General features: G+C 61.7%; 52 protein-coding genes (2 of these 52 cut by a window edge). 24 read left to right on the top strand and 28 right to left on the bottom strand.

Translation table 11 applies throughout. From position 1 onward, the window contains the following. Nucleotides 1–689: the 3' portion of a LysR substrate-binding domain-containing protein gene (locus P3T25_RS28910; RefSeq protein ID WP_154560807.1), read on the top strand. The gene continues 226 nt to the left of window position 1, outside the view; the window shows 689 of its 915 coding nt (coding positions 227–915); its start codon lies off the left edge, out of view; its stop codon occupies nt 687–689. A gap of 197 nt (nt 690–886) precedes the next feature. On the opposite strand, the gene P3T25_RS28905 is transcribed toward P3T25_RS28910, so the two are convergent. The 3 genes from P3T25_RS28905 to P3T25_RS28895 form a co-directional block, all read right to left on the bottom strand. Next, on the bottom strand, nt 887–1,222 hold the full coding sequence (locus tag P3T25_RS28905) for a YbjQ family protein (RefSeq protein WP_154560821.1): 336 nt from the start codon (nt 1,220–1,222) through the stop codon (nt 887–889). A 182-nt stretch (nt 1,223–1,404) separates the two neighbouring features. Next, the gene (locus tag P3T25_RS28900; RefSeq protein WP_171927331.1) at nt 1,405–1,944 is read right to left on the bottom strand and encodes a carboxymuconolactone decarboxylase family protein; all 540 of its coding nucleotides are present in this window, start codon (nt 1,942–1,944) and stop codon (nt 1,405–1,407) included. A 54-nt stretch (nt 1,945–1,998) separates the two neighbouring features. Continuing rightward, nucleotides 1,999–2,748 carry an SDR family NAD(P)-dependent oxidoreductase gene (locus P3T25_RS28895; protein ID WP_429360212.1) on the bottom strand — a complete coding sequence of 250 codons (750 nt, stop codon included), beginning with the start codon at nt 2,746–2,748 and terminating at the stop codon, nt 1,999–2,001. Between the two features lie 129 nt (nt 2,749–2,877). On the opposite strand from P3T25_RS28895, the gene P3T25_RS28890 reads away from it, so the two are divergent. Further along, the gene (locus tag P3T25_RS28890) at nt 2,878–3,798 is read left to right on the top strand and encodes a LysR family transcriptional regulator (protein ID WP_171927329.1); all 921 of its coding nucleotides are present in this window, start codon (nt 2,878–2,880) and stop codon (nt 3,796–3,798) included. A 148-nt stretch (nt 3,799–3,946) separates the two neighbouring features. On the opposite strand, the gene P3T25_RS28885 is transcribed toward P3T25_RS28890, so the two are convergent. The 4 genes from P3T25_RS28885 to argH are packed head-to-tail and all read right to left on the bottom strand — an operon-like array spanning nt 3,947 to nt 7,979. Next, nucleotides 3,947–4,786 carry an ABC transporter substrate-binding protein gene (locus P3T25_RS28885; RefSeq protein ID WP_266240305.1) on the bottom strand — a complete coding sequence of 280 codons (840 nt, stop codon included), beginning with the start codon at nt 4,784–4,786 and terminating at the stop codon, nt 3,947–3,949. A gap of 60 nt (nt 4,787–4,846) precedes the next feature. Beyond that, entirely contained in the window at nt 4,847–5,611 is a 765-nt protein-coding gene (locus P3T25_RS28880; RefSeq protein WP_154560802.1) for an amino acid ABC transporter ATP-binding protein, read from the bottom strand. 32 nt (nt 5,612–5,643) lie between these two features. Then, entirely contained in the window at nt 5,644–6,498 is an 855-nt protein-coding gene (locus P3T25_RS28875) for an amino acid ABC transporter permease (protein WP_154560820.1), read from the bottom strand. A gap of 47 nt (nt 6,499–6,545) precedes the next feature. After that, the gene (gene argH / locus P3T25_RS28870) at nt 6,546–7,979 is read right to left on the bottom strand and encodes an argininosuccinate lyase (RefSeq protein WP_429360208.1); all 1,434 of its coding nucleotides are present in this window, start codon (nt 7,977–7,979) and stop codon (nt 6,546–6,548) included. Between the two features lie 114 nt (nt 7,980–8,093). On the opposite strand from argH, the gene P3T25_RS28865 reads away from it, so the two are divergent. After that, complete coding sequence (locus tag P3T25_RS28865) at nt 8,094–8,972, top strand: LysR substrate-binding domain-containing protein (RefSeq protein WP_429360206.1); 879 nt, start codon at nt 8,094–8,096, stop codon at nt 8,970–8,972. Between the two features lie 10 nt (nt 8,973–8,982). On the opposite strand, the gene P3T25_RS28860 is transcribed toward P3T25_RS28865, so the two are convergent. From P3T25_RS28860 to P3T25_RS28845, 4 genes are all read right to left on the bottom strand, one after another. Then, entirely contained in the window at nt 8,983–9,837 is an 855-nt protein-coding gene (locus P3T25_RS28860) for an ABC transporter substrate-binding protein (RefSeq protein ID WP_429360204.1), read from the bottom strand. Nucleotides 9,838–9,907: 70 nt separating this feature from the next. Continuing rightward, complete coding sequence (locus P3T25_RS28855) at nt 9,908–11,302, bottom strand: MmgE/PrpD family protein (protein ID WP_266240309.1); 1,395 nt, start codon at nt 11,300–11,302, stop codon at nt 9,908–9,910. Further along, nucleotides 11,299–12,219, bottom strand: coding sequence for a polysaccharide deacetylase family protein (locus P3T25_RS28850; RefSeq protein ID WP_266240310.1), 921 nt, complete (start codon nt 12,217–12,219; stop codon nt 11,299–11,301). The genes P3T25_RS28855 and P3T25_RS28850 overlap by 4 nt, the downstream gene beginning before the upstream one ends. After that, a complete protein-coding gene (locus P3T25_RS28845) occupies nt 12,216–13,103 on the bottom strand; it encodes a polysaccharide deacetylase family protein (RefSeq protein WP_429360201.1) in 888 nt (295 codons plus the stop codon). Before P3T25_RS28845 ends, P3T25_RS28850 begins: the two co-directional genes overlap by 4 nt. Before the next feature lie 320 nt (nt 13,104–13,423). Between P3T25_RS28845 and P3T25_RS28840 the strand changes: the two genes are divergently transcribed. Beyond that, complete coding sequence (locus P3T25_RS28840; RefSeq protein WP_429360199.1) at nt 13,424–14,311, top strand: LysR substrate-binding domain-containing protein; 888 nt, start codon at nt 13,424–13,426, stop codon at nt 14,309–14,311. Nucleotides 14,312–14,503: 192 nt separating this feature from the next. Next, nucleotides 14,504–15,271 (top strand): SDR family oxidoreductase, encoded by a 768-nt coding sequence (locus P3T25_RS28835; RefSeq protein ID WP_199203039.1) that lies wholly within the window; start codon nt 14,504–14,506, stop codon nt 15,269–15,271. Between the two features lie 59 nt (nt 15,272–15,330). On the opposite strand, the gene P3T25_RS28830 is transcribed toward P3T25_RS28835, so the two are convergent. Next, nucleotides 15,331–16,224, bottom strand: coding sequence for a LysR family transcriptional regulator (locus P3T25_RS28830; RefSeq protein WP_429360197.1), 894 nt, complete (start codon nt 16,222–16,224; stop codon nt 15,331–15,333). Nucleotides 16,225–16,421: 197 nt separating this feature from the next. On the opposite strand from P3T25_RS28830, the gene P3T25_RS28825 reads away from it, so the two are divergent. From P3T25_RS28825 to P3T25_RS28810, 4 genes are read left to right on the top strand one after another with little or no spacing between them, the layout of a single operon-like run. Then, nucleotides 16,422–16,808: a DUF4440 domain-containing protein gene (locus tag P3T25_RS28825; RefSeq protein ID WP_171927321.1), complete on the top strand. Its 387-nt coding sequence runs from the start codon at nt 16,422–16,424 to the stop codon at nt 16,806–16,808. Between the two features lie 32 nt (nt 16,809–16,840). Beyond that, nucleotides 16,841–17,740 (top strand): NAD-dependent epimerase/dehydratase family protein, encoded by a 900-nt coding sequence (locus P3T25_RS28820; protein ID WP_429360194.1) that lies wholly within the window; start codon nt 16,841–16,843, stop codon nt 17,738–17,740. Continuing rightward, a complete protein-coding gene (locus P3T25_RS28815; RefSeq protein WP_154560793.1) occupies nt 17,737–18,567 on the top strand; it encodes an SDR family NAD(P)-dependent oxidoreductase in 831 nt (276 codons plus the stop codon). Before P3T25_RS28820 ends, P3T25_RS28815 begins: the two co-directional genes overlap by 4 nt. Before the next feature lie 24 nt (nt 18,568–18,591). Continuing rightward, nucleotides 18,592–19,065, top strand: coding sequence for a nuclear transport factor 2 family protein (locus P3T25_RS28810; protein WP_266240313.1), 474 nt, complete (start codon nt 18,592–18,594; stop codon nt 19,063–19,065). 12 nt (nt 19,066–19,077) lie between these two features. Here the strand turns inward: P3T25_RS28810 and P3T25_RS28805 are convergent, their stop codons facing one another. The 6 genes from P3T25_RS28805 to P3T25_RS28780 all read right to left on the bottom strand — a co-directional run bounded on the left by P3T25_RS28805 (nt 19,078) and on the right by P3T25_RS28780 (nt 26,423). Beyond that, a complete protein-coding gene (locus P3T25_RS28805) occupies nt 19,078–19,773 on the bottom strand; it encodes a TetR/AcrR family transcriptional regulator (protein WP_233464878.1) in 696 nt (231 codons plus the stop codon). 154 nt (nt 19,774–19,927) lie between these two features. Next, complete coding sequence (locus P3T25_RS28800) at nt 19,928–21,265, bottom strand: MFS transporter (RefSeq protein ID WP_429360191.1); 1,338 nt, start codon at nt 21,263–21,265, stop codon at nt 19,928–19,930. A gap of 159 nt (nt 21,266–21,424) precedes the next feature. After that, nucleotides 21,425–22,564: an FAD-dependent monooxygenase gene (locus P3T25_RS28795; protein WP_429360189.1), complete on the bottom strand. Its 1,140-nt coding sequence runs from the start codon at nt 22,562–22,564 to the stop codon at nt 21,425–21,427. A 2-nt stretch (nt 22,565–22,566) separates the two neighbouring features. Next, nucleotides 22,567–24,258 carry an AMP-binding protein gene (locus P3T25_RS28790; protein ID WP_429360187.1) on the bottom strand — a complete coding sequence of 564 codons (1,692 nt, stop codon included), beginning with the start codon at nt 24,256–24,258 and terminating at the stop codon, nt 22,567–22,569. A gap of 26 nt (nt 24,259–24,284) precedes the next feature. Next, a complete protein-coding gene (locus P3T25_RS28785; protein ID WP_429360185.1) occupies nt 24,285–25,148 on the bottom strand; it encodes a VOC family protein in 864 nt (287 codons plus the stop codon). A gap of 15 nt (nt 25,149–25,163) precedes the next feature. Continuing rightward, entirely contained in the window at nt 25,164–26,423 is a 1,260-nt protein-coding gene (locus tag P3T25_RS28780; RefSeq protein ID WP_429360183.1) for an alpha/beta hydrolase, read from the bottom strand. A gap of 121 nt (nt 26,424–26,544) precedes the next feature. Here P3T25_RS28780 and P3T25_RS28775 point away from each other — a divergent pair, with 121 nt between their 5' ends. The 4 genes from P3T25_RS28775 to cqsA all read left to right on the top strand — a co-directional run bounded on the left by P3T25_RS28775 (nt 26,545) and on the right by cqsA (nt 32,373). After that, nucleotides 26,545–27,486, top strand: coding sequence for a LysR substrate-binding domain-containing protein (locus P3T25_RS28775; protein WP_429360181.1), 942 nt, complete (start codon nt 26,545–26,547; stop codon nt 27,484–27,486). 153 nt (nt 27,487–27,639) lie between these two features. After that, nucleotides 27,640–29,286, top strand: coding sequence for a GMC family oxidoreductase (locus P3T25_RS28770; RefSeq protein WP_429360179.1), 1,647 nt, complete (start codon nt 27,640–27,642; stop codon nt 29,284–29,286). Nucleotides 29,287–29,331: 45 nt separating this feature from the next. Continuing rightward, complete coding sequence (locus P3T25_RS28765; RefSeq protein ID WP_429360177.1) at nt 29,332–30,804, top strand: benzaldehyde dehydrogenase; 1,473 nt, start codon at nt 29,332–29,334, stop codon at nt 30,802–30,804. Nucleotides 30,805–31,083: 279 nt separating this feature from the next. After that, nucleotides 31,084–32,373 carry an alpha-hydroxyketone-type quorum-sensing autoinducer synthase gene (gene cqsA / locus P3T25_RS28760; protein WP_429360175.1) on the top strand — a complete coding sequence of 430 codons (1,290 nt, stop codon included), beginning with the start codon at nt 31,084–31,086 and terminating at the stop codon, nt 32,371–32,373. A gap of 19 nt (nt 32,374–32,392) precedes the next feature. Here cqsA and P3T25_RS28755 read toward each other — a convergent pair whose 3' ends face one another. The 4 genes from P3T25_RS28755 to P3T25_RS28740 form a co-directional block, all read right to left on the bottom strand. Then, complete coding sequence (locus P3T25_RS28755; RefSeq protein WP_429360173.1) at nt 32,393–33,178, bottom strand: response regulator; 786 nt, start codon at nt 33,176–33,178, stop codon at nt 32,393–32,395. Nucleotides 33,179–33,420: 242 nt separating this feature from the next. Then, nucleotides 33,421–34,908: a sensor histidine kinase gene (locus P3T25_RS28750; protein WP_266240318.1), complete on the bottom strand. Its 1,488-nt coding sequence runs from the start codon at nt 34,906–34,908 to the stop codon at nt 33,421–33,423. Nucleotides 34,909–35,276: 368 nt separating this feature from the next. After that, nucleotides 35,277–36,101 carry an alpha/beta fold hydrolase gene (locus P3T25_RS28745; protein ID WP_154560782.1) on the bottom strand — a complete coding sequence of 275 codons (825 nt, stop codon included), beginning with the start codon at nt 36,099–36,101 and terminating at the stop codon, nt 35,277–35,279. A gap of 196 nt (nt 36,102–36,297) precedes the next feature. Then, the gene (locus P3T25_RS28740) at nt 36,298–36,945 is read right to left on the bottom strand and encodes a cysteine hydrolase (protein WP_168435715.1); all 648 of its coding nucleotides are present in this window, start codon (nt 36,943–36,945) and stop codon (nt 36,298–36,300) included. A gap of 437 nt (nt 36,946–37,382) precedes the next feature. Here P3T25_RS28740 and P3T25_RS28735 point away from each other — a divergent pair, with 437 nt between their 5' ends. The 3 genes from P3T25_RS28735 (at nt 37,383) to P3T25_RS28725 (ending at nt 41,023) form a co-directional block, all read left to right on the top strand. Further along, nucleotides 37,383–38,075, top strand: a complete 693-nt coding sequence (locus P3T25_RS28735) for an NnrU family protein (protein WP_154560781.1) — start codon at nt 37,383–37,385, stop codon at nt 38,073–38,075. Nucleotides 38,076–38,467: 392 nt separating this feature from the next. Then, nucleotides 38,468–40,786, top strand: a complete 2,319-nt coding sequence (locus P3T25_RS28730; RefSeq protein WP_154560780.1) for a sigma-54 interaction domain-containing protein — start codon at nt 38,468–38,470, stop codon at nt 40,784–40,786. 90 nt (nt 40,787–40,876) lie between these two features. Then, on the top strand, nt 40,877–41,023 hold the full coding sequence (locus P3T25_RS28725) for a hypothetical protein (RefSeq protein ID WP_154560779.1): 147 nt from the start codon (nt 40,877–40,879) through the stop codon (nt 41,021–41,023). An 895-nt stretch (nt 41,024–41,918) separates the two neighbouring features. On the opposite strand, the gene P3T25_RS28720 is transcribed toward P3T25_RS28725, so the two are convergent. Beyond that, complete coding sequence (locus tag P3T25_RS28720; protein WP_171927304.1) at nt 41,919–42,728, bottom strand: IclR family transcriptional regulator; 810 nt, start codon at nt 42,726–42,728, stop codon at nt 41,919–41,921. A 153-nt stretch (nt 42,729–42,881) separates the two neighbouring features. On the opposite strand from P3T25_RS28720, the gene P3T25_RS28715 reads away from it, so the two are divergent. From P3T25_RS28715 to P3T25_RS28700, 4 genes are read left to right on the top strand one after another with little or no spacing between them, the layout of a single operon-like run. Next, nucleotides 42,882–43,646 carry a substrate-binding periplasmic protein gene (locus tag P3T25_RS28715; RefSeq protein ID WP_054041519.1) on the top strand — a complete coding sequence of 255 codons (765 nt, stop codon included), beginning with the start codon at nt 42,882–42,884 and terminating at the stop codon, nt 43,644–43,646. A 29-nt stretch (nt 43,647–43,675) separates the two neighbouring features. Beyond that, nucleotides 43,676–44,332 carry an amino acid ABC transporter permease gene (locus P3T25_RS28710; RefSeq protein WP_154560777.1) on the top strand — a complete coding sequence of 219 codons (657 nt, stop codon included), beginning with the start codon at nt 43,676–43,678 and terminating at the stop codon, nt 44,330–44,332. Further along, complete coding sequence (locus tag P3T25_RS28705; protein ID WP_429360168.1) at nt 44,329–45,078, top strand: amino acid ABC transporter ATP-binding protein; 750 nt, start codon at nt 44,329–44,331, stop codon at nt 45,076–45,078. The genes P3T25_RS28710 and P3T25_RS28705 overlap by 4 nt, the downstream gene beginning before the upstream one ends. Next, entirely contained in the window at nt 45,075–46,367 is a 1,293-nt protein-coding gene (locus P3T25_RS28700; RefSeq protein WP_429360166.1) for an NAD(P)/FAD-dependent oxidoreductase, read from the top strand. The genes P3T25_RS28705 and P3T25_RS28700 overlap by 4 nt, the downstream gene beginning before the upstream one ends. Nucleotides 46,368–46,371: 4 nt before the next feature. Here the strand turns inward: P3T25_RS28700 and P3T25_RS28695 are convergent, their stop codons facing one another. Beyond that, on the bottom strand, nt 46,372–46,959 hold the full coding sequence (locus P3T25_RS28695; RefSeq protein ID WP_168435714.1) for an ATP phosphoribosyltransferase regulatory subunit: 588 nt from the start codon (nt 46,957–46,959) through the stop codon (nt 46,372–46,374). A 283-nt stretch (nt 46,960–47,242) separates the two neighbouring features. Further along, entirely contained in the window at nt 47,243–47,902 is a 660-nt protein-coding gene (locus P3T25_RS28690) for an NADPH-dependent F420 reductase (protein WP_429360164.1), read from the bottom strand. Between the two features lie 133 nt (nt 47,903–48,035). Between P3T25_RS28690 and P3T25_RS28685 the strand changes: the two genes are divergently transcribed. The 4 genes from P3T25_RS28685 (at nt 48,036) to P3T25_RS28670 (ending at nt 54,556) form a co-directional block, all read left to right on the top strand. Then, entirely contained in the window at nt 48,036–48,932 is an 897-nt protein-coding gene (locus P3T25_RS28685) for a LysR family transcriptional regulator (RefSeq protein ID WP_429360162.1), read from the top strand. 295 nt (nt 48,933–49,227) lie between these two features. Then, entirely contained in the window at nt 49,228–49,824 is a 597-nt protein-coding gene (locus P3T25_RS28680) for a DUF2760 domain-containing protein (RefSeq protein WP_154560772.1), read from the top strand. Next, nucleotides 49,821–51,671 carry an Hsp70 family protein gene (locus P3T25_RS28675; protein ID WP_429360159.1) on the top strand — a complete coding sequence of 617 codons (1,851 nt, stop codon included), beginning with the start codon at nt 49,821–49,823 and terminating at the stop codon, nt 51,669–51,671. Before P3T25_RS28680 ends, P3T25_RS28675 begins: the two co-directional genes overlap by 4 nt. Continuing rightward, complete coding sequence (locus P3T25_RS28670; protein WP_429360157.1) at nt 51,668–54,556, top strand: Hsp70 family protein; 2,889 nt, start codon at nt 51,668–51,670, stop codon at nt 54,554–54,556. Before P3T25_RS28675 ends, P3T25_RS28670 begins: the two co-directional genes overlap by 4 nt. A 32-nt stretch (nt 54,557–54,588) precedes the next feature. Here P3T25_RS28670 and P3T25_RS28665 read toward each other — a convergent pair whose 3' ends face one another. From P3T25_RS28665 to phnX, 3 genes are all read right to left on the bottom strand, one after another. Continuing rightward, nucleotides 54,589–54,957, bottom strand: a complete 369-nt coding sequence (locus P3T25_RS28665) for a DUF995 domain-containing protein (RefSeq protein WP_266240326.1) — start codon at nt 54,955–54,957, stop codon at nt 54,589–54,591. A gap of 161 nt (nt 54,958–55,118) precedes the next feature. Next, entirely contained in the window at nt 55,119–56,150 is a 1,032-nt protein-coding gene (locus P3T25_RS28660) for a diguanylate cyclase (protein ID WP_429360155.1), read from the bottom strand. 157 nt (nt 56,151–56,307) lie between these two features. Beyond that, nucleotides 56,308–56,563: the end of a phosphonoacetaldehyde hydrolase gene (gene phnX / locus P3T25_RS28655; RefSeq protein ID WP_154560769.1), read on the bottom strand. The gene runs 548 nt beyond the window's last position; only the last 256 of its 804 coding nucleotides appear in the window; its start codon lies off the right edge, out of view; it ends in the stop codon at nt 56,308–56,310.

The following is a 56,563-nucleotide window of genomic DNA, read 5'->3' as shown; positions in this document are numbered from 1 at the left end:
AGAAACTGGCGCATTCCGCGCGTGAAATCCGCCAGTTCGGCAGTGGCCGTCTGCGGCTCGTCGCGGCGCCGGTGCTGGCGTTGTCGTTCATCCCGATTGTGATCGAGCGTTTTCTTGCCGTCTATCCACGCATTGCGATATCGCTGGAAATGCGCAGCGAAGGCACGATCCAGCGTTGGGCCTCGGCGGCCTATTGCGATATCGGCTTTGCTACGACTACGCCCGATGCATTTGGTGTGACGAGCACCGAGTTATACCGGCTACCCGGCGTGTGCGCGCTACCGGCCGGGCATCCGCTGACTGCGCGCAAACGTATCCACGCACGCGATCTGCGCAACGAAAGGCTGATTCTGCCTTCGTATGCGGACGACACGCGTTCGTCGCTGGATCGCGTGTTGCGTCAGGCGGAAGTCAATCAGGTGCCGACTATCGAAACGCCATACGGTGCGACGATTTGCGCGATGGTGTCGCGCGGGTTGGGAATCGGCATCGTGAATCCGCTTGCGACTTTCGATGCCAATCCCACGAAGATCCAGTTTCGGCCGTTTTCACCGGACGTCGTGTTTCGGGGATTCACCGTATGTCCGCAGCTTCAGTACACAAATCCGATCGTTGATAGTTTTCTTAAGATGGCCGACGACACGATGGTGCTTGAAGCAAAGCACGCCTCTAAACCCGCGCGACATTAAAGCTTCAATGACACCACGCGGAAAATAGTCCAGCCGGCCGCCCTGAACCATGTCGAACACCGTCTCATACGGAACCGTCCCTATGTTCAGATCGGCTGCTCTCATGATCTTTGTGTCGATCCAGCCAAGCCCCTGACCACCCGTCAATGCCTTCAGATCATGTGGTCATGTTCTCAGCCCTGATCGGCACGCGCTCTTCAAACCAGCAACGTCGTGTGGACCGCCGTCCCATAGCACAACACCTCTGTGATGCCTCTCGCTATCTCGGTTGCGTCGTACCGCATGCCGATGATGCCGTTTGCGCCAAGGTCCGCAGCCTGCGCAATCATTCGGTCGTATGCATCCTGCCGCGCTCGCTCACACAGCGAGGTGTAAAGCGTGATGTTGCCTCCAAAAATCGTCTGCAGCGATGCGCCAAGTGCACCAACGACGGATCGGGACCGAACGATGATCCCGCGAGCGACGCCGAATGAGCGCTCTATCCTGTGTCCCGGAAGGTCAAACGCTGTCGTCACCATGTGTCGTTCTATCATCGTCTTCTCCGTGTTCAATTGATCGCTTGCGTTTCATCGGGCGTGCTTTCAAGGCGCTTTATTGTAGCTAAGCGCCTGATTGGCGTGCCGGGATCGCTGACTGGATAGATATACGGTAACACTCCAGTCAGCCGGGCAATGCGGACATCTTATGAGCACCGTGCCTTGCCCGGCTGCAACCATCAGGCAGCGAGTTGCGGCGCAGCGGGGAAGTCCACCGGTACGCGCGTCGTTGCGTGCAGATAGTTCGTGACGGTCTTGTCGCCGATCACGACGATCGTGTCGACCAGATTGGCCTTGGTCCACCCCGCGGCGAAGAACGCATCGACGAGCGCCTGATCTGCGTGCCCGCGGTTGACCGCGATGTTCTTCACCAGGCGCGCGAGCGCATCGAACTTCGCGTCGAAACTTGCCTTGCCACCGCGGATTTCGAGAATCTGTTCGTCGGTGAAGCCGTTCATCTTGCCGATCATGGTGTGTGCGGCCAGACAGTATTCACAGCCGTTGACCTGGCTCACGACGAGGTTCACGATTTCGCGCGCCTTGCCGGTGATACTGCTCTTCGCGTTCTGGAACGCGAGGTAGTTGCCGAGCGCATGCTCCGAATGGGCGAGCGTCGCGTACAGGTTGGGTACTGTGCCGAGACTGCTCTTGAGCTTGTCGAAGATGGCCTGGTTAGCCGGGGAAACTTCGTCGCGCGTCGGGACATTGATGGTGGTCATGGTGATGCTCCTGAGTAGAAAAGATGAATAAAGCCAGGTGGAAAAACTCGTGCGTTATTGCGCGGTATAGGCGCCGTCGACTGCAATGTTCTGTCCGGTGAGGTAGCGCGCCTTGTCGCTCGCAAGGAAGACGATGGTCTGGGCGATCTCGTCCGGAGTCGCGGCGCGGCGCGCCGGTATCGTCGCGAGGAAACCGGCCTTGCCCTCCTCGCTCCCGCCGGCAAAACGGTCGAACATTTCGGTCGCGACAGGACCCGGCGCCACGGCGTTGACGCGCACGCCTGCGGCAGCGCCTTCGAGCGCCGCGCTCTTCGTGAGACCTTCGACCGCATGCTTGCTGGCTGCGTAGACGGACGCGCCCGCAATGCCGACCTGGCCCGCGATCGACGAGAGATTGATGATCGAACCCGCGCCCTGCGCCAGCATCACGCGCATTTCGTGCTTGAGCGACAGCAGCGTGCCGAGCACGTTGACCGAGAACGTGTCTTCGTAGTTGGTCGCCGTCTGCTCGACGATCGGCGCCAGTTGACCTTCCGTGCCGGCGTTGTTGACGGCCACGTCGAGGCGTCCGAAACGCGCCACGGTTTGCTCGACCAAGCTGCGTACTTCCGCTTCGAAGCGCACATCGGCGCGCAGGAATTCGGCTTCGGCGCCAAGCGCACGCAATTCGGCGGCAAGCGCCTGGCCTGCTTCTTCGCGCCGGCCGCTGACGACCACGCGGTTTCCTTCGCGAGCAAAAGCAAGAGCGGTAGCGCGGCCGATGCCGGTCAGCGCGCCAGTGATAAGGACGACGGGTGAGTTCATGTCGGTACTCCTTGAGTTGGGTTGTGTCGAATCGCGTTTGCGATGACTGCACTTTGACTGATTCCAGATTGGGGATATAGATGGTGTATGCTCATATTACTGATTCCATACAGGAATATATCGAGCAAAATGGACAAGCTGCAGGCAATGAAGACGTTCGTGCGCGTGGTGGAGGCCGGCAGCTTTTCCGCGGTCGCGCACGAGGCCGACACGACGCAAAGCGCAGTGAGCAAACAGGTCGCGGCACTCGAGCGCGAGCTGGGCGCGCGGCTGCTGACGCGAACCACGCGTTCGCTTGCTCTGACCGAAGAAGGTGAACACTATTTCGAGCAGGCGCGGCGCCTCGTCGCGGAAATCGCGGAGGCCGAAGGCGCGCTGCGGCGCGGCGAGCAGCAACTGACGGGCTGGCTGCGGATCGCGGCGTCAGTCGGTTTCGGGCGCCTCAAGCTCATGCCATTGGTTCAGTCGTTTCTGGCAGAGCATCGGGGTGTGAAGATCGACCTGCGCCTGAGCGATGGTTTTGTCGATCTCGTGGAACAGGGGATCGACGTCGCGGTGCGGCTCGGCGATCTGCCGGACAGCAGCCTGATCGCGCGTCGCGTGGGAACGGCCCAGCGAATGTTGATGGCGCATCGCAGCTACGTGCGCTCACTGCCCAAAGGAACGAAAGCGCCACGCGCCCCCGACGACTTGAGTGGGCACAACTGCATCGTCTACACCGAACTGGCGATGCGCAACGCGTGGCGTTTTACGGCAGGACCCGGCGCGACAGATCCGGTGGGAACCACGCGCATCGTGCGGGTCGAAGGTAATCTGCAAACCAACAGCAGCGAGGTCATGCGGGCCTCGGTGCTCGCGGGTATGGGTATCGGCTATTCGCCGACGTGGCTGTTCGATGACGAGCTAGCCAGTGGCGAAGTGCAGCGGATGTTGCCGGACTGGGACACGATCCCGATCCCGATCCATCTGGTGAGCCCACTGGAGCGCCGGCATTCGGCCAAGGTCAAAGCGTTCGCCGAACATGTCGGAAAGGCGATGGCCCGGGGCTGAAAGTCGACGCCACGCACTGGCAAAAAACGCTCAGCGGCATCGAAGCGCACAAGCCCGCTACCATGCGCCGCTGGCTCGGGCAGCCGGCGGCATGGGCAAACCATCTGTCGAGCGTGATGACGGCCCAGCGAGGCTCGCGCCGCCCGTATCACGTCCCGGCGTTAACGAGCGCCTTCGGCACGGCGTGTTGCTGCAAACCCCATTTCGCCAGGATCTTCTGGTAAGTGCCGTCGGCGATCAGTTGGTTGAACGCATTGGTCAACGCCGTATTGAGCGCCGCGTTGTCCTTCGACATACCGAGCGCGGTGTACTGCGACAGGAATGGCTGGCCGATCGGCGCGTACGCGTTCTGCTCAATCGAGTTCTGGTACGGCAAAGTTTCGCCGCCCTGCACCGCCGCATCGATCCGGTTCTGGCGCAACTGCATGCGCGCGTCCGACGAGCCATCCGTACCGATTACCTTGATGGGCGGCTTACCTGCCTTCACGCAATGCTCATCGCTCCACTTCGCGGCATCGTTCACAAACGATGTGCGGCGGCTCGTTCCGACGGTCTTGCCACACAACGCATCCATCGTCGCGAACTCTCCCGCACGCGCCTTCGTCGTGTAGAACTGCGGACCGGTCGTGATGTAGTCAAGGAAGTTCACCGCCCCGCGGCGCTCGGGAAGATCGGTCATGCCCGACAGGATCACGTCGACGCGCTTCGTCGTCAGCGCGCTCATCATCTGGTCGAAGCTGGTTTCCTGCCACTCGAGCTTGACGCCGAGCTTAGCGGCGAGTGCTTCGCCGAGATCGACGTCGAAGCCCATCAGCTTGTCGGTGGCTGGGTCCTTGTATTCGAACGGCGGATAGTTCGGCACGATCGCCGCGACGAGCGTGCTCTTGCCAATTGACGAAGCAGTTTGCGCATGAAGCAGCGGCGCATGCAGCGCCACGACGCCAACTACCAGGGTGAACCATTCACGCAAACGAAGGGACGCGTTCATAGAAACTCGCTTGTTAGAAGAATCTGAAAAACGGGTCCCAGCCGGAACCCGCGGTTGTGATCAGGAAAGCACGGCCGAGATGAAATCCTGCGTACGTTTATGTTTTGGCTGCCCGAGCACCTGATCAGGCGTGCCGGTTTCCACCACCTGCCCCTGATCCATGAAGACCACCCGGTTGGCCACCTCGCGTGCAAAGCCCAGTTCATGCGTCACCACGATCATCGTCATGCCGCTTTTCGCGAGATCCCGCATCACCGCCAGCACCTCGCCCACCAGTTCCGGGTCCAACGCCGAGGTCGGTTCGTCGAACAACATCAGTTGCGGATGCATCGCCAGTGCACGTGCAATCGCCACCCGTTGCTGCTGTCCACCGGACAGTTCCACCGGAAATGCATCGCACTTGTGAGCGAGCCCTACCCGCTTGAGCAACGAACGCGCCTCTTCTTCCGCCTCCGCGCGCCGCCGCTTGAGAACCTGCACGGGACCTTCGATCACGTTCTCCAGCACCGTCTTGTGCGGGAACAGGTTGAATTTCTGGAACACCATGCCGGTCGCCAGACGCTGGCGCGCCACCTGCCGCTCAGAGAGTTCGTGCAGCCGGTTGCCCACCCGCCGGTAGCCCGCCAGTTCGCCGTTCACCCACAGCGCCCCGTCGTTGATCTTCTCAAGCTGGTTGATACAGCGCAGGAACGTGCTCTTGCCCGAGCCCGACGGCCCGATCACGCACAGCACCTCGCCTTTGGCCACATCCAGCGTGATGCCCTGCAACGCCTTGAACTCGCCATATGACTTGCGCACGTCGACCGCGCGAACGATTGAATTCATTTCGGCTCCTTGTCCTGTCGTCACCGGCGCCTTCATTGCCGGCCCGATGCACGTCCCGCCCCGCGGGCGTAGTGCCGCTCCACCCGCGACTGCGCGAACGACAACACCGTCACCACCACCAGATACCAGACCCCGGCCACCATCAGCAGCTCGATCACCCGTGCATTCGCGTAGTAGATGTTCTCGGCGTTGTGCAGCATCTCCGCGTACTGGATCACGCTCGCGAGTGACGTCAGCTTCACCATCCCCACCAGCTCGTTGCCGATCGGCGGCACGATCACCCGCATCGCCTGCGGCAGAATCACCCGGCGCAGCGCCTGCAGCCGCGGCATGCCGATCGACTTGGCCGCTTCATACTGACCCGTGTCCACCGACAGCAGCCCCGCGCGCACCACTTCCGAGGTGTACGCCCCCTGGTTGATCCCTAGACCCAGCAACGCCGCGAGGAACGGCGTCATGACGTCCACCGTGCGGAATTCGAACAGGCCCGGGATGCCCATCGACGGAAACACCAGCGCCAGGTTGAACCACAGCAGCAGTTGCAGGATCACCGGTGTGCCGCGAAACAGCCACACATAGCCTTGCGCGACCGTCTGCAACACCGGATTGGGCGACAGCCGCATGATCGCGGTGATCACGCCGAGCACCACGCCCAGCACCATCGCCAGCACCGTCATCACGATTGTGTTGACGAGGCCGTTCAGGATCGAGCGCGCCGTCAGGAACCGCGCGACGTAACGCCATTCGATCTGGCCGTGCGCGAACGCCAGCACCACGTACCCAATCAACGCGATGATTGCCGCTGAGGCCACATAACGGCCCCAGTAGCGGCGCCGTACATGTTCCAGATGCGAAATGTCGGTGACGTCCTCACTCATCTCTGTCATCTGCTTCTGAGCCTCCGCGGGCAGTGCCGCCCTATCGTTGGAAACGCTTACCATGATGGCCCCCTGTAGTCGGCCGCCCACGCGGTCTGCTTGTCGATCGCCACACGCAGCCGGGTGATCTGCTCTTCCACGCGAGCCGGTGCCGTGCCGCCGTAGCCGCTGCGCGCGGCCACTGCGGCTTCGAGCGTCACGTGTTCCAGCACCGACGCCTCCAGCCGCGCATCCACCTGGGCCAACGTCGCCACCGACACCTCACCCAGCTCGATGCCCTGCTCTTCACACGCCCTCACCAGCGCGCCCGTGATCTCGTGCGCCTCGCTGAACGGAATACCGCGCAGCGCGAGCCAGTCGGCTACCTCCGTGGCGAGCGTGAAACCCAGCGGCGCCTGGCGGCGCATCTCGGCCACGTTCACCTGCATCGTGCGGATCATGCCAGCCATCGCGGGCAATACCAACTCCAGCGTGTCGATGCTGTCGAACGCGGCGATCTTGTCTTCCGCCAGATCGCGGTTGTACGCGAGCGGCAGCGACTTCAGCGTCGCCAGCAGGCCGCCAAGATTGCCGATCAGTCGTCCCGCCTTGCCGCGCGTGAGCTCCGCGATATCCGAGTTCTTCTTCTGCGGCATGATCGAGCTGCCCGTGGCGTAGCCATCGTCCAACACGACCCAGCCGAACTGCCGTGTCGTCCACAGGATCACTTCCTCCGACAGTCGCGACAGATTCACCGACAGCATGCTCGCAATGAACACGAACTCCGCCACGTGATCGCGTGAAGCGACGGCGTCGATCGAGTTTTCGCAGGGTGCGTCGTAGCCGAGCTCGGTGGCTGACAACTCCGGGCTGAGGCAGATCGCCGAGCCCGCCAGCGCTGCCGCGCCCAGCGGCGAGCGCGCGCTGCGCCGGTCCCAGTCCACCAGGCGATCGACGTCGCGGTAAATCGACTGCGCGTGCGCCAGCAAATGATGCGCGAACACGACCGGCTGCGCCGGCTGCAGATGGGTAAAGCCCGCCGTCACGCTGCGGGTGTGCGCATCGGCCTGTTCGATCAGTGCGTTCTGCAAATCGATCACCGCGTGCGCCAGCGTGCGTGCCTTGTCGCGCAGGAACAGGCGCAGGTCGTTGGCCGCCTGGTCGTTGCGCGAGCGGCCCGCGCGCAGCTTGCCGCCGATGGCGCCCAAACGTTGCGTCAATTCGCGTTCGAGGAACGTGTGCACGTCCTCGTCATCCTGCGACGGTCCGATCTCGCCTGCAAGGTACTGCGCTTGCAGTTTGTCCATTTCGCCCAGCAGTTGCTGCAATTCTTCTTCGGTCAGGATCTGAGCGCGGCGCAGTTCCTGCGCATGCGCGCGGGAACCGGCCAGATCGTACGGCGCGAGCCGGAAGAAGCTCGGATCCGAACGCGATAGCGCCTTGAGCGCCGCCGACGGCCCCGACTTGAAACGCCCGCCCCACAAACGCTCGATCGGTTCAGAAATATTCATCGCTGCTAGTCCCCTCCGTTAAGTTGACTCCACTGTACGTATCCAGTTTTTCTTCTTGTAGCGAGAATTAAATTCCGGTCAAATGAAATTTTTCTCAGCATCTCTTCCCGCCTCATGAGAAACCGTCTGCCACCGCTCAATCCTCTTCGTGCGTTCGAAGCCGCCGCGCGGCGCTCGAGCGTGGCCGGCGCCGCGCAGGAGTTGCACGTGACCGCCAGCGCGGTCAGCCATCAGATCCGCATTCTCGAAGAGTCACTCGGCGTTACGCTGTTCGTCAGATCAAAGGCGCGCGTGAAACTGACGCGCGAAGGCGAGGCCTTGCTGCAGCCCGTCAAAAACGCGTTCGACATGATCGCCAACGCCGTGGTCAAACTGGACTCACCCGAGATGGCCGGCGATCTCGTCGTGTCCACGCCGCTGCTGTTCACGTCACGCTGGATGGCCCGGCACATCGGCGAGTTTCTCGACCAGTACCCGGCGATCAATCTGAAAGTGATCCCCTCCAACGACGACCGCGAAGTGTATTCGCCCGATGTCGACGTATGCGTGCGCTACGGAGAAGGCCGCTGGCGCGATCGCCACGTCACGCTGATTACGCATCCATCGCTGTTTCCGGTGGTCAGTCCCGCCCTGATGAACGGTCCCAACGCGATCCGCAAGACCGAAGATCTCGCGGGCAAAGCGCTGTTTTGCGAGCACTCGGGATCGTGGATGCGATGGCTCGCGCATGCGTCGGCAGACAAACTCGAGGGCATCAGGATTCTTGAAATCGGCAATGCGCATATCGGTATCGAAGCGGCGATTCACGGTCAGGGTGTGGCGCTCGGCGACAGTTTCTCGGTGCGGGACGACCTGATGGACGGCACGCTGATCCGGCCGTTCAACATCACCGTGCCGTCGAGGCACGCGTATTACCTGGTGTCCCGGCAAGAGTTGTCCGATACGCCGCTCGTGTCGGCATTCGCCATGTGGCTTAGCGAGAACGTGGAATGACCTAGGTGCTTCAATGGTCCTTCGCACCGTTCATCGTCACCTGCTGAACCGCGCTCGATTGCAGGCCCCACTTCGCCACGATCGCACTGTATGTGCCGTTGGCGACCAGCTTGTCGAGCGCGGCCCGCACCGCATCGCGCAGCTTCGGGTTGGATTTCGCAAAGGCGATGCCTTCAGGCGAAGCCGCGAACGGTTCTCCAATGGGCTTGTAGGTGTTCGGTTCGAGCTTCATTGCGTACGGCAGCGTTTCGCTGCCCTGCACGCCCGCGACGATTCGCCCCTGCTTCAACTGCATACGCGCAGATGACGTGTCTTCCGTACCCACCACCGTGACCGGCGTCTTGCCGACGCAGTTCTTCGCACTCCATGCTGCGGTGTCCGCCGGGAACGACGTGCTGCGACTCGTACCGACCGACTTTCCGCACAGATCCGCCGACTGCCGGATCTCGCCGCCATACGCGCCCGTCAGGATGTAGAACTGCGCGCCTGAATTCAGGTAATCGAGAAAATCCGCCGTATCGCGGCGCCCCGGCACGTCGCTCAATCCGCTCAGCACCATGTCCACACGCCCGGTAGCGAGCGAGGGCAGCAATTGTTCAAACGCCGACTCCTGCCAGTCCAGCTTGACGCCGAGTTGCTTTGCAATCGCATTGCCGAGGTCGATGTCGAAGCCGGTCAGTTCGCCGCTCTCCGGGTCTTTGTATTCCATCGGCGGGTAGATCGAGTTCACCGCGACCTTGATGACCTTGGCCTTGGCGATCGAATCAGGCAACGCTTGCGCGTGGGCAGCAGCGCCGAAGAGAAATGTCGACAGGCAGACTGCCATCAAACGGGACGCAGCGCGCAGCGGGTTCAGCTTGGACATGGAGGACATACCTTTAAAGAATTGAACGCTTGTCATCGAAACCATTGAGTTTCCGTCACGGCCTGTCGCGCTACCGCAGCGCGGGTTTAGCATCGGCGTCGCCGCCAAGCCACGATAGAAGCGTGCGCGCGTCGGCGAGATTGTCCAGATCGAGTACCGCATCGGCAAGCGCATTCGCCGACGTGTCGTCGAGCGCCATGGCGGCCAGGGTGTGGTACTTCGACAGCAAGTCCGCATCCGACAACGGATTGCGCGGATCGCCGAGCGGCGTGAGCACCTGCTGCGAGCGCGGCATCTCATCGGCGATCGTGAGCGTGACGATGGGCTCGTCCAGATCGGACATCGCTGGATCGACTTCGAGCGTGATGCGCTCCATCATCGCGGCCATGCGCGGATCCGTTCGGGCAGCCTCGAGATAGGCGGCAATCCCCGCGTGGCCATAGACCAGCACCGAAGCAACCGCATACGGCAAACTCATTTGCGACGAGGCCAGGTTGCGCAATTCGCGGCCGCCGCACATGCCTTCGACGAATGCGCTCAATCTGACGTGCACGCTGGATAGCCTGTCCGGGTCACATTTGATGTCACGCAGCAGATCGAGCGTGGCATCCACCGCTGCATGCGTGCTGCGGCACGACGCGTGCGGCTTGATCGAGCAACGCATGATCTTCCACGTGTCGCCCAGTTCGTGCAGCAAGGCTTCGGGCTTCTGCGTGTCGGGAGCGAACGCATTGAAGAAGCCGCCCCATACGTCCGCGAACACCTGCGTCGGGCCGGTGACGTTTTCCCTCGCCAGCAATGCCGCCAGCAGTCCACCTTCAGCCGCGCGGCCGGTGTGCATGCGCTTCGTTTGCGACGCGTCGTGAATGAAACCCCATAGGCCGCCGCTGAAGCTGCCCGCATGGCCGAACGCCGCGCCGGTTTGCACGGCATCGAGCCCGAGGAGGCGCGCACTTGCCGCCGCCGCGCCGAACACGCCGCAGGTCATCGTAGAATGCCAGCCGCGTGCGTTGTGCGGCGAATATCCGCCGCATGCTTCGAGCACGCGCCTGCCGACGTCATAGCCGAGCACCACAGCCGCAAGAAACGCCCGCCCCGATACCGGTCGCGGCGAGCAGGCAAGCGCCGCGAATGCCGCGGGCAGCACGACGGCGCCGGAATGATCGCAGCCGCCGGAGTCGTCGAGTTCCAGCGCATGTGCCGCGACACCGTTGACGAAGGCCGCGCTGCGCGGGCCGAGCGACTGCCGTGTGCCCCACACATGCGCCACGCCTGGCCCGTCGCCGGACATGACCGCCCGCGCGCTGCGCGACTCCATGGCCGCGGCGCCGGCCAGCGACGCGCCGATCGTGTCGAGGATATGCCGCTTGGCCTTATGGACGACGGCAACAGGCAGCGCGTCGTTGGGTACGCCGGCGACGAACGCCGCCAGTTGCTCCGACAGCGACAGATCACGCGCGCTCATCGTGCGGCCTCCCGATGCCTTGCAAAAACCTCGACCGGATGACCCGGCTCGTTACCGTCGACGTTCTGCCGCCACCAGGCCGCCACTTCCGCGCCCGTCGCGAACCACACGTCGTCGTGCGAACGCATCTCCGCTAGCAATTCGCGCAACACGTCGATACGTCCCGCCGTACCGATGAGCTCCGGATGCAGTCTCAACACAAAGCACAAACCGAAGCGACGGAACGCCGCGAAATCCTGCTTCCAGTTCGCCAGCACTTCCCGATACGAGGGAATCCGCGGCTGTCCGACCGGTACTGCAGGCGACAGGTTGTAGACGAAGTACGGTTCGTCTTCGAGTTCATAGTGAAGCGGCAGTTCGACCAGCGGCGGCGTGTCGCCAGCCGCCACTGTCCCTGCATTCGCATCCGCGTCCGGCAGATGAAAATACGGCAGATCGTCGCCGCGCCATGACGACGACCACGTGACGCCTTCGCTGCGCAGAAAGTCCGCTAAGCCCGGCGCCCAATTGCCATAGAAGGAACGAAAACCCTGCACGCGCCGACCGAGCGTGTCGACGAGCGCTTGCTGACCGGCAAGGAACGCTTGTCGTTGCTCATCGAACGTGAGTGTGTCGAAGTTCTCGCAGCGATATCCGCTCGTGCCGATTTCGTGTTGCTGCGCATCGATACGGTGCAGCAAGTCCGTATGAGTTTGGGCAACGCGTCCGGGCAAGAACCAGCTCGAGCGGACATCGAACTCATCGAACGCGTCGAGCACGCGATCCACGCCCCGTTTCGCGCCATAGCGCCACACCGAAAGCGATTTCTCGCGGCCGGCGATACGCGGCTCCTGAGTCAGGATGCCGTGTTCGTCGTTGAAGTCGACCGTGACGACCACTGCGCAGCGCGCGTTGTGTGGCCAGTGAAGTGCATTCATGCGCTGAACTCCTGCGCGTGTCCCGACGTATTGTTATCGAGCCACCATTGCGCGACGTCGCGGCACGTGGCGAACCATACGTCGCCTTGTGCGTGCATGTGCTCGATCAGTCTTTCTAGCAGCGCAATACGGCCAGGTTTGCCGGACACCTTCGGATGAAACAGCGTGGTCAGGCAGAGTCCGTCGCGATGCGAGCCGTCGAATTCACGACGCCAGTTGTCGAGCGTCGTGTCATAGCTCGCAATGCGGTCGAGGCTCGCCGGAAAATCCGGGTTGCGGTGATAGGCCAGCGACGCATAATCGTCGAGCTCCCAGCGGCCCGGAATTTCGACCATGGGCTCGGCGATGCCCTCGGCGTGCAGCAGATAAGGACGATCGTCGCCCCGCATCGAACTCGAATAGCGCACTCCGGCCTCCATCAGCACGCGAATCGTGTCCGGCCCCCAGTCGCCCGACGGCGTGCGAAAACCAACCGGCTGCATGCCGAGATATTTGGCGAAGACTTCCGCGGAGCGTTCCATGACTTCGCGCTGGCCGTCGCGATCCAGAGTCCAGAAAGCCTCGTGCCGGTAGCCGTGGTAAGCGATCTCATGGCCGCCCGCGATGATCGCCGCACACTGATCCGGCCAGTTTTCGACCACCCAGGCCGGCACGAAGAAAGTCGCCGGCACGCGCCGCTCGTTGAGCATATCGAGCAGACGGCCAAGCGCGCGCCACGGGCCGTAACTGCCCAGGGTGAAATACGAAGGGTTGGTCCAGATCGAACCGTTGAGCATTGCATCGCCGGTCGGGCCGTCGAGATCGAACGCGAGCGCGACGCAGGAACGGTGTCCTTCCGGCCAGCGCGGCGCGGTCTGAGTCGGCTGGCGCGCGACATATTCCATTTGAGAAACGTTGCCCGATTCCTCGGACGCACTTGCACTGTGTGCATGGCTTTGCGACGCGGGCATGCCCTGTTGCAGGGGCAACGTAACGGTAGATCGGACCAAACGAAAACTCCCTTGAACGCATTGTTCGACGCGGCGTCGATCCGGCGTTTCTGCCCGCTACGAAAGGCAAACCCGTTGCTCAGCGCCGGCGTCGCGGCACTCACTGCAAGGCTACTTCGGGGGTGGAAATCCGGATTCGTTGAAGGGATTTAAGAACGCCAATTTTCCGGCCACAAACGGTAAAATCTCATGGTTACCATGCGAGTTGTGCATAAATGAAGATCGAACGCTATCCTCCCTTCAACGTGCTGCAAACCCTGCTGGTGGTCGCCCGCTGCGGCAACTTCACGGCTGCATCGCAGCAGCTGTTTCTCAGCCAGAGCGCGGTGAGCCGGCATATTCAACAGATCGAGGAGTATTTCGGTTGCGCGCTGTTCGTGAGGCACACCCGCATGGTCGTGCAGACTGCGGAGTGTCAACGGCTGGTGCCGATCGTCGAAGAGTTGCTGGCAACCGCGCGCCGCTCGATGCACATCACGAACTCCGGCGGCCAGACCATTACCCTGCGCGTCACGCCCACGCTGGCGGCGCGCTGGCTGGTGCCGCGCCTGACCGACTTCTATGCTGAAGTTCCAGGTACGCAGTTGAATATCGACACCGCATGGTTCCTGCCAACCAACTTCGGCGAAGGCACGCTCGACGCCGCGATCCTGTTCGGAACCGGCAATTGGGAAGGATTGGAAGCCACCTGTCTGATGCGCGAGAGATTGACGCCGGTCTGCTCGCCGCAGATCGCCAGCGGCACACCCCCGCTCGTGGAGCCCGAAGATCTGAAACAGCACACGTTGCTGCATTCCAGCTTCGGCCGGCGGGGGTGGATTCTGTGGCTGCAGCAGGAAGGCAACCTTGCCGCGCATACGTATCGGGAGCAGGTGTTCGACACGCTGGACCTCGCATTCAGCGCCGCGGCACGCGGGTTGGGTGTGGCGCTGGGGGATCTGAACCTGGTCGGAGAGAATCTCACAAGCGGCTCACTGGTGACGCCGTTCAAGCGCGTGGTGGAGACCGGGGCTGGATATTATCTGGTGCATCCGCCGCGCAATGAATATCGCGAGAAATTGAAGCCGCTTCTTCGGTGGTTGCAAGCGAGTGTTGCGGCGTAATCCGCGGCAGCGCGCGTGGTTCACAAGCACGCGACATCGGTTCGGACAATTTGTCCGCACTGTCAGGAACCTCACCCTCCTTCATCTTTCGCGGCAGAGCCGCTACCTTTGCGACATGCAAACCGTCCCCGGCTACGGGCTTGTGCATGCGCTGGTACGCCCTCGTAGCCCGTCTTGAATGGAGAACTCAATATGCCCAGTATGCTCAGAACTTACGTCATTACAGGTGCAGGATCCGGTATTGGCCTGGCCACGAGGCAGCTACTCGAGTCGCAGGGCCATCATGTGATTGGCGCGGATATTCACAATGCCGAAGTCGTTGCGGACCTCGGTACACCTGAAGGACGCACTGCTCTCGTCGAGCAGGTGACGAAACAAAGCGGTGGTTCGATCGACGCCGTTCTCGCCGTGGCAGGTGTCGATATTGCGGGCCCCGCCACCGCGGCGATCAACTATTACGGCGCCGTGGCGACGCTGCAAGGGCTCCGGCCACTGTTGCTAAAGTCGTCGGCTCCGCGCGCCGTGGCCGTCTCCTCCATTACCTCTGTCCACCCTCACGACGAGCAGCTCCTGAACATGCTGCTGAACGGCACAGAAGAACAGGCATTGGAGCGGGCACGAGACGCGAGTTACGTCTACGCGACCACCAAGCGAGCGCTATCACGATGGATCCGGCGCAGTGCGATCAGTGCGGACTGGGCCGCCTCGGGGATACCACTGAATGCGCTCGCACCAGGACTCGTCAAGACCGAATTGCTGGCGCGACTTTTCGAAGACCCCGATAAAAAGCGCGCTGTTAGCGCCGGCACCCCAATGCCACTCGGCGGTCCGTACGAGCCCGTGGCGGCTGCCGAGTTCCTTGCCTGGCTCGCCAGCGAAAAGAACGGCCATATGACCGGCCAGACTATTTTCATCGACGGCGGCGCCGATGCGGTGATCCGTGGAGATTCGGTCTGGTAGATCGCTGGGCGATCTACCCCGAGAGAGTTTTCGTTACGACACGCACTGTTCATCCGCGATTAACGCGTCCTCCCGAGCGGCACGTGCTCGCTGATGAAATCGATGAACGCTCGTAGCTTTGGCGTGATATGTCTGCCGGACGGCCACAACAGTTGAAAGGTGTTGTGGTCGGTCGTGTATTCGTCCAGAACCGTCACCAGCCTGCCGTCATTGAGAGCGTCGCGCACCGTGAAGTCCGACATGTAGGCAATGCCGAGACCTTCCAGCGCGAAGCACAGGCGCGCCTCATTGGTGTTGCACGTCACCGTCGTGGCGAGTTGCGCTTCGGCTTCGTCGGCATCGTGCCGGGGTTGCCAGACCTGCAGTTTGCCCGTGTTCGGCATGCGGAATTGAATGCAGGCGTGCTCGGCCAGTTCCCTCGGATGCACCGGCTTCCCGCAGCGCTCGAAATAGTTTGGCGCGCCAACGAGCAGCATTCGGAAAGAGCCCAATCGCCGTGAGGTCAAACGGGAATCCTCAACGTCGCCGCTGCGCACGACAGCGTCGTAACCCTCTTCGATCACATCGACCTTCCGGTTGTCGAAATCGAGATCAAGTTCGATCGCAGGATAACGCCGCTGAAAATCGGCAAGCACAGGTAGAAATGGCTCACTGATCATGGGCAAGCCGATGCGCAGTCGCCCTTTGGGGACCGCCGATGCCTCGGACAACTCGGCCTGCGCCGCGTCGAACTCCGCCAGAATGCGCCGCGCGCGTTCGACAAACATCTCGCCCTCGGCCGTCAACGTGACGCTGCGTGTGCTTCGATGAAACAACCTGACGCCGAGGCTCTGCTCGAGACGCGTCACGCTCTTGCCAATGCCAGAAGCGGAAACACCCAGAATGCGGCCGGCAGCGACAAAGCTGCGTGTCTCAGCGGCCTGAACAAACACATTAAGCGCAACGCTATCCATAGTCTCGCAGCATCCATTGCGCGGACACATTGTCCGCTCTATCGGGAACTCTACCCTACTTAATTCACGCCTGAAAAGCCGTTACTTTTGCATGGCAGGCAGGACGCGAACGCTTTGCCTCGTAGAGGTCACGACCTCTATTTCCGTCGAATTGAATATGCAGTGGTAGCACACCGCTGCCTGAACAGGAACGCATGATGACAACCGGACCCGACCTTTTCGATCTCGCACGCAAGCTCGAAGACACACGATGGCAGTTACTACTGAATGCCGATGCTAACGCGCTGACCGATCTTCTCTCCGACGAGCTGCATTTCGTGCATTCGAGTGGCCTGAAGGACGACAAGACGGCTTACCTCGACGCCGTCCGGGCGGGAGTGGTGATCTACCGAAGCGCCAATAGCCGCATCGAGACAGTCGTGCCCCTTGGCGACAAATCGTTCGTCGCGAGTGGCGCTCTGAAAATGGAGGCAACCGTGCGTGGAACGGAACGGAGTCTCCATTCGCTCTTCATGGTGGTGTGGCGCCGCGAGCAGGAAACATGGCGGCTTGTCGCGCACCAGACTACCTTGCTGCCGGCTTGAGCAGCTAACTACGTTATCCAAAGGAACAGATCGTGAAAATTTTTATTACTGGCGCCAGCGGTTTCGTCGGCGGCACTGTCGCCCGTCGCTTGCTCGCCGCAGGTCACAGCGCTCGCGGATTGATACGCGACGCAAGCAAAGCCGAATCGTTGAAGGCACTAGGTATCGAACCCGTGATTGGCAGCCTCGAAGACAGCAGTCTGCTGACGCGTGAGGCGCAGCAATCGGAAGGTGTGATTCATGCTGCCGACAGCGACCATCGGCCGGCGATCGAAGCCCTTATCGAAGGACTGCGGGGCTCCGGCAAGCCATTGCTGCACACCAGCGGTTCGAGTGTTATCGGCGATGATGCACTGGGCAATAGCGTTTCGGAAGCGATCTATGACGAAGACACGCCGATGGTCGTCGAGCCGGTCAAGCAACCACGTCGCGACATTGAACTGCGGGTACTCGCTGCCTCCGCGGAAGGTGTACGCGCCGTGGTGATCTGTCCGAGCAACATCTACGGCAGCGGCACGGGGCTCAATCCGCGGAGCGTGCAGATCCCGTTCCTGGTTGACGACGCGCGCAAAGGCGGCGTGGTGCACATCGTCGGACAAGGCGTGAATCGCTGGTCGAACGTCCATATTGAAGACGTCGCCGAACTCTATCTGCTCGCGTTGGAGAAAGCGCCGGCCGGCGCGTTTTATTTCATCGAGAGCGGCGAGGCGTCGTTCGGTGAAATTGGCGATGCTATCGCGCGGCGTCTAAAGCTTGCGCCGGTTCAATCATGGACCGTGGAGCAAGCTACCGAACGTTGGGGCAAAGTCCATGCGCACTACACCTTCGGCTCAAATAGCCGTGTCCGCGCAAAGCGTGCCCGCAAGGAGCTCGGCTGGACGCCGCGCCATACGTCGGCACTGGCCTGGATTGAAGAGGACATGCCGCTATGAGCAAAGTCTGGTTCATCACCGGCAGCGCCGGTGGCATCGGCGCCGGCATTGCGCGGGCAGCGTTGACTGCAGGCGACGTAGTGGTTGCAACCGATCTCGACCTTGAACGACTGCAGCAAGTCTATGCAGCGAACGCAGCACACGTTCTGACAGCACAACTGGACATTCGCGACGCGGCGCAGGCCGATGCTGCCGTGGAAGCCGCCCTCGCCCGTTTTGGCCGCATCGATGTACTGGTCAACAACGCGGGCTATGGCCAATTCGGACCATTCGAGGAAATCGAGCCCGAGGCGATCGAACGGCAGTTCGCCACCAACGTATTCGGCACCTTCAACGTCACCCGGGCGGTATTGCCGGTGATGCGCCGGCAACGTGCAGGCCTCGTCATCAACATGTCTTCGAATGGCGGATTCAAAGGCGTCCGTGGCGCCTCGATGTATTCGGCCACCAAGTTCGCCATCGAAGGATTCTCCGAGGCTCTCGCGCAGGAAATCGCGGACTTCGGTCTCAAGCTCACGATCGTTGAGCCAGGCGCCTTCCGCACCGACTTTCTCGACGACCGTTCGTTAAAACGCGGCACGCACGCCTTGAGCGATTACGCCGATTTCCGGGCCAAGGCCAATGCGGTGTTCGAAGCCCGCAATCACAACCAGGTCGGCGACCCCGACAAACTTGGCCGTGCGTTAGTCCAGATCGCTAACGAAACGGACCCGCCGCTGCGCTTCGTCGCCGGCGCCGATGCGCTCAAAGTTGTAGACGACAAGCTCAGAGACGTTGCCGTCGAGGTGGAGCGCTGGCGCGAACTGTCCCGCTCCACCGACTTCTAAATCGCCCATCACAGGAAAGATCTCATGAACGTACAAACGCTGGACTCACGGCTCGATGCGTTAGAAAGCCGCTTTGCTCTTGAACGGCTGATCGCAGAATACGCTCAGGCCTTTGATAACCATGACGAGGCGCTGCTGCGTGGCATATGGCATGAGGGCGCGCTTCTGTCGCTCGGCGACGCTTTCGGCAACTTTGAAGGTGTGGAAGCGATTCTCGAATCAGCCCGGCTGAACTGGCAGAAAATGCCCCACATGCATCACTGGATGGCCAACCCGTTGATCGATATCGACGGCGATACGGCGACCGGCCGGGCTGCCGTCGATTGCCTGTGCACCCACGTCGAATTGGGCCCGGTGCAAATCAGCGGCCTCTACCACGACCGCTTTGAACGTCGCGACGGCCGCTGGGCGTTCGTCGAACGCCGTTTCGACCTTCATTTCCTCACACCGCTCGCCAACTGGACACCGGTTGCGGGCAGCGAGAGCGTCAAATCGTAGGCAGGTGAATAACTAACCGGCCTTCGGCGTTTTGTCGATCATCAACGACAGATGATCCAGATCCTCGCGCAGCAGCGCCAACGCTTCGCTGACAGCGCTGCTGCCCTTCAATTGCCGTTTGGCCGGCCGTACGACCGATTGCACTGCGAGCTCCGCGATCGTGTCGGCGATCTCGATCGCGCTGCTCGCGCCCTCCGGCTTGTACCAGAACGCGGGCCAACTGCACATGCCGATGAGCGTGAACGCTGTGACCTTGGCGTCGACAACCCGGAACACCCCGGCGCTCACTCCTGCTTCGATGGCCGCAGTAAAGTTGTTCAGCACCGCGCGCTTCGCATCTTCGTTCGCACGATAGGCTCGCTCGGGCAACTGCTGCTCGGTGCGTTGGATCACGCGAAACTCGTTGTAGTGGCTCAGAATCAGCATCGTATGCTGATGAACCAGCAGACGCAGGCGCTCTTTCGGATCCGCGTCCGTCTCAGCAACTGCCTGGCTCGACAGCCGTCTTGCTCGTAACGTGACCTCCTCGACCAGCGCGGTGAGTATCTCGTCCTTGTTCTTGAAGTAGTAATAGACGGCAGTACGTGTCACGCCGAGCGCCTCGGCGATTTCCTGCATCGACGCACCGCCGAAACCCTTCTCGATGAAGAGCGCGGCCGCGGCGTTCAGTATCTGTTCTTTTTGTCCGTCAGCATTCACCTTTGCCACGAAACCACTCCTGATAGCGGTCGACGGCCAGAATGCCGCCCTACCGTAGTGTTGTGTTTGCGTGATTGTAACGCCCGGATTTGGCGTTCCGTACTGTCGTCGGCTATGCCCCTTTGTCCTGCGGATTGGACGTGTTGTGCCGGACCGGCACTTTTCACCCGGAAGCCGGGATGCGCTTCACGCGGCGCTCATGCAGTCGGCCAAGACTGCCGACAGCCACCGCCGCCAACACGGTCGGCACGGCTGACACGAGCAAGGTCTGATCGACGCTCCATGCGAGCGCCATCAACTGCCCGCCGGCCAGCGGCCCGAGCACAGCGCCGAGTCTGCCAAAACCGAGCGCCCAGCCCGCACCGGTAGCACGCGTCCTTGTCGGATAGATCGTAACCGCCAGTGCATTCAGGCCGGATTGACCGCCGAGAATGCAGAATCCGGCGAATGCGATGCAGGAGATAGCCGCGAGCGGCACCGTATGTAAGTAGCTGATGCCGACAATGGCAACGCCACCGAGGGCGAAATTGGCAAACAGCACCGCAGCAAAGCCACGGCGATCTATCAGCATGCCGAGCGCGACATTGCCCACCAGTCCGCCGAGCCAAAGTGCCGTGCCCGCCAGCACCGCTTTACTGGACGAATAGCCTGTGCCGCTCATCAACACCGGGATCCATGCGGCGAGGAAGTACGCGCACAGCATGTTGGCGAAGTTCGCGGCCCAGAGCAGAGGCGTGACGATTCGCCGGCCTTCGCCCAGCAACATCGTCAGCGTGTTGCCGCCGAGTGCTTTGTTCGCGGGCGGCACCGTGGGCATGGCGGCACCTGGCGCCACCTGGTGTAGCAGTAGCAAGGTACGTGGTGTTTGCGGGTGCCGTAGCAGGCAAAATTGCAGCGACTCGGGAAGCGCCGCGAACATTGAGAGGGAAAGCAGCGCAGTGAGCAATGCGCCGGCGTAAAAAACACCGCCCCAGCCGAACGGCGCAATCACCAGAGCGGCAATCCCGCCGCCAACCACCCCGCCGACGATGTAACCCGACGACACCGCCATCATCAAGCTCACGCGGATGCGTGCCGGGCTGTATTCGCCTGCGAGAGCCATGGCATTCGGAACGATCGCGCCCATTCCGATACCGGCGGCAAACCGAATGCCGATCAGTGCACCGATCGAGTGTGCGAAAGGTGTCAGCACCATGCAAAGCGCGATCCAGGCAGTCGCCGCAATCAGCATCGGACGGCGGCCGATTGTGTCAGCCCATCCCGCGAGCACCAGCGATCCGGCGAACATGCCCAGCAATCCGGCCGCGAACACCGGACCCAACACGGAGCGGCTGGCGCCCCAGGCTTTTATCAAGGCCGGAGCGGCGTAGGCCATCGCCTGGACATCGAAGCCGTCGATCACCATGCATAACGCGCATAAGCCGAGCACGCGCCACTGCGTGGCGGTAACGGGTCTGCCATCAAACAATGAAAAAGTGGTTTCTTCCCCAGTTGATGCCATGGTTGTCTCCTAACCTGATTTCTATCGTCGGTGCGGATGCCCGTAAATGGACGCACCCGCCACCGCACCACCCTTCTGTCATTCAATTGACTTTCACATCTTTTATTTGACGAGTTTGACAAATGCTGGGCAAAAAAATGAACCGTATCGGTCGAAACTTCAGTTCACCGCTTCACCGTAAAGTCGTTCGTATTGGCGAATGAATTCGGGGTCGCGCTCGCGTAGATCTTCATGCGTGACACGTCCGGTACGGCGCATATAGTCGTAGGTGAAGCCGATCGGATCGAGATGCAGCTTGTTGCCGACGTTTTCATACCAATCAAGGCTCTTTGCCGCAGCCAGTTGGAAGCGATCCGAAGCGGAGCGGCGCGACGCCTCGAAATGCGCGAATGCAGCCTTGATGTCAGTCGCGTGGGCACACAGACCTTCGAACAGCGCGATCGAATCTTCCATCGCCATACGCGTACCGGAGCCCAGCGAGAAGTGCACCGAACGCAGTGCGTCCCCGATCAGAATCATGTTCTCGTGGTACCACTTCTCGTTTTTGACTGTCACGGCTTCAAACCACGTGGACTTGTTCGACAACAGACCGTGTCCGTCCAGGTCGTCGGCGAAAACCTGCTCGCAGAAGGCGCGGCTGTCCGCATCGTTCATCTCGACCAATCCGGCGCGTGCCCACGTCTGCGGATCTGTTTCGATGAGAAACGTGCTCATCCGGTCGCTGTACGCGTAGCTATGGGCGATGAACACACCGAATTCGGTTTCGCGAAAGATCAGCGAAACAGCATGAAACGGCTTGCTGGTTCCGTACCAGGCAAACTTGTTGCGACGGTGCACAAAAGACGGTTTGAAGGCATCCGCGTATTGCGCGCGGGTCTGGCTGTTCACGCCATCCGCCACCACTACGAGATCTGCCTGACGCAATGCGCCCAGCTCGTCCACGCGAGCGTTGAACAGTAGATCGACGCCCGCCGATCTGCATTCGGCATGTAGAAACTGCAGTAAGGCAATACGGGCGACCCGCGAAAAGCAGTTGCCATGGATCAGCACATGCACGCCGCGATGGACAATTTCCATGTGCTCAGAACGCACGTGGCCGGCGGTAAACCGGCGGAAGAACTCGGGATCCGATTTCTCGAGAAACGACAGCGCGACATCCGAGAACACCACACCCCAGCCGTAAGTTGCGCCGGCGTCATTCTGTTCATGGACTCGGACCGTCCATTCCGGAAAACGTCGTTTGACCAGATACGAGAAAAACAGCCCGCCCGGCCCTCCTCCTACGATATTGATGTCCATCCTCAGTCTCCGGTTCTGGAAGTTGAAACGTTCGCCGCGGTTTCGGCCTCGATAGCTTCGGCGATGATCCGGCGCATCGCCGGTTTGTCGACTTTGCCAACCCGTGTCACCGGGAACGCGTCCACGATTTCAATCCGCTCCGGACACTTGAACTTCGCGAGCCCCTGCGAGGAGAGGAATTCGATCATCTGCGGGATATCGGGCGCGGCATGTCCTTCACGAAGAATCAGAAACGCACAGCCCTTTTCTCCGTAAAACGGATCGGGCATGGCCACCAGTTTCGCGTCCAGAACAGCGGGATGACGGCTCAGAAACGCCTCGACTTCTTCCGCGCCGATTTTCTCGCCACCGCGATTGATGTTGTCGCGCAGGCGCCCTTCGAACGAAAAGTAGGTCACGCCGTCGATGACATGCGCGCGCATCATGTCCCCGGTCCGGAAGAAACCGTTCGACGTAAAGGCTGTGGCGTTGGCCTCCGGTGCGTTGTAGTAGCCCCTCAGGCTGGACGGACCGCGAAAACACAACTCACCTATTTCGCCGGACGCGACGGGCGATTCGTTGTCGGCATTGAGCAGAACGAGCTCATCATGTTCGCAACCCGAGCGTCCATGCGTGTGATGACGAACGAATGCGTTGACTGCCGGGCCCGAGCCGATCAGCAATCCTTCGGTCGTGCCATACATATTCGAACTGGTCACGCCGAGAAACGCTTCTAGCGCGTCGGCCCGGGTCAGACAAAAGAACAGCCTGAGCGACGACAGATCGTAATCGAGCACTTCGGCACACGCCATGATCTGCGGAGCAACCGGTCCGATTGAAACAGCATGCGTCACGCGATGCTGCTGGATCAATTCCGCCATCCGTACGATATCGACTTTCGGCATGAGTACGGTGGTTTGCCCAAGGGATATCGTGGGCACCAGCGCATACAGATGCGCCGCGTTGTGAAGCAAAGGCAGTGACCAGATCAGTGTGGCGTGTTCACCCGCCTCCACGTGCCTGGACCACGCTTCAGCATGCGCGAGGTATTCCGCGTGAAAACGCGGGATGATCTTGGGCACCCCTGTCGTACCGCCAGACAGTTGGAAGCTCAGGACGTCTTCCGAGCCGATGTGCACACCGTTCAGGACGGCCTTTGCCTCATCCAGCGTGATCGACTCCAGCAAGGCGGACAACGAATGCGTCCCCGTTGGCGCGTCGCCGCGTGCGACGACAATGTGTCTGAACGATGGGTGCTCGGCGCACATCTTCTGCGCAAAGCCGACCTGATCGAACTGCCCCACGTCGGCCTGCACGAAATACGCTTGCGGCAACGACAGGCTCGCCAGCTTGCCGATTTCAACCTCGCGGTACTGCGGCAGCGCGCAGACCGGAACAATGCCGCTCTTGTAGCATGCACATAGCGCCAGGGCGGTGTCGACGGTCGTCCCCATCTGGAACACTGCGCGTGCTCCGGGTTCGAGTCCGAGTTTGAGCAATGCCGCGGCCAGACGGTCGCTTTGCTCATCCAACGCGCGAAACGTGATGCTGCGCTCGTCGCTGATCAAGGCCAGCGTGTCGGGAAGGCGTCGTGCCGTCGCTGCGAGCGCCTCGCCGAACGTTCTGTCGACCCAAGCACCGACCTGAAAATAATGCTGAGCGACCGATGGCTCGCAATACGCGACACCTTCGAGCGGATAATGGATGCCTGCCATGTCTGTCTTCTCCAGTCGACGCGTTCTTATTGTTCGACGATGCGAACGCGGTCTTTGTCAAACGTATCGATACGCCCGCACAAACCACCTGTGAAGAGGCCATACCAGATCGCCGGTTTCAGACCCAGCTCCTTGCGGTTGAATTCGAGTGCGTCTTTCGATTCAATCAGAAAGTAGCCCGGCGACGGTTGCGACACGCGATACTCGGGATTGCGCCGCGCTGCATCCACCACGCTCGCGAACTCCGCCAGCGCCGGCACGAAAATGCCGGGACCGTCGCTCTTTATGCCGCATTGCCCACTCAACAATCTGCCCTTTTCCTGCCATACAGTATCAATCTCCCGGACTTGTCCCGCATGGTCACTGGCGATCTGCTCGGCCGTGATCGCCGCCTCAAGTGTTAGCGCCGCATCCCTGGCGTCTAGCGATTGCAATGCGCGCAGCTTGACGGTGATCTCGATGAAGTAGCCGTTGGGATCGCGAAAGTAGATCGATTCGATCACTTCGTGCTGAGTGGTCGATGAGACTTCCACACCTTTCGCCTCGAGCATCTCTTTCCATGCGAGCAACTGTTCCGCGCTATCGGCCAGCCACGCAGTGTGAGTCGCATCGAATACATGGTCGTCGGGCGTGGGCGACATCAAAGGGCGTTGTTGCGGCGGCGGTTCGCCCAGATAGTAAAAAAACGCGATCGTGCTGCCGTTGCCGCTATCGAAGAAGAAATGAAGAAAGTCCGGGTGGCTCTCCGGGCCCCAGCCTCGCGCGGAGATCGTGTGGACAAGCGGCAGACCCAGCGTGTCGCGATAGAACTCGATGGTTTCGCGCAGCTTCCATGTCGGGCGCGCCGTGTGATCGACTCCCGACAGTCTGAGCGGTACGGATTGATTCATTCGTCAACTCCCGTGTTATAAGAAAGACCGTTGATGCAGCCATTCGCCGACCGCGCGCGCGGCGATTGCTCGGCCCGGTTCGTCCGCGGCCTCCAGCGGTCTGCCGTGATGATCGCCACGCACGCGAACGTGGGTCTTATCGGTTGAACCGATACCGGCAAAAATGTCGGCAATGGCTAATGGAAAAGTAGTCTGATCGCCGGTGTATTCGACCAGCAACGAGGGCACGGTGACCGAAGGCGCGGTTGCTTCCAACGCTGCATTAGACGAGAGACCGGACCATGTCGAGAGCCAGGACTCCGGAGAACACAAGCGTCCAAAGCCCACCGAACCATAGTTCGAGATCACCGGATTCGGCGACCACAGCGAACCGGGCTTGCGGTCGGAGGGATCGAGCGATGAGTCAAGACAGCGCAAATCGGCGTCAGTCCGCCACACCGTCATGACTGGCGTGTGGTTGGCCACGAGCTTCTGCTGACGCGTCGCCACCTTGTCCTTCACGGCTTGCCGCGCGTCCTGGCGCACGGCAATCAGTTGCCGGGCCATCCGGTCAAGGCGCGCCACGCGGTCCCGCTGTGCGTCGCGATAGCGGGAGACGAACTCAGCGCTATAGCGTGTTGCCCCTGGTTCGCGGGAATAGCCGTTCTCAGGGTTAAACGGGTTCAACGTATCGTCGATCGATAACGCATCGCCTTCGTCAATGACCGACGGATCGATGCACCCCATCAATAAACGCCCCTGCCCCGGATGCGGTGCCAGATAGATCATGCCGTCCACCGTCGGCAAGGTCGCACTCGCCAGATGGGTGGGACGGCCGCCAGGCGTCTTTGCGATCCGGTCTTGCGCGGATAGCGCGGATTGCTGGATGTAGAAGCTATAGAGCCCGGCACCGCCCGAATTACCGAGCAACACGATGCGCTCGAAGCCCGCCTCGCGCAGGTAGCGCAAGCCGGCCGCGACATCGTGCAGGGCAAGTTCATGCTCGAGTCGAAGATCGTTGCCGACCGAACGTGCCGCCTGGGCCCAAACCGACGCCCCCGCTCGCAGCAATCCGGGAATCAGATAGTGAAACGTGAAGTTCTCGCGCGGATGCATCAGACAAACGACGGTCTTCGTCGATGCGCCCTGATACAAAACCCCGCAGGTGGCGGCGCCGTCTTCGGTGCGCAGCGTCGCGCTGTTCTGCTGTGTGGCATGCGGCAATGCATCGGGAAACCAGTCAATCGTTAATGCATGAGGACGTTCGAGAACGGTACCGGCCTGCATATTGCTCATATCAACGTCTCCGTATTCGTTGACGTTAGTATAGCTTTTTTGACGTTGTCGTCAAATTTTTGACAAAAGCACTCGATGCAACAAAACGAGGTCAGTTCAGCGGATCGCCAAACGGTATACAGTGGCGCCGTCTATCACATCGGACTCGCAAGGTGCGCCCATGTTAGATCTCAATGACTTCCGCTATTTCGTTCGTATCGTCGAGTGCGGAGGACTCACCGCCGCCAGCCGCAATCTCAACGTACCGAAATCGACGGTCAGCCATCGCCTCCAGCAGCTCGAAACAGCGCTCGGCGTGCGGCTCGTCAACCGGACCTCACGCAGGCTCAGCATGACCGATGCAGGCGAGGTGTTCTACCGGCATGCGGTCGCCATGCTGGAACGAGCGGACTTCGCCGAAAGCGCTGTGCGCGAGCGCCTGGCCGAGCCGAGTGGCACGATCCGCTTCACCACCGCGGTGGCGACCTCGCTGTTCGCCATGCGGCAGATACTTCCGGATTTCATTCACCGTTATCCGAAGATCAACGTCATCCAGCACATCAGCGACGAGCAGGTCGATATTGCGGGCGGCAGTTATGACCTCGCGCTGCGCTCGCACAGCGGTCCACTGTCCGACTCGACCCTGGTGCAGCGCACGCTGGCACCGGCGCCCTGGTTTCTGTTCGCCGCGCCTAGCTACCTGGAGCGCCACGGCATGCCAGTCGCGCCGGAGAACCTCGCCGGGCACGAGACGCTGGTCATGTTGAGACACAACAGTCCAATGGCCTGGAAGCTCAAGCACCCCGTGAACGGAGAAGCGGTCGTGCCGCTCAACCCCCGGCTGGCCGGCAATGACATCGTCACCCTCAAGCAGGCTGCGCAGGACGGCCTCGGCATCGTTGCGCTGCCCGCCTACGTCTGCAACGAAGATCTGCGATCCGGCACACTCCAGCGGGTCTTGCCCGCCTGGCTGGCAGGCGAAGCCAGTATCACGGCGGTCATCCCGTTTCGTCACGGCATACTGCCTTCCGTTCGCGCTTTTCTCGACTTTCTGATCGAGCGCATCCCACTGGTCGTCGCGTAATATCGGATCGTCCATCTCATTGGACCTGAGGTCCAGGCGAGCCATCTTGTTGTCTCCCTGAAGCGGGCCCATTCTGAGCACACAGCCGGTCGGCATCGATCGATCGGTTTATCGAGCGCTTGAAGCGCTGCAAACGTGTTCAGGAGTACAACAATGAAGATGTCCAGACGTGAAGTCCTTATTGCCGGCGCGGCGGCGACAATTGCCGCAGTCGGTACGGTTACCGGCACCGCGTCAGCCGTAGCAGTGGAAAAGCAATCTGGGAGCACCGAATCCGGTCGGCCCTCAAAGTCCACGAAGCATTTCGACATCCTGATCGTTGGTGGAGGATCGGCCGGCGCCGTTCTCGCGGCGCGCCTCAGCGCGGACTCGCGGCGCCGTGTTCTGCTGCTGGAAGCGGGACCGAACTTCGCGCCGAACGACTACCCTCAGGTACTGAAAGACGCCAATATCGTCGCCGGCTCGCCGGCCTATGACTGGCACTACCACACCGACGACGCCGCCAGTCTGGGTCACGACATACCCGTGCCCCGAGGCCGCGTGATCGGTGGCAGCTCGGCGGTCAATGCCGCTGTCGCAATACGCGCGCGACAGGCCGATTTTGCGCGCTGGGCAAAACGCGGCATCGAAGGATGGTCTTGGGAGGACGTGCTGGCCGCCTACAAGTCGATGGAAAACACACCCTCCGGCGACGACGCATGGCACGGACGTAGCGGCCCATTTCCGATCCGGCAACGTACTGCTGCGGAGAACACACCGTCGATGCGAGCCTTTGTCGACGGCGCGCAAACGCTGGGGCTGAAACACGTATCGGACTTCAATGGTGCGGACCAGCACGGTGCCGGCCCCTACACGCTCAATGTCGTCGATGGCGTGCGCATCAATACGGGCATGGCCTATCTCACGGCTGCCGTGCGTGCACGCCCGAATCTGACGATCCAGGGCGGCGCCGAAGTGGATCGCGTGGTGTTCGAAGGCAAGCGTGCCGTGGGCGTCAAGCTGGTCGACGGCCACGTTCTGTCCGCGGGTGAAGTCATTCTCGCGTCGGGGGCTTTCGGCAGCCCTGCGATTCTCATGCGCTCGGGCATTGGGCCTGCTGCGCATCTCGCCGAATTCGGCATTGCGACCGTCGCCGACCTGCCGGTGGGAAATCGGCTGCAGGACCATCCGTTCTTCTACAACGTCTACGCACTCAAGCGCGAAGCAAACGCGATGAAGCCCGCCTCCGGTGCGCTCGTGTGGACGCGCTCGCAGAGCGCTGGTCCCGGCGATCTCGATCTGCACATTTCGGGCACGCATCTGATCGACCCAAAGCTCAGCCCCACCGGGGGCGCGATTGTCCTCGCCTGCGCGGTGACACTGCCGAAATCGATCGGTCAATTGCGACTCTCGAGCCGCGATCCACGCGCGGCACCGGACATTCGCTACAACTTCTTCGATGACCAGAATGACCTCGACCGGCTGGTGGAAGCCGTGCAGTTGTCCCGCCAGATTGGAGGAAGCGCACCGTTCCTCGACGTAATCGATCACGAGATGGCGCCGGGCAATACCGTGGATGATGGCAAAGCACTCAGGGCGAACATCGTGTCGAATGTCGCCGCGTATCTGCACCCCACGTCGACCGTGCCGATGGGTGCCGATTCCGATCCCACTGCCGTAGTCGACGCGTGGGGCAAGGTACGCGGTGTCGACGCGCTGCGGGTCGTCGATGCATCGATTATTCCCGACATCCCGTCGGCTCCGACGAACGTCACGACCATCATGGTGGCCGAGCGCATCGCCGCGAGATTGTCCGCGTAAATCAGCGCAGATTCCAACAGTTGCAGGATCCTGGAGATACAGAACATGACGACCCGCGCATTGCTCACGCCGACAGAAGTCTGGCGCGCGAAAATCTACAGCAATGGATGGAAGAACCCCGGTCTCGGCGCAGAGAGCGTGATCGAGAAGGCAACGGGCGCGAAGCTCGGTGAAATCGGTATCGCTTCGCCGGGGGATGTGTCGGTAGCGGCCGCCCTCGCCCGCGAGGCGCAAAAGGACTGGGCAAAAACACCAGGCCCGCTGCGCGGCGATGTGCTTAGAGAGTTTGCCCGGCTGGTACTCGTGCACGCCGATGAACTCGCCGATCAGATCGTCAGGGAAACGGGCTCGATCCGAGCGAAAGCATTGTGGGAAGTCCACATGTCCGCCCGCGAAGTGCTGGAAGCCGCGGCGCTCGGCAGTCAACCGGTGGGTGTGCTCACGTCCACCGCTGAGGCCGGCCGCCAGAGCATTGCAAGGCGCATCCCCGTCGGCGTCGTCGGCATCATCACGCCCTGGAACTCGCCGTTCATTCTGGGCTCGCGAGCAATCGGCCCGGCGCTGGCGATGGGCAACTCGGTGATACTGAAGCCCGATTCGCAAACACCGGTGGCGGGCGGTGTGAGTTTCGCGCGCCTGTTCGAAGAAGCCGGCCTGCCTGCCGGACTCTTCCATGTTCTGCCGGGCGGCGCCGACGCGGGGGCGGCACTCGTCAAGGAACCGCTTGTCGATATGATCAGCTTCACGGGGTCGACCCGCGTGGGCCGGCAGATCGGCTCGATTGCCGGCGGACAGCTCAAGCGCGTCTCACTCGAACTTGGCGGCAACAACCCCTATATCGTGCTGGACGACGCGGATATCGAGGCGGCGGCGAGCGCCGGAGCGTGGGGTGCATTTTTCCACCAGGGACAGATTTGCCTCACTGCCGGGCGCCACCTCGTTCATGAGAACGTCGCCGAGGCGTATGCGGAAGCGCTGGTGAGAAAAGCCAGGGCGCTGATCGTCGGCGATCCCTTTGACGAGAAGGTACAACTCGGCCCCATCATCAATGAGCGTCAGGCCACCAACGTGGAGCGCATTGTTGCCGAGACACTCGCCAAAGGCGCGAAGGCATTGACCGGCGGCTCGCGTAACGGGCTCTTTTTCGAACCGACCGTGATCACAGGGGTAACACGCGGCATGGCCGCGTTCGATGAGGAGATCTTTGGCCCCGTCGCACCGATCACCACGTTCCGCTCCGACGACGAGGCGGTCGAACTCGCCAATGCCACGGAGTACGGTCTCGTAGCCGCCGTCGCATCGGCCAATCTCGCCCGCGCGCAAAGCATTGCGGACCGGCTTCACGCCGGTGTCATCCACATCAACGATCAGACGGTGCTTCACGAGGTGTATGGCCCGATCGGCGGGGTCGGCGCATCGGGCAACGGTTTCAATCACAGCACGCTGACCAACGCCGATCAGTTCAGCGAGTGGCAGTGGATCACGACCCGGTCGCGGATTCCTGCTTACCCGTTCTGATCCGGCCAGGCGCGGACGTCGTAGATACGGCGCCCGCGCCCGTCATCGCGCTCATCTCATGATGGCATCACGGATCCGACGCTTGGCGATCGGCCTCGCGCCTGTCGCCGTGGCGTGTTTGGCCAACGCTGCGCAGCCGTGTGAATCCGCTGATCCGCCCCACCGGCGCAGCGGCTGAACCGCAGGCAGATTCGATGACAGGCCACACAGGGAAAAAACGACTGGCTCACTATGGGCCTGTTGTCCGTTACGGGCAACAGCCAACCTTAAGGAGCCGAAATGAAAACTGCTTTTGACAGCCTGAAAAAAAACCAACCCTCACCATCGCTTCCGGCCTTTGTGGCGTCGCGCGTCGAGCAATATTACCGGGAGCGCGTAACGGATACGTGGGGAGGCGGCCACATCATGCGCGGTCGCATCCCGGGGGCGGATGCACTGCATCTGTCGAGCAACGACTATCTCGCGATCGCGCGTCACCCCGACATCATTCGCAGTATGGGTCGAACATTGCGTTCGGACGGCAACGGACTGTTGATGTCGGGCATTTTCCTGCACGGTGATTGCCCGCAGTTGAAGTTCGAAAACCGGCTGTCGACGTTCATGCGCGCAGAGGCCGGGGTGTTATGTCAGTCCGGCTATACGGCGAATATCGGGCTGATTCAGTCGATCGCTTCGGCACGAACACCCGTCTACGTGGACATGATGGCGCACATGTCGCTGTGGGAGGGTATTCGCAGTGCGGGCGCGATCCCGATACCGTTCAGGCACAACGACACGGCGCACCTCGAGCAGCAGATCGTGCGGTATGGGCAAGGGGTCGTGCTGGTCGACTCGATTTACAGCACGAACGGCAGCGTCTGCCCGCTTGTCGCATTCGCCGATGTATGCGAAACGCATGGGTGCGTGTTCGTGGTCGACGAGTCGCATTCGCTCGGCACGCATGGCCCGCGTGGAGCGGGACTTGTTGTCGAACTTGGACTTGAGTCTAGTGTCGCATTCCGCACAGCAAGTCTTGCTAAGGCTTTTGTCGGCCGAGCCGGCTTCATCACCTGTCCAGCCGCTTTCCAGGAGTACTTCAAGTTCGAGTCGAATCCTGCGATCTTCAGTTCCACCTTGTTGCCTCATGAGATCAGTGGGCTGGACGCGGCGCTGTCTGTGATCGAAGGTGCCGGCCGACGGCGCACGAGACTTGCGTCGAATGCCGCCTGGCTGGGGGAACGGTTGAGGGAGCTTGGGTATAACCTGAATGCCGGTGAAAGCCAGATCATCGCGCTCGAAGCGGGTACGGAACAGCGCACGATCGTGTTACGCGACGCATTGGAATCACGGGGCATTTTCGGCTCCGTGTTTTGTGCACCGGCGACGGCGCGCAATCGTGCGCTGATCCGGTTGTCGATCCACGCTGCCTTGACCGACGCCCAGATCGAAAAGATTGTGAGCGTCTGTCGTGACATTCGCGGCGAAGTTGAGCTTGACAGATGGCCCTCCACCCGGCGCCTCGAGGACCGGCCGTCGTCCCGCAAACACAGCCACGAGCAAAGTACGGCAGACAGTGCGTTAGCGGTCTGATAGCGGCATGACATGGAGTTCACATGAGTGAACTCCATGTCTTCTGTATGTCGCGGTCCAGCCACTCGAGGTAGCGGTCGTAACTCAGCACGTGACTCAGATCGAACCCGGGCGGATTGGGGATCACGGCATAAGCGTAAAGCTGTTGCCCTGTAAACCGGATTGCCGGGTGCATATAGCTCTCCCACGCGATGCCGTCCGCAGGGCAGTACCCGCTGGTTTGCCAGAAGTACGGCAAACTCGCGCCGCTGTCCAGGGCGTCGAAAAAGCCCGCTGGTGCGCCTTGTACGCTGGCTATTTCACGCACACCCCGCAGCGTTTCGTTCGTGTGGACTATCAGCAGATAGGACTTGCCGGTACTGTCGAGCATGAGTAGTCCGTTTGGCGAGTATGAAAGGTAATGTTCAACAATACCGAGCGAATCAAAGATTTCCCTTACCCGCGCGACCAGCGCTTCGTCACGCAAAAACGTATATTCCGATGTCACCAGCGTGTCGAGGATGGATTGACACCTGTTATCGAAGTATGCGTTCTGCATATCGCGCACCGCGCGATTCAAGGCACTGATGGCCGATGCGTCCTGCTTGCGAATGAAGCGATGAATGATGCCTTCGTTGAAGCTCTCCACCGCGATGTGCTCGTTCGCCTTTCCGGTCAGCATGATCTTGCGTACAGCAGGGTCAGTAATGCGACGGCAGAATTCAAGACCGTTCAGCCCCGGCATGTCGTAATCCACGACGACAACCGATGTTGCCTGAAATCGGTCGTTGTCGAACACCCGATTGCGGACGGTGTCGACGCTCATCGCGATGACCTGCTGTGCCTCGTCCTCATCGGTTCGGTCCCGGTACGGAGCGAAGATCTGTTCCTCAGGTGCACCGGGACGATGGCGTTCATTCACGAACCGCAGGGCTTCCCTTGACGAACTGAAGAGCCGGAAGGCAAGGCTCGGTTCGAGTTGCAGGCACAGATTCGACAGGAATGCCGCGCTGTCGTCGACGAACGTAACCGTTGTCGGAAAATAGAATGGTTTGATCGTATCCATCGTCATGGCTTGGGAAAGGTCAACACAAATTCGGTATACATGTACTCGATAGACGTACAGTCAATGGAGCCGCCCATCACACGCATGACGTCACGACAGAATGCGAGTCCGATGCCGGTGCCGACGGAGGCGTCATCTGCTTCAGTCGATGACGTATAGAACCGCGTGAAGATGTGGGGAAGTATATGGGACGCGATGCCGACGCCGGTATCGCGAAAGAGGAGTTGGTTCGCGCGTGGTCCAGACGCAAGCCGGATCGAGATCAGCGCGCTGTCGACATCTGCCATGCCGCGGAACGCATTTTTTAGCAGATTGAAGAGCACATGGACCACCAGCATGTCTGAGCCTTCGAACGTGAAGTCATTGATGAGATCCGTGAGCACCCGTTGTTGCTCCCCTCCGCGAAATGGATAGCGGTCGAGCGCGGTCTCCACACATTGCCTGATCGAGCACTGTGCAATCTTTTGGGAATGCCCGCCGGTGAACCGCGCGTTCGCGAGCAGCATGTCGATAATGGTATTGGAATGAACGGCCTCCTGTTCAATGCGGGAGAGTACTCCGTCCATGGAATGAAGGTGGGCGACGCGGATCTTGGGAACACTTAGCCCGCCGCCTTGAGCGATGCCGTACGTTTCGAGTAGCAAAGGCAGGTAGCTTCCGAGGCCCGCCGCGCCGGCGCGGATGGCGAGCAGCGGCGTACGCAGTTCGTGGGCAATGCTACCGGCAGTTGCCAGCATTGCCCGCTCCTGCTCGACTCGAATACGCTCCGTGTCATAGTTGGCGACGACGCCGATCGCTATAGCAAACGAAAAAATCGCCAGATGGACAAGATACGTCGAATTCACGCTGACAACGTCGGTGGTTGCCCAATAGGCGAGATACGCGAGAGCAATGCCGATCAGAAAATTGAGCAGCAGCATGAGCCAGTCGAGCAGCAACACCATGACGAAAGCAGCAATCAGCGCGCTTTCGATCCAGACGTTCGAGCCATTGTTTTTCAGCAACATGAACGCGAAAAAGAACGGCAGCGAGTAAAAGATTGTCGCGTACCAGTAGTACGGCAAGAGCTTTTTCGCCCACGACGGCCAGCGGTCGGAAAACAGGATGGGAATAAACAGCGCGGAGCCCACTAGCCGCAGCGGCAGGTTCTCGTAAGGCTGGGGAAAGAGATCGTTCCAGACATAGTAATAGAGCGGGAAGCCGACGATCGCAACGATCGAGAAGGGGCGCATCCGGCGGCTCACGTATTGCAGGTTTCGCAACGCAGGAGCGAACAGTTGGGCAAGGAATAAGCGGATCGGCACCACCGTGCGGGCGCCCCGCGGAGGTATTCTCGTTGCGTCCATTATTTCCAGAATAAAGGATTCACCGGGTTTCTCAGGCAAGGTTCCGGCGTTGAAATTGTTGATGCTTCGCGCGGCATCATCTGGATTATGTGGGGCGCGCATTTGCGCTGCCCAATTTACCAGCCTGTCGAAGTTATTTGCCACGGCCCCGGCACAAATCTTGACCTAAGGTGACGCCGATGTCACGGCAAATAATTGCCTTCAATCGCTTTGCCAACTGTTATCCGCCTGGATGGCCTTCTAACCCGGGAGGAATGAGCTGGCATATATGCGTATTGAATCAAGTGGCAGCCTTCCTGAAGTCCGGGATCGCCTTCTTCGCATTCGAGACCGAAGTGGCCTGATCCCTGAAAAAGTCAGGGCATATCCATCTGGTCCTGGACTTCAGGCGATCAATGTGTTTTCACACACGCTGGCCTGCCAACGGACGGCCGATCTGAATTGAAGGCAATGGCCGCTTACGAGGTAGATCCGTCGCTTGCTCGCCCCAGCGCACCAGGATGCCTGACGATTCAGGATTTGATGAACGCCAGGAGATCCGCATTGATCGTATCGGCTTGCGTGGTGGGCATGCCGTGCGGGAAGCCTTTATAGGTTTTCAAGGTGCCGTTCTGCAGCAATTTCGCGCTCAACGGCCCAGAGTCGGCATAAGGTACGATTTGATCATCGTCGCCGTGCATCACTAACGTCGGGACTGTGATCTTCTTCAGGTCTTCGGTGAAATCCGTCTGGGAAAAGGCCACGATCCCGTCGTAGTGCGCTTTGGCTCCGCCCTCCATTCCCTGACGCCACCAGTTCATGATCACGCCTTCGGACGGTTTGGCCCCAGGCCGGTTATAACCGTAGAACGGCCCGGCAGCGACATCCCGGTAAAACTGTGAGCGGTTGTTGGCAACCTGCGACTGAAATCCGTCAAAAACATCCTTGGGAAGACCTTCCGGGTTGTTAGCGGTCTTCACCATGAGCGGTGGCACAGCGCTGATCAGCACCGCCTTGGTTACGCGACTCTCGCCGTGACGCGCGAGATAGCGAACGACCTCACCGCCCCCGGTCGAGTGGCCCACGTGGACTGCATTTTTAAGGTCAAGATGCTCGGTAACGGCCGCAAGATCATCGGCATAGTGATCCATATCATGACCGTCGGCCGTCTGCGTTGAGCGCCCGTGACCCCGACGGTCATGCGCGATGACACGGAAGCCGAGGTTCAGGAAGAACATCATCTGGGCGTCCCAATCGTCGGCGCTCAGTGGCCATCCGTGTGAGAAAACGATGGGCTGCCCTGTTCCCCAGTCCTTATAGAATATCTGAATGCCGTCTTTGGTCGTGACCGTGTTCATCGTCATTCTCCTTGCTAAGGCGACCTGTCAAAGAAAAATGAACCACCGGCGTGAACGCGTGCGTCATAAGAAATTGCGCCGGGGTGGGTAGGTGGTCGGCAGTCCGTCCGGGAAACATGCTGGGGCGTCCCAACCAGGCAAATGCGGTTTTTAGCGCCGACAGTCTATTCGCCTGCCAGCCGATCTTACTTGTGCGTCATTCCATCGAAGCCACAACTTCGTCGGTAGTCACCACGCCGTGCGCGAGAAACGCGTAGTTGATCATTGCCGCCTTGTATCCGTCGCCCCAAACGGGATGACGCGGTCCCGCAGTGGCATCGCTAACAACATAAACTTCGAATCCCTGTTCGAGCAGATCACGCAGATGTGACTCCACGCACATGTTGGCAAGCATGCCTCCCAGGACCACCTGCCTCACTCCTCGCTTGCGCAGTTGAAGGACGAGATCGTTGGTTTGCGGTCCGAAGACCTTGTGCGGACTCACAACAACGGTCTCGCCGTCGTTGATGTAAGGCTTGAATTCGTCGAGCCAGTCAGCACCGGAGCCTTCGAAACCTTCCAGATTCAGCTGACCACTACGCGCAAACGTGCCTGTTGCGAATTCATCGGCCTCCAACGGTCCATTGAATTTCCATACGCGATCGGTCGGGAAAAAGTAATGTGGCGAAATAAAGACCGGAAACTTTGCGGACTTCGCCGCCTTGAAGATTCGCAACATGTTTTCTACCGTCTTGTTCTCTGTCACGCTTGCTCCCACCGCGCCCCAGTTCTTGCCATTCTTGCTTAAGACATCGACTTGCGGATCGATGAAAACCACGGCTGTCTCAGTTCGATCAAACGACACTTCGGACCTCCAATAGAGTGCATGACGGCTCGCCGACTTTCACTGGCCCGAGCCTCTCCGATCAGATTAGGAAACGGAGGACTGGAAAGCAACGACGGTTCGATGGCGCGTCCAGGTTCTTGCATGCGGGCGCCGGGTGACGGGGCGCTTGATGAGTCGGCATGTTGGCTTCGCGTGCATGCTATTAACAAGCCAATGATTAAGAAGCCAACGCGACCGTTGGGGTCAGGCTGCAAAATGCAATTTCCGTGACAGCCTTTCTCCGCAGAGCAAAGCCGCGATGAGCCCTGCGAGCTCTTTCCAGTTGCGGGCAGCACTTTTGGCCAGGATCGCCGAAGGCGGCAAAGACGGGAAAACGCAAAGGAGTAATCTTCGGTACTGGAAATGGAACACGCGCAATACGGTCAGCCAGCGATACAACCTGAGGAGCCGGGCCAATGGGAAGCACCAGCGCAGTTGCGGCGGCGGCAGTCGCTTTCGTGGGTAGTCACTTTGTCTTGTCCCATCCGCTGCGCAGGCGTCTGGTCGGCGCAATTGGCGAAACGGGGTTCCTGGGCGTCTATTCGCTGGTTGCCTTCGTGACGCTCGGCTGGTTGATCGCCGCCTACCTGAAGGCGCCTTTGACGGCACCACTATGGCCGGTAGGCGACGGGCTCTGGGCGCTTGCAACCGTGGTCATGCTGATCGCGTCGATCCTCCTGATGGGCTCTCTGATCCGTAACCCGGCGCTGCCCACCGGCGGCCGGCCCGCTTCATGCCCGGAAGCGGCGCTCGGCGTGTACGCGGTGACGCGCCATCCGATGTTGTGGTCGTTCGTACTGTGGGGGCTGTGTCACGTCGCGGTGTTCCCGGTGGCCAAAAACATCATCGTCGCAGCGGCTATCGGCGTTCTCGCGCTCGTCGGCGCCGCCTTGCAGGACCGGAAGAAAGAGCAGTTGCAGCCCGATCTCTGGCCTGAATGGGAGTCGAAGACGAGCTACCTGCCGTTCGCGGCGATCGCCGCTGGCCGTGCGCGGCTGGGCGGGTTCGGCTTGCACGCGTTGTTGGGCGGTCTCGTTGTGTGGCTCGTAGCGACCTGGGCTCATATGCCACTCACCGGTTGGGCCGCGGGCGTCTGGCGCTGGCTGTAATCGCAGCGTGGCCTGTCGCGCCATAAAGCGGTAGCGGGATTTGATGAGCCCGGTAAGGCACCCGGGACACGTTTCATTTCCCGCTGACATTCACATTCCCCGCTGATACTTTCATTTCTACGCTCCCCTCCGCCGCAGAGAACCCATCTGCTTGCCAGGCTCCCAGCACATGGCGATGCAATCCGCAATCGCGCTGTTGCGAGGGTTATTTTCGAAAAGACAACATCGGCGACAAGCCGTCATACTCTGTCTCTTAATTGAGACGGACGTTCCGACAACGCAATCGGAAAACCTGGCCAGGCACCAGACCGATGCATCGCCGTCCGCCCCGTCTTTTTCGACGCCAATTTCCGCGTTGTTCCACGCGCGGATCACGTGGAGCGTATTTTGTAATGAGTTACACCCCTGACGTTCCGTTCGCTCACGACAAGGCTGATTCCGGCGCCTTCGTGGGCGGCGCGCCAGCGTTTCGCCAACTGGTCCGCATGATCGATCGGGTTGCCCCCACCGATCATCCCTTGCTCATTTTTGGGCCGACTGGTTCAGGCAAGGAACTGGTCGCTCGCCGTGTGCACGCACACAGCCTGCGCCAGGATCAACCCTTCGTCGACGTCAACTGCGGCGCGATTCCAGAGAACCTCGTCGAAGCCGAATTGTTCGGGCACGTTAAAGGCGCCTTCACCGGCGCGGGCGAAAACCGCCCGGGACTTTTGCAGCAGGTCGGCAAGGGCACGCTGCTGCTCGATGAAATCGGCGAACTGCCGCTCGCGCTGCAACCCAAACTGCTGCGCGTACTCGAAACGCGAACTTTCCGTCCGATTGGTTCGTCCACCAGTCTGCACTTCGCAGGACGCGTGGTTGCCTCGACCCACCGCGACCTGCGCGAACTCGCACGCGAAGGGCTCTTCCGCGAAGACCTCTTCTACCGGCTCGCGGTTTTCGTGCTTGCCGTGCCCGGACTCGAACAGCGCGTCGAGGACATCCCCGCGCTTGTCACCCACTTCGCGTCGCAGCACACGCGCCGTCTGGAGTTTTCGCCGGCCGCCGTCCGCCGGCTTGCCCAGCACGCATGGCCGGGCCACATCCGGCAATTGCGCAACCTGATCAGCCAGTTGAGCGTGCTCGCCGAAAACACGAACATCGACGTCGACTCGCTCGAGCCGTTTCTCGCCAACGAAACCGGCGGACCGGTGTCGCGCGCCAGCCTCGCCGACATGCTGCTGCAACTCGAAGGGCGCGACAAACTCGCCGCCGCCGAAGACCTTTTGATCGACCGCGCGCTCGAACGGACCGGGCACAACAAGAGTGCGGCGGCCACCCTGCTGGGTGTGGGCCGCAAGACAATCGAGCGGCGTCTGAAGTCGCGCGAGGAACATCACCGGGAAGCGCGCAAGTGTCTCGAACATGCGAGCGCGCTGATCGAGGAATCGAAGTTCGCCGAAGCCATTCCGCCGTTGCGCCGCTGCCTCGACCTGCTACAGACGCCCCATGAACAGGAGGCCGCGCGTCGTCTTCAGTTCGATGCCTACCGCTTGCTCGGCATGAGCCTGCGTAGCGTGCACGGCTGGCTTTACGCGGAGGCCACCGCCTGCTACGCCGCCGCGCTGGCCATCGGCGAAGGCGTCTGCACGCCCGCCGAAATCGCCGCGATCCAGTTCGGCGTCTGGACCACGCAGTTGACGACGCTCCAACTCAAACAGGCGCGTGCAACCGCGCAAAACATGCTGGAGCGCGCGCAGAACGGCGGTGACCGGGTGTCGCTCGACGAAGCTCACGTCGCGATGACCAACACCCTCTTCTGGCTCGGTGACAGCGAGGAAGCCCTCGCCTGTCTCGCGCGCGGCAACCTGCTTGGCGTGACGCGCGACGACACCCGTACGGGTTCGCAAGGGATCGATCTCGCCAGTCTCGCGTTGACTTTCGAAGGACTCGCGGCCTACCAGATCGGCGCATTCGTGCAGGCGCGGCGCGCCATGGAGATGTTGATCCTGCGCTCATCGGAGCCCGGCGCGCACGCGTTCGCTCATGCCGTCAACCTGCAGGGCGCCGCCTGGCTCGCCTGCCTGTTCGAAGACATGGACCGGCTAGGACACCTCGCGAGCGAACTCGAGTCAGTCTCGATCGCGAACGGCTTCGCGTTCTACCGGGGCGTCGGGCAGGTCCTTCGCGCATGCCACCTCAGTGCGCTCGGCCATTCCGACGAAGCGGAAACTGTCATGCTCGACGGCTACGATAACCACGTCGTTTGCAACGGCGGTGCGCTGTTCTATTCCTTCATGGCATGGCAGCACGGCGAGCTGCTGCTGCGCGCCGGCCGTGCGAAAACGTGCGAGGCGATGCTCGCCGCCGCGATCGATGAAACCCTCGCCCGTCAGGAACGGGTCTACCTGGGCGAACTCCTGGTCACCCGGGCGCGCGCCCAGTGGGCACTCGGCGAGGTGAACGCTGCGGAACTGGGCTTGCGTACCGCGTTGTCCACTGCGCTCGCGTTCGGCTCGGTGCCGGCGCGCGTGGACGCCGCGCGTTATCTCGCCGATCTGCTGCGCGCCACCGGCCGCATCGCCGAAGCAATCGACATCCTCGAGCGCGGTTTGCGCTCGCTGACGACTGATTCGACCACGCGTGTCACCAGCGCCATGAGTTTGCTCGCCGAACTTCAGCGCGAAGTTTCTATCGACGTCTACACGAAAGGAATAACAAATGGCATATGAGTTACGCGGGGAAGACCTGGAACCGCTGCTACTGGGCGCCGCGTTCTTTGGCAGCAGTAAATAGTCCTTCAACGTGCCCGGAATAGCCAAATGGACGAAATCGTCCAATTTCAGGAAAACGTATGGACGGGATTGTCCAATGTCGCGACTGAAATGTTCCACTGTTCCCGCCGCCATGCGGCTTTGCAGCATGGCACGGTCATTGCGTATATAGATTTGATATCTGCCACCGCCTGATAAAAACAACCCACCGAGGCGGTAGCAGTGCCCAGAACGTGCAATAAACCTGCCCGACAAGCTGGGGAACCGGGGGGACCAAAAAAAGATCGCGCGCTGCAATGTGTTCGACGCACCGACGTCCGGCGACGTCCCGCTTGTTTCTGGATCGCCGGCATCGCTGATCGAGGGATCGCCGTAAGTCATCACGATCCTGCGGTTAGTGATCCGAACCATGCTCGACGCGCGATCGACGCCAACGATACCAACTCGCTGGCGGGGGATTGAGAGAGGGCTGTGCTGTTGTTGTAGCTGCAACTGTTGTGTGTCGGCACGTGGCAACCGAATACTTCCATAGAGAAGATCGTTGCAATGCGTAACGCCGACATGGTGGAATCCGCCTGGCTATGCATCAGGCAGACCACTGCGAGGTTCGGCCGTCGTTGCCTCCCTTTGCGTGGACAAGCAGCGGCGGCCCGCCCTTTTTACTTGCCTGCGTCAATCGCGGCACATCGACCGATCCTGCGTGAAGCACTCTGCGGCACTCGCGCACCCGGCCACCCCCACGGATTTTTCTGGATAGCCAGGTAAGCGGTCTTTTTTGCATTGCATTACCGCGCAGATCCACTGCACGGACGAGAATCTGCTTTAGAAGCCCTGAGCGGTGTCAGATAGTTAGCGGCGTCGCGAACGGACCAGACTGGCCATCCACGGGGAAATCGGACAATGCACCACCATCTTTTCGAAAGCGAACTCGTTCATCTTGAACGCGTAGTCGCATGCGCGCCGCAAAAACCTTTTCCGCCGACCTACTGGCGCGATCGCGTCGAACATCTGAAAAATTCTCCGCAGGCGCCGATGTATCGCCACCGTATTGCCCGCCTCTCCCGCCTTGTCGGCGAATTGCACGGATAGGTCAACCCAGCGTCCTGATCGAATTGCTAATGCCACGCGCGCAATCGATCACCGCGGGGGCGAGGCGCTGCTCGGCATCGGCTAGCGTCCAGCGACTGGTCGGCGCGACCACGTGCACCGATGCCACGGGTCTTCTTTCGCCATCCAGCACGGGCGCCGCAATCGTCATGTCGCCGATGAACAGTTCCTCACGGTTCGACGTATAACCCCTGCGGCGCGCCTCCGCGAGCAGCGCCTCGATGTCGCCGATATCCGTCACCGTGTACTGCGTATGCGCGACACGGTCGTTCGCCTCGAGCAGCGCGCGCACTTCGTCGTCCGGCAGCGCGCTCAGATAGGCGCGGCCCGAGGCGGTGCAGTACATCGGAATACGGCTGCCTATCGGCATGTGAATCGGCACGAATTTCATGCAGACAAAACGCGCGACGTACAGCATCTCGGCGCCGTCCGGTTCGGTCAGGCTGGTCGTCTCACCGGTCACGTTCGTGAGTTCGGACAGGAACGGATTGGCCACGTCGATGAGCGTATCCGCCGCGAGGTAGTTGAAGCCAATCTGCACGACTCGCGGGGTGAGTTGATAGCGCTTCGTGCGCGGATGTTTGCGCACGTAGCCGAGCTTCTCCAGCGTGTAGATCATCCGTTGCGCCGAACTCTTCGTGATCGAAGTCGCCTCGGCCACTTCCGGCAGGCTCATGGTCCGGCGTTGCGCGCTGAATGCGCGCAGCACCGCGATGCCCTTTTCCAGCGATTGATTGAAGAGCGCGTCCGGCGCTTCGCTCTCGCTTGCCTGCTCCACCCCTTTGCCGCTCATGGAAATACCCAATGGTGATCGTGATGCATTGACGTTAGCATATCGCATATCGATACGCAAATAATGTTATTCGATATTTTTGACTCGAATATGATGAAGTCACACCAGTCACCGATTCCTCAATCGTAGTCCGTCACCGTCGTGGAGAATCTCATGATCCAGTTAGTCAAGCGCATCGCCGGCGCAGCCGTCGCGCTGTTGGTCCTCGCAGCAACGCCGGCCATGGCGGCCGCCGAGCCGGAGTACACGGTCGGCGCGACGGCCACCGGCGTGCCGTTCACCTTCCTCGACGTGAAGAGCAATTCGATCCAGGGTCTGCTGGTCGATGCGATCACCGCAACCGGCAAGGCCGCCGGTTTCGACGTGAAGGTGGAACAGACCACCTTCTCCGCGCTGATCCCGTCGCTCACCACGAAGAAGATCGACGTGATCTCCGCCGCCATGCTGAAGACGCCGGCCCGCGAGCAGGTCGTCGACTTCTCCGACACGGTCTATTCGTATGGCGAAGGTCTGATCGTGCGCGCCGACGACAAGGGCAAGTACACGTCGATGGACGACCTCAAGGGCGAAGTGGTCGGCGCGCAAGTGGGCACGGCCTTCGTCGACGCGCTGAACAAGAAAGGCATCTTCAAGGAGGTGCGCACGTACGACTCGGTCGCCGACATCATGCGCGACGTCGCGCTCGGCCGTATCAAGGCTGGCTTCGGCGATCATCCGATCATCGCGTACCAGTTGCAGAAGAACCCGAACCCGCAGTTGCGCCTCGTCGACGGTTATCAGCCGAGCGTGAAGGGTCAACTGTGCTTCGTGGTGCGCAAGGGCGATAACGCAACGCTGGAGAAGCTGAACGCCGGTATCCGCAAGATCAAGGCAGACGGCACGCTCACGCAGATCATCAAGAAGTGGCAGGTGGAATGACGCGGCTCGCTTCCTGAGGAGATCACGTCATGTTCATCCAGAATGCGCTCGACTTCCTGCCGATCCTGCTGAAAGGCGCGGTCGTCACCGTCGAGATCACCTTCTGCGCGTTCGTTCTCAGTACGCTCCTCGGGCTCGTGCTGGCGCTGATGCGCGTGTCGTCGAACAAGGTGCTCTCGAACGCGGCGGCCACGTTCATCAACGTGATTCGCGGCCTGCCGATCATCGTGCAGCTGTTCTACATCTACTTCGTGCTGCCCGATCTCGGCGTGCAGTTGAGCGCGTTCCAGGCGGGTTTCATCGGGCTGGGCGTTGCCTATTCGGCGTATCAGGCGGAGAACTTTCGTGCCGGCATCCAGGCAATCGACCACGGCCAGATCGAAGCCGCGCAATCCATCGGCATGCGTGGCGGGCTGATCATGCGCCGCGTGATCCTGCCGCAAGCGTTTCGAATCGCGCTGCCGCCGTATGGCAACACGCTCGTGATGATGCTGAAGGACTCGTCGCTGGCCTCGACCATCACCGTCGCGGAAATGACGCGCGCCGGCCAGTTGATTGCGTCGTCGACGTTCCAGAACATGACGGTATTCACGCTCGTCGCGCTGCTCTATCTCGCGCTCAGCCTGCCGCTCGTCTACGGCTTGCGGCGCCTCGAGCGCCGTCTCGGTCAGAAGGGAAAGCGATGATCGAAGTTCAATCCATTCACAAGCGCTTCCACGATCAGGAAGTGCTCAAGGGCGTCAGCCTCAACGTCGAAGCCGGCCAGGTCGTCTGTCTGATTGGGCCCTCGGGCTCGGGCAAGTCGACGCTCCTGCGTTGCATCAACGGTCTCGAAACCTACGACGCAGGCACGATCGCCGTCGAAGGCGTGCGCGTCGACGCCAGGTCGAAGCACATCCATGAATTGCGCACGCAGGTCGGCATGGTGTTTCAGCGCTTCAATCTGTTTCCGCATCGCACGGTGCTGGAGAACGTCTGCGAAGGGCCGCTCTATGTGAAAAAGGAAGCCGGCGATGCGGCGCGCGAGAAAGCGCGGCATCTGCTCGACAAGGTTGGCCTCGCGCACCGGATGGGCGCGTATCCAGCCGAGCTCTCGGGCGGCCAGCAACAGCGCGTCGCCATTGCGCGTGCACTGGCGATGGAGCCGAAAGCGATTCTGTTCGACGAACCGACTTCCGCGCTCGACCCGGAACTCGTCGGCGAAGTGCTCGGCGTGATGCGGCAACTCGCGAACGACGGCATGACGATGATTGTTGTCACGCACGAGATGGGCTTCGCACGCGAAGTGGCCGATCGCGTGTGCTTTCTGTACGACGGCACCATTTGCGAGGAAGGCGCGGCAGCCGATCTGCTCGAGCGGCCCTCTCATCCGCGCACGCGCGATTTTCTGCGCCGCATGCTCACGCCCACGTCGAACGGAATCGCGCAATGAAGTCAGTAGAAGCCGGCCAGCCGTTGCCGCCGTCGCTCTGGGCTGCCACCGCTGAGGCCGCGGTGCGCACGCCGCCTCTCGATGCACCGAAGCGTGTTCAGGTGGCGATTGTGGGCGCGGGTTACACGGGCTTATCCACGGCGCTGCATTTGAGCGAACTCGGTGTGGACGTCTGCGTGATCGATGCGAACGAGCCGGGCTGGGGCGCATCGGGACGCAATGGTGGACAGGTGATTCCGGGTCTCAAGTACGACCCCGACGAGCTCATGCGCCGTTTCGGCCCGGACGACGGCGACGCGCTCGTCAGGATGGTGGGTGGCGCAGCCGACACGGTGTTCGATCTGGTCGAGCGCCACGGTATTGCATGCGATGCGACACGCGCCGGCTGGATTCAGCCCACGCATTCGACCAGGCTGCTCGATACGCTGCATGCGCGTGCGCGTCAGTGGGAATCGCGTGGCGCGCGCGTCGAGTTGCTCGATCGCGCGCAGATTGCGCAGCGGCTCGGCACGGATGCGTTTGTCGGAGGATGGGTGGACCGGCGCGCGGGCAGCGTGCAACCGCTCAGCTACGCGCGTGGACTCGCACGCGCGGCCCTCGCGCGTGGCGTGGCGATTCACGGCGCGACGGCCGCGAGCCGCCTCGAACAACGCGCCGATGGATGGCGCATTCACACGGCTCAAGGACCGACCATCGACGCGCGTCAGGTCCTGCTTGCAACCAATGGATACAGCGATTCGCTGTGGCCGGGGATCGCGCAGTCGGTGATCGCGGCGAACAGCTTCATCGTGGCGACGAAGCCGCTCGCCGCGAGGATCAGCGCAAGCATACTGCCCGGGCGCGAAGTGGCGTCGGATTCGCGGCGCTTGCTGTTGTACTTCCGGCGCGACAGCGAAGGCCGCCTGTTGATCGGCGGCCGCGGACCTTTTCGCGAACCACGCGGCGCGGCGGACTGGGCACACCTCGAACGTGCGGCCAGATTGTTGTACCCGCAACTGGCGGACGTCGAGTACGAGTATCGCTGGGCCGGGCGCATCGCCATCACGCGGGATTTCCTGCCGCATGTTCATCTTCCCGCACCGGGGCTGACGATCGCGCTGGGCTACAACGGCCGCGGCATCGCGATGGCAACGACGCTCGGCAAACACCTCGCCGCGCATCTGGCAGGCGCGACGCGTGGACTGCCGTTGCCGCCGACATCAATCCGACGGATCCCGCTGCATGCGCTTCAGCGCTTTTATATCAGCGCCGGGGTTGCGTGGTATGGGTTGCTCGATGCGATGAGTTAGCCCTCTATACGATTCCTTGAGCCACCATCGCCAGCAGCAACCGTTCTGCGCCGATGCCAAAACCCGCACCTTCCCGATACGCCCCACCGCCGACGATCTGCTGTTGCGCGCCGAGTTCGGTGCAGCGCATCTCGAAGCCCATGCCGTTCAGGTAATAGCTAAGACCGCGTCGAGCCGAACTGTCGATTTCGTAGCGCAGTCCGAAGGAATCCAGAAAACCCGCCACGATCTCCTGACTGCGCACGTTGGCCCGTTGCGGATCCGGGCAAAGATATTCGAAGCCGAGTTGCGAGAATTCGCGGTAACGGCCTGCCTGAGGCCGCTCATACCGATAGCACCGCGCGACGTAGAACACCATGCGCTCCGTTTGCCGTCCCAGCAATTCCTTGCAGCGCTCCTGGAACAGCGCTGTCGCTTCCGGGATCAGACAGCAGGGTCTGCCTTTCTTGTCCGGGAAAGCCCACATCTGCCCGATGACCTCACTGCCACCGGCTTTCTGGATGAAGGTGTCTTGTCCCCAGAGCGCGGGAACGATCGCCTCCTCTGCCCCGGCTTCAATGAAGGTAGCTCCGGAAGCGATTTTCGAGTGCACGAATCTGTGCGGCTTCGGTTCCGACGATAAAACGGGTTCCACGGATCATGGTCATGTCTGGTCTCTTGTGCGTAGAAATAAAAAAAGGCGCCCTGGGGCGCCTTGGTCGTTGGTGCATGAAACGGGATCAGTAAAGTCCCGATTCCCTGCTATGGACGTAACGAACCACGGCGCAACGCATGCGACCGTGATGGTGGTGAAAGATGAACAGTACGTTACGGGATTCCATGGAGGGCATAGTCGCACATCGATTTAATTTTGGGAACACATCGCCACGTTCCACTCAATGCCGCCACGATCCATGCGGTAACTCGACGTCCCGCTGCGCCGCCGCCAATCCTTCGACGATGCCCGCGCGATCCAGCGCAATGCAATAGACCGGCTTAGCACGCTCGAAGCGCCAACTGTCGGCGAGCGCACCGGCATCGACTGGATCGAAGCCGAACTGATCGAGAAGCTCGCGCACGATGTGTTTGGCCTGCTCGTCATCGCCGGCGAACGGCAATGCCCGGCGGTTCGGCGCATCGGCAGGCTTGCCGTCCGTTTCGAGGTCCCTCGCCAGAATCGCGTTGAAGGCCTTGACCACCTTTGCGCCCGGCAATGCGGCGGCCAGCATCTGACTGGTGGTCGTCGAGCGACTCTCGAGCGCCTCGATGTGGCCGTCGCGGTCGGGATAGTAGTTGCACGTGTCGATCACGATCTTGCCGTCGAGCGCCGCAACCGGCAGCGCGTCAATGTTGCTGAACGGCACGGTCACCACCACCACGTCGCCGAACTTCGCCGCCTCTTCAGCCGTGCCGAGCGCGCAGCCAAGTGCCGCGGCCGTACTGATCAAGGTCCGCGGATCACGGGAATTACTGATCATGACTTCGTGACCATGGATCTTCGCGACGGTCGCCATCGCGCGGCCGAGAAAGCCGGCGCCGAGAATGCCTATCTTCATGTTTCACACTCCATGTTTATCCGCGGAGCACTCGGTTGAGTGCCCGCCCATCGATGAGAAGCACTATGATTCAAAACTTACATCGGATAAACAGGCGTAATTTGATGACTGTCGAAACCAACAGTGGTGAATCATGGATCGTTTGACCAGCATGGCCGTGTTCGTGAAAACCGCCGACAGCGGTTCGTTCGCCGCGGCTGCGCTCGCCCTCGGCATCTCCGCGCAGATGGCCGGCAAGCATGTCAGTACGCTGGAGGAGCGCGTTGGCGCGCGTTTGCTTAACCGGACCACGCGCCGCCAGAGCCTTACGGAGATCGGCCAGATTTTCTACGAACGCTGCAAGGCACTGCTGGCGGATGCCGACGCGGCCGAATTGGTCGCGCAGGAGCTGTCTGCCTCGCCGCGCGGGCGTCTGCGCATCACCGCGCCAGTGACCTTCGGCACCTGCTGTCTCGCGCCGATGATCACGCGCTACCTGAAGGCCAATCCCGAGGTACGGGTCGAGTTGGCGCTGACCGACCGCTTCGTCGATCTGATCGACGAAGGCTATGAAGCCGCGATCCGTCTCGGCTCGCTGTCGGATTCGTCGTTGATCGCCCGACAGTTGATGCCGTACCGGCTGGTCGCCTGTGCGTCGCCTGACTACCTGGCCGAGCGCGGCGAGCCGCAGACGCCGCAAGCGCTGGCGGAGCACGAGTGCCTGAGCTTCGTCTATACGAGCCTGCCGGTTCAGACCGAATGGCATTTCGCCGATGCCCAGGGCGAACACGTGGTGCCGATCTCAGGCCGCTTTCAGGCCAACGACGTGAAAGCGCTGCTGGCCGCGGCCCTCAATGGCGGCGGCGTGATCCTCGCGCCCGAAGTGGCGGTGAAGGACGAACTCGCCGCGGGCCGGCTGGTACGCCTGCTGAACAGCTACGAAGCACCCGCGCGACCCATGCACCTAGTGTTTCCGGCCAGCCGCGCCACCCCGAAATTGCGCGCGTTTATCGATCAGGTGGTGGCCGAATTCGGGCCGCACGCCGCGTGAAATGGGCAGCCGGGTACATCCGGAAGACGGCCTGCGCCACCCGCCAATCTCCACCCATTAGCCGCTAGAATTCCCGCCTTTGCCCGCGTCGGGCGCGCGACAAGGCAAAATACCGGTTTCGCGCGCGCAAAACGCGCCGCGAATCCGGATGAATCAGACCTCGGCGGCAGGCTTGCCGCCGACCCTCGCAATGACGCATGACGACGGCCCCGCACGCCAATCAGGCACTTCAGGCCCGTCGCGTGCGGCGCAGCCAGGACAGCTCGTCCTTTAACAGAGCCCCTCAGGAGCATTCATGACCGATTCGAACCCGTCTTTCCTCGGCAGGATTTCACTTGCCGTCAGTACGTTTTTCAGCATCCTCGGCGATGGCGAATTCGCCGCCGGGGTGCTGCGTCTGCGTAACGGCGACGCAGGTGGCGTCGCTGCCGCGAGCGCTGCACCCGCACCCACGCCCGCTCCTGCCGCGGCACCGGCTCCAGCCCCGCAACCGGCGCCCACGCTGAAAGAAGCGAGCCCGGACGCCGCACTCCAACTGCTTGGCCTGCTGCAACGCGACGCGCGCTTCATCGATTTCGTCGAAGAAGATATCAAGGCCTATAGCGACGCCGACATCGGCGCCGCCGCCCGCCTCGTGCACGACGGCTGCCGCACGACGCTGCGCGAGCATTTCACGATCCGTCCGGTGCGCGACGAAGCCGAAGGCAGCCGCGTGACGCTGGCCGAAGGTTTCGACGCCACCTCGATTCGCCTGACCGGCAATGTGGTCGGCAAGGCGCCGTTCAACGGCAGCATCAGCCACCGCGGCTGGCGTGTCGACGAAGTGCGTCTGCCGAAGCTGACCGACAGCCATAACGCCAAGGTAATCGCACCGGCCGAGGTGGAGCTATGAGCGACGCACGCTTTTCAATCGGTATCGATCTAGGCACCACGCACTGCGCGCTGTCCTACGTGGACACCACGGCCAGCGATGGTGAAAAGACCGCCCAAGGCGTGCTGCCGGTCGCTCAACTTACCGGTCCCGGCGCGATCGACAACCTCGATCTGCTGCCCTCGTTCCTCTACCTGCCGCATCCGGACGAACTCGCCTCCGGCGACCTGTACCTCCCGTGGACCGGCCAGCGCGAATTCGCAGTCGGCGAGTTCGCCCGCAGCCGCGGCGCGGCCACGCCGATTCGGCTCGTGTCGAGCGCCAAGAGCTGGCTGTGCCATCCCGGCGTCGATCGTCGCGCGGCGATTCTGCCGAACGACGCGCCGCCTGAAGTCGCTCGCGTGTCGCCGCTCGAAAGCTCGGTGCGCTATCTGACGCACCTGCGCGAAGCGTGGGATCACGCGCATCCGGACGCACCGTTCAGCGAGCAAGACATCACGGTAACGATCCCTGCATCGTTCGATCCGGCCGCACGCGAGTTGACCGCCGAAGCAGCGGAAGCCGCCGGTTACGGACGTATGACGTTGCTCGAAGAACCGCAAGCCGCGCTCTATAGCTGGATTCAGAAGAGCGGCGGCCAATGGCGCAAGCAGGTCAAGGTCGGCGACATCATTCTCGTGGTCGATGTCGGCGGCGGCACGACCGACCTCTCGCTGATCGCCGTGATCGAGCGCGAAGGCAATCTCGAACTGCATCGCGTCGCGGTCGGCGAACACATTCTGCTCGGCGGCGACAACATGGACCTCGCGCTTGCCCACGTGGTCGCGCGCAAACTTGCCGCGCAGGGTACCCAGGCCGACGCGTGGCAACTGCGCGCCCTCACCTATGCCTGCCGCTCGGCGAAGGAAACGCTGCTCAGCGATCCGTCGACCGATACCGTACCGCTCGTCGTACCGAGCCGCGGTTCGAAGCTGATCGGCGGTTCGATTCGCACCGAACTCACGCGTGCGGAGTTGACCCAGACGATCCTCGAAGGCTTTTTCCCGCAGGTGGATAGCGCGGCGCGTCCGGTGAGCCGCGCGCGTGCCGGTCTGACGCAACTCGGCCTGCCGTATGCGCAGGACGCGGGCATCACGCGGCATCTGGCGGCCTTCCTTGGCCGTCAGGTGGGCGCGCTGGCCGAACTCGAAGGCTTGCGCGATATCACCACGACGGAAGGCGCGACGTTCCTGCACCCCACAGCCGTGCTCTTCAACGGCGGCGTGTTCAAGTCGCCGCTGCTAGTCGAGCGGATCATGGGCACGCTCCATGGCTGGCTCGGTGCCGAAGGTGCGCCGCAGGCACGCCTGCTCGAAGGCGCGGATCTCGATCTCGCCGTCGCGCGTGGCGCGGCTTATTACGGCTACGTGCGACGCGGCCAGGGCGTGCGTATTCGTGGCGGCACCGCACGCGCGTATTACATCGCGATCGAATCGGCGATGCCCGCCGTCCCCGGTCTCGAGCCGCCGGTGCAGGCGCTGTGCGTCGCGCCGTTCGGCATGGAGGAAGGTACGGACGCCGAACTGCCGGCGCAGGAGTTCGGCCTGGTCGTCGGCGAGCCGGTGCACTTCCGTTTCTTCGGATCGTCGGTGCGTCGTCAGGATCAGGTCGGCACGCTGCTCGACTTCTGGGGGCCCGAGGAGTTGCAGGAACTGGAGGAAATCCAGGCGACGCTGCCGTCCGCCGGCCGCACCGCTGGTGAAGTCGTGCCGGTGAAGCTGCATGCGCGCGTGACGGAAGCCGGCACGCTCGAACTCGAAGCCGTGCCGCGCGGCACCGACGAACGCTGGAAGGTCGAGTTCGACGTGCGCGGCAACGCGAATGCATGACTGAAGTGAAGCAGAAGCGCTACAGCGTCGGCATTGATCTCGGCACCAGTAACACGGTGCTGGCCTATGCTGCAGCAGGCTCGCAGGAGATTCGCGTATTCGAGATCGATCAGTTGGTCAGTCTCGGCGAAGTCTCCGCACGGCCGCTGCTGCCTTCGGTGCGGTATCACGCTGCGCCGGGCGAGCTGCGTGCGGGCGATTTGCAGTTGCCGTGGCGCGCGCCTGACGGTTCGATCGGTAACGCTGCCGGAAGTCAGCAGGATCCACCGGTAGTGATCGGCAGGCTCGCGCGTGCGCTCGGCGGCCAGGTGCCGGGACGGCTGGTGGCGAGTGCGAAAAGCTGGCTGTCGCACGCGTCGGTGGACCGGGTCGCGCCGATCCTGCCGTGGGGCGCCGCGGACGATGTCCGCAAGGTCTCGCCGGTCGAAGCCAGCGCGAGCTATCTGGCGCACGTGCGGGCGGCCTGGAATCAACGCTTTCCCGACGCGCCACTCGAAGCGCAAGACATCGTGCTGACGGTGCCCGCTTCTTTCGACGAAGGCGCACGAGCGCTGACGGTGGAAGCAGCGCGGATGGCGGGCCTGCCCACATTAAGGCTGCTCGAAGAACCGCAGGCCGCGTTCTACGACTGGCTGTTTCATCATCGCGAAAGCCTTGCGACCGAACTGTCGGACACGCGACTCGTGCTGATCTGCGACGTGGGCGGCGGCACCACCGACCTCACGCTGATCGAAGTCCGCATGCGCGACGGCGAGCCGGAGCTCACGCGCATCGGCGTGGGCAACCATCTGATGCTCGGCGGCGACAACATGGATCTTGCGCTCGCGCATCGCGTCGAGGCGCGTTTGCCTCAAGCGGGTAACGAGCGCACGCGTCTATCGGCGGCGAGCCTCTCACAACTGGTCGAGCGTTGCCGCGGCGCGAAGGAACAACTGCTTGGCCCAGACGCGCCGGAGTCGGCTTCGATCACGCTGCTCGGCGCGGGCTCGAAGCTGATCGGCGGCGCGCGCACGGCGCAGGTCACGCGCGAGGAAGTCGAGCAGATCATCGTCGACGGATTCTTTCCGGCGGTGGCATCGAACGAACGGCCCGGCAGGCCGCGCGGCGCGATCGTCGAGTTCGGCCTGCCCTATGCCACCGACGCGGCGGTCACGCGTCATATCGCGGCGTTTCTGAACCGCTTCGCGGCGCAGTCGCGTAAGGCGCTGGGTTCCGCTTCTGATTCCTCCGCGCTTCCTTCCGATATGAGCGAAGCTCAGGACGAGTCTTTGCCGGTGCCTGACACGCTGTTACTGAACGGCGGCGTGTTCCGCGCTGAAGCGCTCGCGCACCGCCTGTCCAGCACCTTGAGCACGTGGCGCGGCGAATCGCTCAACGTTCTGCACAACGACAATCCCGACGTCGCCGTGGCGCGCGGCGCGGTCGCTTATGCCCTCGCGCGCGCTGGCCAGGCGCCGAAAATCGGTGGCGGCTCGGCACGCAGTTACTTCCTCGTTCTCGACGAAACCGGCGATGACGAACGAGACGCCGAACCGGCGCAACGCGGCATCTGCCTGCTGCCGCGCGGCACCGAAGAAGGCCACGAAATCCGGATCGAAGACCGAACATTCGCGCTGCGCCTCGGGCACCCTGTGCGTTTTCACCTGGCCTCTTCAAGCGCGGATACGATCTATCAACCAGGCGAGATGGCCGACCTTGCACAAGGCGATTTCGTTCGGCTGCCACCTATTGCGACGATCGTGCAACAGCGCGGCGCGAGCACGACGCGCGGCGAAACCGCGGTACAGATCGCAACCTCTCTCACGGAAGTGGGCACGCTCGAAGTCCACTGCATCGAGCTCGACAATCCGGCGCAGCGCTGGCTGCTCGAATTCCAGTTGCGCCGCGAAGATGCTCAGGTGAACCTGGCGGCGGATGCGTCACAAGCCCGGCACCCCGCGCTCGACCAGGCGATCGACCATATCGACCGCTGCTTCGGCACACGCGCGCAAAACGTCGACCCGAAAGAAATCAAACGCCTGCGCTCGCAACTCGAACAACTGCTCGGCCCGCGCGAAGGTTGGAACAGCGCGCTGCTGCGTGAACTGTTCGGCGCGCTGTGGGAGCGTGCGCGGCGCCGGCGGCGCTCGGCGGACCACGAACGCTTGTGGCTGAATCTCGCAGGCTATTGCGTGCGGCCCGGCTTCGGCTATCCGCTCGACGAATGGCGTGTGGAGCAACTCTGGTCGCTCTTCGACGACGGCATCCAGTACGTCAACGAAAGCCAGGTGTGGTCGGAATGGTGGACGCTATGGCGCCGCGCGGCGGGCGGGCTCGACGAAAGCGCGCAACTACGCGTGCTCGACGCGATGGCCTATCTGCAAACGGCCGCGCAATCGCGTCACAAACTGCCCTTCGACGTGTCGAAAACCGGCTTCACCGACATGGTCAGGCTAAGCGCGTCGCTCGAACGCATTCCGGTCGAACGCAAGATCGAGCTCGGCGAATCAGTGCTCACGCGCTTGAAGAAACCCGCGGAAAATCATCAGAGCTGGTGGGCGGTCGGGCGCATCGGTGCGCGGCGGCCGTTCTATGGCAGCGCGCATAGCGTCGTGCCGCCGGACATCGCGGCGCTTTGGCTGAACACGATCCTCGCGCTCGACTGGAAGAAGGTCGACCCCGCAGCGTTCGCCGCCGTGCAGATCGCCCGCATGACCGGCGACCGCTCGCGCGACCTGCCCGAAGACTTGCGCCATACCGTGGTGCGCAAACTCGAAGCGGCCAATGCGCCGCGCGCGTGGATCGCGATGGTCGGCGAGACCGTGGAACTCGATGACGCCGACGAAGGCCGGGTGTTCGGAGAATCGCTGCCTGCGGGGCTGAAGCTGATAACTGCAACGCCATGAGCGAGCGCCAGGGTGCGGGCACTGCGCGAAGGTCAGTTGACGAACTGCAGTGCCCCACCGGGTCCGGCCACGACGTGACGGCACCAGTCCACAGGACCGCCTTCTTTGGTGGACCAGTCTTCGGTCAGGCAGTAGCGGCCGTCATTGGAAATCGACCAGTGTCCGGATGTCTTCTGCACGCCCTGCTTGCCGCCTGGTCGGGGCATGCGCGTGATCGTGGCGCTGCCGTCTTCGTTATTGGTCCAGTTCCTGACTCGTCCGCTGTCGTTCGTGCGCTCCATCGTCGAGCCTGGCACCGCCTTCGCCAGTGCTTCTTTGGTCATGGGCGTCTGGTCATCGGCCATTGAAACCGCCGACGCCAGGGTGAGAACCAGCAGTGTGGATCTGCCAAGCGCGTTCATAGGCCGCCTCCGCTTGCACCGGTTAGCGACGCCGTCCGGCTAAACCGGCCGGGTCGTCTGTGTGGACTGCAGTGCATTATCGCGCCGCTATGATCCGACGGGAACCGCACCGTCGTCAGCGAGCTTCCGTATAGACCCGTCCCCGCGCGAGGCGGCCTGCCCTAAGCCATCGTCACCAGATTCCTGCCGTCGTGTTTTGAGCGATACAGCGCCCGGTCCGCGCTCGCGAAGCCCTCGCGATGCGCCAGCCGCGACCCCTCGGTCATGCGCGTCAACGAGGCGCCGACGCTCACCGTCACCATGCCGAGCGGCGAGGCGCGATGTTCGATCGCCAGATCCTCGACGCCCTGCCGCAGCGCTTCGAGTGTGTCTTCAAGCGCCACCGGCTCCGCTCGCAGCACCAGCAGGCCGAACTCCTCGCCACCCATGCGCCCGGCGATGATGCGCTCGCCATCGGCCGCCGCCTGCATCACCGAAGCCACCTTGCGCAAACAATGGTCGCCCGCCTGGTGGCCGTAGGTATCGTTGTACTGTTTGAACCAGTCGACGTCGACCACCACCGAGCCCATCACGTCGCCCTCGCGTGCGTCTTTCCACTTGCGCGCGATGCTTTCCAGCAGGAAGCGGCGGTTGTACAACTGGGTGAGCGGGTCGATCGCGGTGGCCGTGCGCATTTTCAGATCGTTTTCGATCATCGCGCGCAGGTGGTAAAACACGCCGCGTTGCGACGCATCCAGGCGGCCGGGTGCCGGGTCCATCGCGCACAGGGCGCCGACGATCTCGCCGTTCGGCGCGCGCAGTGCAATCGCCGCGTAAAAGCGCACGAAGGGATGGCGCTGCACCAGCATGCATTCACCGAAACGGGTGTCGTCGTGGGCATCCTCGATGACGAACAACTCCGCGTCGCGCACCGCGTAGTCGGCCAGCGAACGAGCGCGGGTCACGAGCGGCATCGCCATGCCGACTTCGGCCCGGTAGTGCTGATGCTCCTTGTCGAGCAACGTGATCGCGGTGATCGCCGCGCCGGTTACGCTCTTCAGGATTTCCGCCGCGTGCGTGAAGCATTCGCGCATCACCTGATCGTCATGCAACAACCACTCGATGACCGACGATTCCACCTCGGGTTCGCCAGCGGCGGACGGATCAACCAACATCCTGCTGGACAGACGATCGTTACTGTAAGCGAGTTGCACGGCTGGGTTCCCGGAAGTGACTAGCTCGTGTCAACGGCATCTGCATTCGAAACTTGAGCGGTAGGAAGCTGATTCATTCAGCAGACAATTGCAACCTGCGATCGCGTAATCCGGATCTTCTGCGGTGCAGCCGAACGCCTTTGTGCCTCGCATTCGCTTAAGGCCGCTCGCCTCGCGCCAACCGCGCATCGATGTCACGCACCACCGGCATCAGATCCGCCACGCTATCGATCACATAGTGCGCCCCGGCGGCCTGCAACTTCTGGATCGCCACCTTGCGCCGCCATGCGAATTCATCCGGCGCCAATGCCTTGACGTCGTCCTCAGCCATACCGAAGGCATTGCCGCTGACGGCAACACCCACCGCCCACGTGCCGCCGTTGATCCCTTCCTCGATACCGACCTCGGTGTCG

The organism is Paraburkholderia sp. GAS32, from assembly GCF_050434225.1.
Classification (GTDB): Bacteria; Pseudomonadota; Gammaproteobacteria; order Burkholderiales; family Burkholderiaceae; genus Paraburkholderia; species Paraburkholderia madseniana.
Note: the sequence above shows the minus strand (reverse complement) of the source record. Positions and strands in the feature narration are given on the sequence as shown.

Coding starts and splice junctions, on each gene's coding strand:
- P3T25_RS28905 (WP_154560821.1), bottom strand. CDS start 1,222: ATGATAGAACGACACATGGTGACGACAGCGTTTGACCTTCCGGGACAC.
- P3T25_RS28900 (WP_171927331.1), bottom strand. CDS start 1,944: ATGACCACCATCAATGTCCCGACGCGCGACGAAGTTTCCCCGGCTAAC.
- P3T25_RS28895 (WP_429360212.1), bottom strand. CDS start 2,748: ATGAACTCACCCGTCGTCCTTATCACTGGCGCGCTGACCGGCATCGGC.
- P3T25_RS28890 (WP_171927329.1), top strand. CDS start 2,878: ATGGACAAGCTGCAGGCAATGAAGACGTTCGTGCGCGTGGTGGAGGCC.
- P3T25_RS28885 (WP_266240305.1), bottom strand. CDS start 4,786: ATGAACGCGTCCCTTCGTTTGCGTGAATGGTTCACCCTGGTAGTTGGC.
- P3T25_RS28880 (WP_154560802.1), bottom strand. CDS start 5,611: ATGAATTCAATCGTTCGCGCGGTCGACGTGCGCAAGTCATATGGCGAG.
- P3T25_RS28875 (WP_154560820.1), bottom strand. CDS start 6,498: ATGACAGAGATGAGTGAGGACGTCACCGACATTTCGCATCTGGAACAT.
- argH (WP_429360208.1), bottom strand. CDS start 7,979: ATGAATATTTCTGAACCGATCGAGCGTTTGTGGGGCGGGCGTTTCAAG.
- P3T25_RS28865 (WP_429360206.1), top strand. CDS start 8,094: ATGAGAAACCGTCTGCCACCGCTCAATCCTCTTCGTGCGTTCGAAGCC.
- P3T25_RS28860 (WP_429360204.1), bottom strand. CDS start 9,837: ATGTCCAAGCTGAACCCGCTGCGCGCTGCGTCCCGTTTGATGGCAGTC.
- P3T25_RS28855 (WP_266240309.1), bottom strand. CDS start 11,302: ATGAGCGCGCGTGATCTGTCGCTGTCGGAGCAACTGGCGGCGTTCGTC.
- P3T25_RS28850 (WP_266240310.1), bottom strand. CDS start 12,219: ATGAATGCACTTCACTGGCCACACAACGCGCGCTGCGCAGTGGTCGTC.
- P3T25_RS28845 (WP_429360201.1), bottom strand. CDS start 13,103: ATGGAATATGTCGCGCGCCAGCCGACTCAGACCGCGCCGCGCTGGCCG.
- P3T25_RS28840 (WP_429360199.1), top strand. CDS start 13,424: ATGAAGATCGAACGCTATCCTCCCTTCAACGTGCTGCAAACCCTGCTG.
- P3T25_RS28835 (WP_199203039.1), top strand. CDS start 14,504: ATGCCCAGTATGCTCAGAACTTACGTCATTACAGGTGCAGGATCCGGT.
- P3T25_RS28830 (WP_429360197.1), bottom strand. CDS start 16,224: ATGGATAGCGTTGCGCTTAATGTGTTTGTTCAGGCCGCTGAGACACGC.
- P3T25_RS28825 (WP_171927321.1), top strand. CDS start 16,422: ATGACAACCGGACCCGACCTTTTCGATCTCGCACGCAAGCTCGAAGAC.
- P3T25_RS28815 (WP_154560793.1), top strand. CDS start 17,737: ATGAGCAAAGTCTGGTTCATCACCGGCAGCGCCGGTGGCATCGGCGCC.
- P3T25_RS28810 (WP_266240313.1), top strand. CDS start 18,592: ATGAACGTACAAACGCTGGACTCACGGCTCGATGCGTTAGAAAGCCGC.
- P3T25_RS28800 (WP_429360191.1), bottom strand. CDS start 21,265: ATGGCATCAACTGGGGAAGAAACCACTTTTTCATTGTTTGATGGCAGA.
- P3T25_RS28795 (WP_429360189.1), bottom strand. CDS start 22,564: ATGGACATCAATATCGTAGGAGGAGGGCCGGGCGGGCTGTTTTTCTCG.
- P3T25_RS28790 (WP_429360187.1), bottom strand. CDS start 24,258: ATGGCAGGCATCCATTATCCGCTCGAAGGTGTCGCGTATTGCGAGCCA.
- P3T25_RS28785 (WP_429360185.1), bottom strand. CDS start 25,148: ATGAATCAATCCGTACCGCTCAGACTGTCGGGAGTCGATCACACGGCG.
- P3T25_RS28780 (WP_429360183.1), bottom strand. CDS start 26,423: ATGAGCAATATGCAGGCCGGTACCGTTCTCGAACGTCCTCATGCATTA.
- P3T25_RS28770 (WP_429360179.1), top strand. CDS start 27,640: ATGAAGATGTCCAGACGTGAAGTCCTTATTGCCGGCGCGGCGGCGACA.
- P3T25_RS28765 (WP_429360177.1), top strand. CDS start 29,332: ATGACGACCCGCGCATTGCTCACGCCGACAGAAGTCTGGCGCGCGAAA.
- cqsA (WP_429360175.1), top strand. CDS start 31,084: ATGAAAACTGCTTTTGACAGCCTGAAAAAAAACCAACCCTCACCATCG.
- P3T25_RS28755 (WP_429360173.1), bottom strand. CDS start 33,178: ATGAGCGTCGACACCGTCCGCAATCGGGTGTTCGACAACGACCGATTT.
- P3T25_RS28745 (WP_154560782.1), bottom strand. CDS start 36,101: ATGAACACGGTCACGACCAAAGACGGCATTCAGATATTCTATAAGGAC.
- P3T25_RS28735 (WP_154560781.1), top strand. CDS start 37,383: ATGGGAAGCACCAGCGCAGTTGCGGCGGCGGCAGTCGCTTTCGTGGGT.
- P3T25_RS28730 (WP_154560780.1), top strand. CDS start 38,468: ATGAGTTACACCCCTGACGTTCCGTTCGCTCACGACAAGGCTGATTCC.
- P3T25_RS28725 (WP_154560779.1), top strand. CDS start 40,877: ATGGACGAAATCGTCCAATTTCAGGAAAACGTATGGACGGGATTGTCC.
- P3T25_RS28720 (WP_171927304.1), bottom strand. CDS start 42,728: ATGAGCGGCAAAGGGGTGGAGCAGGCAAGCGAGAGCGAAGCGCCGGAC.
- P3T25_RS28715 (WP_054041519.1), top strand. CDS start 42,882: ATGATCCAGTTAGTCAAGCGCATCGCCGGCGCAGCCGTCGCGCTGTTG.
- P3T25_RS28710 (WP_154560777.1), top strand. CDS start 43,676: ATGTTCATCCAGAATGCGCTCGACTTCCTGCCGATCCTGCTGAAAGGC.
- P3T25_RS28705 (WP_429360168.1), top strand. CDS start 44,329: ATGATCGAAGTTCAATCCATTCACAAGCGCTTCCACGATCAGGAAGTG.
- P3T25_RS28700 (WP_429360166.1), top strand. CDS start 45,075: ATGAAGTCAGTAGAAGCCGGCCAGCCGTTGCCGCCGTCGCTCTGGGCT.
- P3T25_RS28690 (WP_429360164.1), bottom strand. CDS start 47,902: ATGAAGATAGGCATTCTCGGCGCCGGCTTTCTCGGCCGCGCGATGGCG.
- P3T25_RS28685 (WP_429360162.1), top strand. CDS start 48,036: ATGGATCGTTTGACCAGCATGGCCGTGTTCGTGAAAACCGCCGACAGC.
- P3T25_RS28680 (WP_154560772.1), top strand. CDS start 49,228: ATGACCGATTCGAACCCGTCTTTCCTCGGCAGGATTTCACTTGCCGTC.
- P3T25_RS28675 (WP_429360159.1), top strand. CDS start 49,821: ATGAGCGACGCACGCTTTTCAATCGGTATCGATCTAGGCACCACGCAC.
- P3T25_RS28670 (WP_429360157.1), top strand. CDS start 51,668: ATGACTGAAGTGAAGCAGAAGCGCTACAGCGTCGGCATTGATCTCGGC.
- P3T25_RS28665 (WP_266240326.1), bottom strand. CDS start 54,957: ATGAACGCGCTTGGCAGATCCACACTGCTGGTTCTCACCCTGGCGTCG.